Below are 57,671 nucleotides of genomic sequence, written 5' to 3'. Positions count from 1 at the left end.
GGGACTGGCTGAGACGGAACACGATCTGGCCGGCCTCATTGACGCTGACGTCCTCGATGACCGACAGCGCGGCACGTGCCGGAGCATCGCGCTCGGGGTCGAGCAGACGCGTGAAACTGTAGATGACGTCATCCGCGCTCAGCGCCTTGCCATTGTGGAAACTGACCCCGTCACGCAGCGTGAAGGTCCACTCATCGGCAGCGGGGTTGGCCTGCCACGCGGAGGCCAGGTCCGACACCGGCTCGCCCTTGCTGCCCTGACGGACCAGGCGGCTGTAGATCAGCTGGTTGGCCGAGTAGAAGCGCGTCGGGGAGATGGGGTCCAGCGACTCCTTGCCACTGAACTCGACCCAATGCGGGGTGCGCAGTGTCTCGGCATGGGCCAGCTGGGGGACGGCAAGTTGGGCAAGCGCGGCAAGGCCGATGGCAGCGATCAAGGGCTTCTTCATGTCAGGCTCCAGGCAAGGGCGACGGTCAGGGACGGTAGTCAGGGACAGTGGTCAGGGGCGGTCGTCAGGTACGGTCATCAGTGACAGCAAGCAGGTTCCGCAAAACCGGGTCAGGCCGACAGGCAGGCCGTTGGTTGGCTCGTGGCGCAGCCCGCCGGGACGGTCGAACTGCGTCAACGCTGTCGTCTTGAGGCGTCATCTTTGGTGCAGATGATGACGTTTCCGTGACAGATGCCAGCCGTTGGCCGCAACAAAAACTGCGACTGTGCCTTAGAAATTCTGAGGCTCGCGTCTTGCTGCCCGTGCTAGCGGGGCTGAGAGGGCAACTCGCTGGTGACAGGATTGGCCTGAGAGGTGTGCATGGTGCTGCGCAACCAAGCACAGAAATCGTTGACCGCCGGGGCATGGCGGCGTTCTGGAGACACCAGCAGGTACTGACTGCTGGTGCTGGGCATGCGCAAGGCGTGCGCCAGTTGCAGGCGTCCGTTCTTGATCAGGTCCATCACGAAGGACTGGCGGACGAGCAGGAAGCCGTGCCCCTCGAGTGCCGCGGCAATCGCCAGACTGGCATTGCCGAACTTGAGACCGGCCGGCGGGATGTGGCCACGAAACTTCTGCAGGCGGAACCAGTCCAGCCAGCTTTCGCGGTAGCCGATGCACTCGATTCTGGGCGCACGGGCCAGATCGTCGAGTGGACTCGCGGGTGAGGCGTTGGGGGCGAGGGAGGAGTGCAGGAAGGTGGGGCTTGCCACGACGACCCACTGCTCATCGGCCAGTTTCTCGTACTCGCGCCCGCACCAGCCGCCGTAGCCATTGATGATCTCGATATCGACATCGGGCTGCTCGTCCGGGAGTACCTGATTGTGCGGCAGCACCGTGACCTGGATGTTCGGATGCAGGCGCTGGAAGTCCTTGAGCCTGGGGATCAGCCAGTATTCGACGAAGCTGTGATTGGAGCGCAGCGTCAGGCTCTGTTGCTCATCGTGCTGGAAGAGGGTGGCGGTACCGCGCTTGAGGGTCTCGAACACGCCACTGACCAGCGGCAGATAGGCATGCGCCTCATCGGTCAGCTCGATGCGATTGCCGCGGCGCACGAACAGGCTGACTTCAAGAAAGTCTTCCAGCTGCTTGACGCGCTGACTGACGGCGCCCTGGGTAATGCACAGTTCGGCGGCGGCGCGGGTCAGGCTGCCGAGGCGGGCGGTGGCCTCGAAGGCGGTCAGGGCATTGAAGGGGGGCAGGCGCTGAGCGAGGCGCTGGGAAGGGTGATAGGCAGGACGCGACATGCAGAACTCCAGCTTGACTGAGCCAGTCGCCGCATCGGCGGCTGGTGCTGAAGCCATGACTGCAGATCCTGCCGCGGCACGCGGCCGGGCGCTCATTCTTGCAGCCGTGCATGACGATGACGTGACAGTCTGCGCGCATAAAAACTAAGGCTCGCCGCCAGAAAGTCTCGCTATGGTCACGGGTCTGCGTTCACTAGCATGGCGGGCATCCACTGGCGGAGCGCTCGTTTGACATGAGCCTTTGCCACACCCGTTCGTCATGCCGTGCCTTGCGGCTTGTGATCGCACTCGACAGACAGGAAGACTCTGCATGCCTCGCCTCGCGTTTGACGCCGAACAGCTTCACCTGACTCTGGATGATGGCCAGACCCTTGCCCAGCATGTGCTGTGGCTGCAAGACCACGACCCCGCCCGTCGCCATGCCAATGGCCAGCGTCTGGACAGTGTGCTCGACCTCGACTGGGACGCCGCCATTAGCGAGGCGGCGCTTGAGGAGGGCGACGTCCTGCGAGTGACACTGAGCAATGCACGCGAGATTCGCTACGGCGTCGATGAGCTGGCCGCCTTGAGCACCGGCTTCCCCGATGAACGCAGCAGTGCGCACAAGACGCTGTGGCAGGGCAGCGAGTTCTCGGTCGCCCGGGTCGAGTGGGCCGATGTCATCGCCGGGGGAGAGGCACGTCGCAAGGCGCTGGCCTGGGTCCGTGACACCGGGGTGGTGTGCCTGCGTGGCGTGCCCGTCGAGCCGGGCAAGGTGCTCGAGGTAATCGAGCAGTTCGGGTATGTGCGCGAAACCAATTACGGCAAGCTGTTCGATGTCCGCACCGAGGTCTCGCCGAGCAATCTCGCCTTCAGCAATCTCGGGCTCGGGGCGCATACCGACAATCCCTATCGTGATCCGGCACCGAGCATTCAGCTGCTGCATTGCCTGAGCAACGAGGTGGAAGGCGGCCAGACCTTGCTGGTGGATGGCTTCGCCGCCGCCGAGCGCCTGCGCGAACTGGCGCCCGAGAGTTTCGCGCTGCTGACGCGCACGCGGGTACCGTTCCGCTTTCATGACGCGGGCCATGCCGATCTCAGAAGCTGGGTGCCGTTCATCGAGACCGACCACAAGGGCAACATCCGCCAGGTGCGTTACAACAACCGCTCCATCGCCTCGCTGCCGCTGCCGCTCGAGGCGCAACGCGCCTTCTATCGTGCCTATCACGACTGGGCGCGCGTGATCGGTCAGCCGGAGCAGGCCACGCACCTGCGCCTTGCCCCGGGGGACTGCCTGCTGTTCGACAACAGTCGCGTGATGCATGCCCGTACCGCCTTCGTGGCCGGCGGCAATCGTCATCTGCAGGGCGCCTACGCCGATCTCGACAGCCTGTATTCCACTCTCAACCTGCTGGAGAACGCCCGATGATCACGCAGCCTGCCAACGCCGAGGGGATCGTCGGCCTGATCGAGGACATCTTCGCCCTGCACGGTGCGGACTCCTATCTGGGTGAGGAGGTGACCATGGCCGAGCACATGCTGCAGGCGGCGCATCTGGCCGAGCAGCAGGGAGAATCCGAGTCGGTGATTCTGGCCGCCTTGCTGCATGACGTGGGGCATTACGCCAATGCGCTGCCGCCGGAGGTCTTGATGAACGGCCAGGACAATCGTCATCAGGTCAGCGGTGCCGACTGGTTGGCGCGCTTCTTCCCGGCCGAGATCGTCGAGCCGGTACGCCAGCATGTGGCAGCCAAGCGTTATCTGGTCGCGGTGGAGCCGAGCTATCGCGCCTGTCTGTCACAGGCCTCGCTGGACAGCCTGGCCCTGCAGGGCGGGGCGATGGAGCCGCCTGAGGCCGCGGCCTTTGCCCAGCTGCCCCAGCTTGCGGCCATTCTCAAGGTGCGGCGCCTGGATGATGCCGCCAAGGTGGCCGGCATGCAGACGCCGGACTTCGCTCACTACAAGCCGATGCTTCAGCGCTGGGTGCTGGCGGCGGGATGACGGGCTTTCCGACATCTCAGTCCTGTTGGACATCCCAATAGGGCGGGCTGCCGAAGTATTCGGAGAAGTAGTCCAGGAAGGCGCGCACCTTGGGGGCCAGCTGGCGGTTGCTCGGATAGACCGCCCAGATGCCCGTCTCGCTGATCAAGGGCGTCTCGGGTAGCACCTCTACCAGGCTGCCTTCGGCCAGGTGGCGGTAAATGCTCCATGTCGAGGACAGGGTGATGCCCAGACCTGCGGCGCAGGCGTCACGCACGGCTTCGCCATTGTCGGTGCGGATACGCCCCTTGACGCGAATCGGTTCGACGCCGTTCTCGCATTGAAAGCACCACTGGTCCATGCCGATCAGGGTCAGGCATTCGTGTTCGTGCAGCCTCGAGGGATGCGTCGGTGTGCCATGGCGCGCGAGATAGTCCGGCGAGGCGCACAGAATGCGCTTGTCCGGTGCCAGGCGCCGCGCGATCAGACTGGAATCCTTGAGGGCGGAGTTGCGGATGGCGATGTCAAAGCCGCCCTCGACCAGATCGACGATGGTGTCGGTCAGGCGCAGGTCCAGCTCCAGATCAGGGTAGCGTTCGAGAAAGCCGGCCAGACCCGGCACCAGGTGCATACGCCCGAAGGAGGCGGAAGCGGTGATGCGCAAGGTGCCGCTGGGGGAGGTCGTGCCGACGCCGACGGCAGCCCGCGCGGCCTCGGCGCTGATCAGCACCTCCTCTGCGTGGGGGAGAAAGGCGCGACCTTCTTCGCTCAGCGCTACATGACGCGTGGTGCGATGCAGCAGGCGTACCCCCAGGCTGTCCTCGAGCTTGCGCAGGTGAGAACTGGCGACGGCGGGTGACAGTCCCAGGTCCTCGCCGGCCTGGCTGATGCTGTTCACGGCGGCGAGACGGACGAACAGCTTCAGGTGCTCAAGATTCATGCAGGTGTCCTCATTTGCGTCGACTCGCGTGGCTCACGATGGCGAGAGGCGCGCCAGCAACGGCTTGGCGCAACGTTCGTGACGTCCACTACGCCCAATTCATCCAACAAGCTCAATACGCCCAATACTTTCAATAAAACCAATAAACTGATTGTAGTTTATCGCCGTTTATCATTCAGGCTTATGACAATTATTCTGGCTCCACATCCACGCAGGAGACAGACTCATGAAAGCGATGCTCGTCAAATCATTCGGTGGTCCCGAGGTGTTCGAAGCGGCGGAAATCGCCAAGCCCCAAGCAGCGGCAGGTCAGGTACTGGTGCGCATCGCCGCCACCAGCATCAACACCGTCGACACCATGATTCGCCAGATGGGCCCTGAGCTGCCGCTGTCTCCGGTGCTGCCGGCGCTGCTGGGCATGGACTTCGCCGGTACTGTCGAAGCCGTGGGCGAGGGCGTCGAAGGCTACGCCATCGGGGATGAAGTCTATGGCTGTGCTGGTGGCCTGGCGGACCTGCCGGGCACGCTGGCCGAGTATATCGCCGCCGATGTCCGCCTGATCGCCCACAAGCCGAAGTCCCTGAGCATGGTGGAAGCCGCGGCGCTGCCACTGGTCGGCATCACGGCCTACGAAGGACTCAAGCGCGCCAACATCGAGGCCGGTCAGAAGGTGCTGGTTCACGGTGGTGCGGGCGGTGTGGGCCATATCGCCATCCAGTTGGCCCGTCACTTCGGCGCCGACGTCGCCTCTACCGTCGGTCGTGATGATCACGAGACGCTGGTCGAAGGGCTGGGTGCCAGTGCCATCAATTACCGCAATGAGCAGGTCGCCGACTATGTGGCCAAGCACACCGACGGCAAGGGCTTCGACATCGTGTTCGACTCCGTCGGTGGCGCCAACCTGCCGACCTCCTTCGAGGCTGCGGCACTCAACGGCCATGTCTCGACGACCGTGTCCTTCATGGAAATCGACCTGACCACCGCGCACTTCAAGGGTCTGTCACTGCATGTCGTCTTCATGCTGATCCCGATGCTGCATGACTTCCGTCGTCAGGAGCACCACGAGATTCTGGCCGACATGGCGCGTATCGCCGATGCGGGTGCACTCAAGCCGATCATCGACGGCAAGGTCTTCCCGCTTGCGGAAGTGGGCCAGGCGCATGCCCGTCTGGGTAGCGGCCAGGCCACCGGCAAGGTCATCGTCGAGGTCTGATACCGAGACCGAAAGCCCCATTGGCAGGATCATCCTGACACTGCGCTGGCACAGATGAACGACAGGGTGTGGCCTTACGGCACACCCTGTCGTTCGCGTCTCAAGCGTCGTGTGACATTTCAAGGAGAGAGCGCATGAAAACCATCCTTATCACCGGTTCTACCGATGGCATCGGCCTGGTCACGGCCAAGGCCCTGCTGGAGCGCGGCCATCGCGTGCTGATCCACGGGCGCAGCGAGCAGAAGGTCAATGGCGTCGTCGCCGAACTTGCAACGCTGGCAGGGGCTGAGCGTGTCGCCGGGTTCGTGGCCGACCTGTCCGACCTGGCCGCCATCGATTCACTGGCAAGCGACGTGCTGGCGGCCAACGCCAGTCTGGATGTGTTGATCAACAATGCCGGCGTCTTCCAGGCCCCCAGCGTCGTGACGGCTGACGGTCTCGACCTGCGCTTCGTGGTCAATACCCTTGCCCCCTATCTGCTCACCCAGAAACTGGCTTCGGCAATGCGTCCGGCCGGGCGGGTCGTCAACCTGTCCTCGGCGGCTCAATCCTCCGTGGACCTGAAGGCGCTGACCGGAGAGGTCGCGTTCAACGACCACTACGCGGCCTATGCCCAGAGCAAGCTCGCGATCACCATGTGGACTCGCACGCTTGCCCGGGACTGGGAAGGCCAGGGGCCGATCCTGATCGCGGTCAACCCGGGCTCTCTGCTGGCCAGCAAGATGGTCAAGGAAGGCTTCGGCGTACCGGGCAAGGACCTGGGTATCGGTGCCGATATTCTGGTGCGTGCGGCACTGGATGAGGAATTCGCCGGCGCCAATGGTCAGTACTTCGACAACGACGCCCAGCGATTCGCACCGCCGCACGCCGACGCACTCGATGATGCGCTGTGCCGTGACGTGGTCGCAACGATGGAGAAGACGCTCGGCTCTCTGGCTGGCTGAAGCGCGCCGAGATTTGCTGTAAGGCTATAGTCGACGCCCCGCTCATGCTGATCTCTCAGCGTGGGCGGGGCGTCGTGTCTGGAGGTCTGTGAAGATACCCTTTCGATAAGTCCATCGATAGCGGTGACAGTTCTCAAGCAACGATCTACCTGATGAAGCAATGATGCCCCGCTCGATGTTTCGAGCGGGGCATCATGTGTGGGGAGTGAGAGTCTGATTGTTAGACGATTAGGGCTGTTCGCCGGCCCAGACTTTCATGATGTGATAGGGAGCATTTCCCTCATCAGCTCCCCCGGTGAAGGGAGGTGTCTTGTCCAGTTGATTGACCGAGATATACAACCATCCATCTGACGCCAAGCGCACGCTATCCGGCCAATCCAGACGTTCATCTCTCACCAGCGGGGTGAGGTTGCCCTTGGAGTCCAGTACATCAATGCCGTGTTCGTTGGAGTTGGTGAAGTAGTGGTTACCACCGGGGCCAGTATCCGCACCATCTGAAACAGGTTTGGGGCCGACGACTTCGATGGCAGCAGCGATCTCGTCGTGCTCCGCGCCGTCTCTTAACAGCATGGCAGGAACGGAGTACCAGTGCAGCCCGTTCATGGCACCAAAATAAACGGTCTCTTGATCGGCGGATAACGTGATCGGGTTGATGCCGACACTCGCAGGTTGGCCATTGAATTGGATATTCTTGCCGTCAATACGCATCACGGCATCCGGCTCAGCGTCAAGCGAGGGGTGGTCGCTGAAGCGTGTGACCTTGCCACTATCGATATGTACCGTCAGGATCCCGGGCTTTGCAAGGTCGGCCAGGTAAGCGACACCTCGTTCACGGTCCACCGCCAAGTCCTGAACGAAGCTTCCGGCGGGGGCAATATCACTGGGCAGTGTGATCTTGGCGATGACATTCCCGGTGTCGATATCAAATCCCCACAGGCGCGTCTTGCCGATGTGGTCCCCCATATCGATGACCCACAGACCACCTTTACCATCGTGAATCGTGCCGAGAGGCGCATCAATGGTGTCATCTCCATACTGGCCGCCATGCGTCTGCAGAGCCACGGAGGGCCAGGCACGATAGCTGTTTTGCCCCGTGATCTCGATCAGCTGGACATCGTGATCACCGTCCATTGAGTGAATGCTTGAGAATATCCGGCCTTCTGGGGTTACGGTGACATTGCCCGGGCGGATATCAAGCGTGGCCACATTGCGAATCTCCCCTTTGTATGGGGCCACCTTGACGTACTGGTGGTCGGCTCCTTGTGATTTGGCGAGGTCCTGGGTTGCAGCCATGGCATGAGTCGTCAGGCCAGTCGTCGCGATGACCAGGCTAGTGCCCAGCAATGTACGGCGTATCATGCGAGAAAGAGAGAGGGATGCATTCATGAGAAGCCCACGTCAGGAAGTTCAGGGTGGCCGTTGCCGATGAAACAACGGGGAGTCACAGTAGTCTAGCTGCCGGCAGAACTGGCTTGAATGCCTAGCATTGCGTATGCACTTTCAAAAAAATTGTAAGAAAGACTCTCTTCATGAAACCAATGCATGACATTCGAATATTCGTCGTTACCGTGCGCCTGGGAAGCATGAGTCAGGCTGCACGGCAATTGCATCTCACACCTGCCGCTATCAGTGCTGCGCTCCAGCGACTTGAAAAAGAGGTTGGGACACCTCTGTTGGTACGCTCGACGCGTAATCTACGCCTGACGAGCAATGGCGCAGTCTTTCATGAACGCTGTCAGCAAGCGCTTGCGCTGATAGAGGAGGGCGTACACCTCATCCAGGATCGCGAGAGAAAGTTGGAGGGAACGCTGATGATCTCGCTACCCGAGGATCTTGGCCGTAATCGGTTGCTCCCTTGGCTGGATACCTTCATGGAGCGCCACACCGCACTGAATCTGCGGCTTCTATTCAGTGATGCGCGCACAGACCTTCACCGTGAGAATGTCGATGCCGTCATCCGTTATGGTGAATTGGAAAACTCTTCCTTGATCGCCATGCCATTGGTGAAATCCAATCCTCGCGTACTATGTGCCGCCCCAGATTATCTGTCGCGCCATGGAACTCCCGATCACCTGGAAGCGCTTCACGAGCATGATTGCATTCCCTACATGGTGGGGGAGCGGGTCCATGATCGTTGGCGGCTCTACGAAAACGACAAGCCCAGGGAAGTGCGCATTACCGGGCGGCGAATTGCCAATGATGGCGAGGTCGCCCGTCACTGGGCTTTGGCGGGAAGAGGGATCATCTATCGTTCGCGGTTGGACACCGCCGAAGATCTTGCGAGTGGTCGCCTGATCAGGGTCATGCCACATCTGGAAGGTGAAAATGCTCCTTTGCATTTCCTGGTGCCCCAGCGACGCATGCAGAGCCCTGCCATTGTTGAACTGCGGCGATATCTCAGCGAATGCCTGACGCAATGGCTGAATGAGGCAGGATTCTCATGAGCCCGCTTTCTCTCAAAAATCGGGGATAGCGAGTAATTGTTGCGAGCTAGTTCATGGTTCAAGAGCCAACATCCCTGACGGCTTGGAGAGCATGTGTGTCACTTTCGCGATAGAACCATTCGAGAAAGAGGTTGAGTGCTTCATCGTCGCGCTTGTCTTCACGATAGGCGAGGTAGTGGCGAGTCTCTTCAAGCACGACATCCTGCGCAACGGGTTTGACCAATCGCCCCTTTTCAACCAGTGGTCCGACAAGGTGATGCCAGCCCAATGCGATACCTTGATCGTCCAGCACCATTTGCACCAGCATGTTGTAGTCGTTGGAATTGAAATACTGCTGGCTATCAATGGCGCGATCTTCAATATCGATATTGTGAATGGATAACCAGACACTCCAATCGACATGCTCAGCGACCTGAGAGCGCCCATAAGGGCTCAGGTTCAGCAGTTTTCCATCGCGTAACCCGTGTAGCGATTGAATCTCAGGATGGGCCGCAAGATAGCTCGGCGTACATACGGGATAAATCACATCATGAAACAAGGGGGTGGAGAGATAACCCTCTCTTATTTTCGACAACTTGGTAATGAAGATATCGGGATAGACGCCTGGCTCCATACTGAGGAAGTTCTGCGTCATGACCAGGTTGAGTTCGATATCCGGATGCTGATTGAAGAAATCCGGTAAGCGATGCGATAACCACAGTGCCGAGAATGCCGGCGAGCAGCACAGTGTCAGCGTGCTGCGGTTGGCGGCTGGATCCTTGCGGATACGTTCTGCTGCCTGCGCAATATTGATGAAGGACAGCTGGGCTGCGTCAAAGAAGATGGAGCCTGAATTCGTCAGTTCCACCGATCGGCCAACCCGCCTGAAGAGCGGTGTCCCCAGATAACTCTCGAGTTCCCGTATCTGCCGACTGATGGCCGCCTGCGTCACACATAGCGCTTCTGCCGCGCGCGTGAAATTCTGATAGCGCGCTGCCGCCACGAACGATCTCACCGCCCGCAGGGAGGGCATCTTGAGTAGCATCTGATCAGGGTCGGTGTGCTTTGTCATAACGGGAGGTCATCAGTTGTCCAGAGAAAAAGTCAATATCGCATAGGGACTTGCGCGCCTAGACTCGAGTTCGAAAGGGGAATTGAACCGGTTCTGCCGGTTCTGTCAGATTACCCGAGTGAGACTGCCGGCGACAATCGAAAGCTGGCAGCCGTGTGGCACCATGCCAGGCGCCCCACAAGGCACGACCAATAACAAGACACTAGCAGGAGACAACCGGTGACTCACAAGGCTCAGACACTCGACTTCGTCCAGCAACGTAAAGCGCGCCATGCACTCCCGAGTGAGCTCTATAGTGACGCTGATGTCTACCGGGATGATCTTGCTCATCTCTGGCACAAGGAGTGGATCTTTGCAGGCCACTCCTTTGAGCTGGAAAAGGCCGGCCAATATCTGACGCTGCAGGTAGGGGATTATCCGATCGTGGTGGTAAGAGGGGCGGATGGCGAGCTACGCGCTTTCCACAACGCTTGCCGTCACCGTGGCTCCAAGGTCTGCCATCAAGACAGCGGCAAGGCAGCCAAGCTGGTGTGCCCGTATCACAAATGGACGTTCGATCTCGATGGGAAGTTATTGTTCGCCGGCAATATGGGGCCGGACTTCGATACCCGCGATCATGGGCTGTTGCCGGCACATTGCGAGACGGTGGAGAGCTATATCTTTGTCTGTGTCGCTGAGAGTGCTCCCGATTTTGCTCCCTTCCGTGACGCCATGACACCTTTCGTGGCGCCGCATCATCTGACTGAGTGCCGGGTAGCGCATGAGTCCAATCTGATCGAGAAGGGCAACTGGAAGCTGGTGTTCGAGAACAATCGTGAGTGCTACCACTGTGATGGATCACACCCGGAGCTGTTGAATTCGTTTGTGGAGAACCTCTCGGTGGCCGGCGTCAGTGGTACTGAAGATCCGCAACTGGAGGCATTCTGGGATAAATGTGAATCGGCTGGCTTGCCAAGTCGTATGGCGATGGATGCCGCCGGACAGTTCCGCATGACACGGATTCCACTGTCTGCCAATGCCTCCAGCTATACCATGGACGGCAAGCCAGCCTTGTCTTCACGCCTTGATGAAAGCGGTGTGGACAATATTGGCGCGCTGCTTTATTTCCATTACCCCAATACCTGGAATCATTTCCTGGGGGACCATGCACTCAGCTTCCGGATACTCCCGTTGGGCCCCCAGGAAACCTTGGTCACGACCAAGTGGCTGGTGCCCAAGGAGGCACAGGAGGGTATCGACTATGACCTTGAGCATCTGACGCGAGTCTGGCTGGCCACCAATGATCAGGATCGCCAGCTGGTGGAAGGAACCCAGGCCGGTGTTTCATCTCCTGCCTATGAACCTGGCCCTTATTCGGATCTGGCCGAGAATGGCGTGTGTCAGTTTGACGATTGGTATTGCGAAACGATGCAGCGCCGGCTCAAGGGCGAGTCATGACCCCGTCGTGAGATATTGACCGTCATATTGGGGAGCGCATGTATGGGCGTGGATGGCTGACGTCATCGACGCCGATTGCATCGTCTTCTTGGAACATTGTCTCTCTGTTGCGTTACCTCAATATTGCCAGTAATCCATCGTAGCCTCTCCGCATTTTCCGGGAGAGGCTTTTCTTTTTTCAGGGCACTTTTCTGTTTCCAATGGGCTTCTTACTGCTTGGCGCAATGATAACCATGGGTCATCGATTCCCGCGCCTAAATGTTGTTGGACGCTAGTGGAGGTGAGGGATAACGTGAATGTTATGTCATGACACCTTCACGATTACCTGCGAAGGGGTTAGCCATCATTAATTACAATAAGAGGTGGGTAATGAATGCTGACGACGAAATACTCTCCGTAAAGAATGTCTATAAAGTCTTCGGTCAGCAGCCTGATGCTGCCATCAAAATGCTGGAAGAGGGCAAGACCAAGGAGGATGTCTTTCAGGAGACGGGACAGGTCATCGGTGTCTTCGATGCCACCTTCTCGGTCAAGCGGGGCGAGATCTTTGTCATCATGGGGCTGTCAGGGTCTGGCAAGTCGACAATGGTGCGCCTCTTCAATCGCCTGATAGAACCGACGTCCGGCAGCATCTTCCTCAAGGGGAAAGAAATCACCGGTCTGACGGACAAGGGGCTGCTGGATGTGCGTCGCAAGGACATGAGCATGGTGTTCCAGTCCTTTGCCCTGATGCCGCACATGACAGTGCTGGACAACGCCGCCTTCGGACTGGAGGTATCGGGAGTCATCGAAGAGGAGCGCTGTGCGCGGGCACGTGAGGCGCTATCCCAGGTGGGGCTGGCGGGGCATGAATACAGCTATCCGCACCAGCTGTCCGGGGGCATGCAGCAGCGTGTCGGGTTGGCCAGGGCGCTGACCAATGACCCTACCATATTGCTGATGGATGAGGCCTTCTCGGCGCTTGATCCCTTGATTCGGACGGAAATGCAGGATGAGTTGCTGCGTCTTCAGAAGGAGCAGCAGCGCACCATCATCTTCATCTCACATGACCTGGATGAGGCCATCCGCATCGGCGACCGTATCGCCATCATGGAGGGTGGCTGTGTCGTCCAGATTGGAACGCCACAGGAAATTCTCAACAATCCCGCGACTCCCTATGTGGAATCCTTCTTCAAGAGCGTGGACCCCTCCAAGGTGTTGAGAGCCGGTGATGTCGCGCACCTGGATGCTGATATCGTGGTTCACCCTCAGCAGGCGCCTACGCAGTCTCCCACGCAGACAACGCCTCCCATTCCCTATGCCTACATGATGGATGATCAGCAGCAATTCATGGGAATCATCGACAATAGTCGCCCCGACGGAAGTGGCAAGTCACTCACGCTGTTGCCCAGTGATGTCGAGACCATCGCCTTTGATACTCCGCTTCATGAGTTGCTGGACCTCTCCGCGTCGTTGCCCTATCCACTGCCCGTACTCAATGCCGATGGCACCTTGAATGGCACGATCAGCAGGCAATCACTGCTGCAATCACTGAGCCGACATTAATCCTCATCACAATGCGACAAGGAGGGCAGACTCATGTCTGAGTGGACGATTCTGGATCCTTTCCAGGTACTACATATTCCGCTGGGCGAGTGGGTGGAAGATGGATTGAATTATCTCGTCAGCAATTTCCGCGGCGTCTTTCGTGCCGTGCGCTGGCCTATCGATCAGGTGCTCAACGGTATCGAGGGGCTACTTCAGGCGGTGCCTCCGACGATCGGTATATTGCTCGGCGCCTTGCTCGGGTGGCAGGTTGCAGGGCGACGCATGGGGCTCTTCTGTGCGTTCACCTTGATCCTTCTGGGGCTGATCGGTGTCTGGTCCGAGTCCATGACTACCCTGTCTCTGGTACTCACGGCCGTGTTCTTCTGCGCCGTGTTCGGCCTGCCGCTGGGCATTCTCTGCGCGCGTCATGACCGTCTGGAGAAGGTCGCCAGACCGATACTGGATGCGATGCAGACGTTGCCGGCCTTCGTCTATCTGGTGCCAGTCGTGATGTTGTTCGGGATCGGTAACGTGCCCGGCGTGCTGGTCACCATCATCTTCGCCTTACCGCCGCTGGTGCGTTTGACCAATCTCGGGATTCGTCAGGTTCCTGGCGACAAGATCGAGGCGGCGCGTGCCTTTGGCTGCACGCCCGGCCAGATGCTGCGCAGAGTGCAGTTGCCTTTGGCGACGCCCACCATCATGGCCGGCCTCAACCAGACATTGATGCTTTCCCTGTCGATGGTCGTGATCGCCTCCATGATTTCGGTGGGAGGGCTGGGGCAGATGGTACTTCGCGGTATCGGGCGTCTCGATATGGGGCTCGCCACCGTCGGGGGCATGGGACTGGTATTGCTGGCCATCTTCCTCGATCGCCTGACGCAGGCGATGGGAGAGCGCAGTGCCGTCGCGGGAGATCACCGTCGCTGGTTCCAGAAGGGGCCGCTGGGCATCTGTCTGGGGGTGATTGGCATGGGGAAATGGCAGGCACGCACCCATCCCTGAGTTTCATCATTTGCTTGAACCATGAAGTCGTCAGATCACCAACAACAACAGGAATACTCTCATGATGCCTTTCACTCATTCTCGCCGGCAGCTGCTGTCCCGCACCTTGGCCGCGTCTTCTCTGGCGCTGTTCACAGCCTCTATGGCCCATGCGACTGGTGACAAGCCCGGAGAGGGCGTGACGGTCACCCCGATATTTCCGACGATTTCCGAAGAGCATTTCCGAGGACAGGTCGCGGTCCTGGGGCTCGAGGAGCTGGGCTATGAGGTCGAGCAGCCCAAGGAGACGGATTACCCGACCATGATGATGGCATTGTCCTACGGGGATGCCGATTTCACCGTGCACCTGTGGGATAACCTGCATGCCAGTTTCTATGACCGCGCCGGTGGCAATGACACCATGGTCAAGGCGGGCAGCGTGATGGAAGGCGTCATCCAGGGGTATCTGATCGACAAGAAGACGGCTGACAAGTACGGCATCACATCGCTTGAAGACCTCAAGGACCCCAGCATCGCTGCGTTGTTCGATACCAATGAGGATGGCAAGGCCGACATGACGGGCTGCAACCCCGGGTGGGGATGTGAGGTGATCATCGATCACCAGCTCGAGGCATATGGTCTGGAGGATACGGTGACACAGAACCGCGGTTCCTACTTTGCTCTCATGGCTGACACCATCACGCGTTACCAGCAGGGTGAGCCGATCTTCTATTTCACCTGGGTGCCGCAATGGATCACGGCTGAACTGGTGCCGGGAGAGGATGTGGTCTGGCTCGAAGTGCCGCACACGGACCTGCCCGATGGCAACAATGATGTGAATACCCAGTATGAAGGCAAGAATCTCGGCTTTGCGGTGGATACCATCAAAGCGGTCATGAACAAGGAGTTTGCCGAGGAAAATCCGGCCGCTCGAGAGTTCCTTTCTCATCTCTCGATGAGCCCGAATGATGAAGCCACGCAAAACCTCAAGATGCAGAATGGTGAGAGCAGCAAGGAGGATATTCGCCGTCATGCCCAGCAATGGGTGCAAGAGCATCGTGAGCAATTCGATGCGTGGCTTGCCCAGGCTCGCGCGGTCGCCGAGTAACGCCTTGTGGGCGCCGGTCTTGCCGGCGCCTTTCTCAGGGCACCAGCGGGCGCTTCTTCAGAGGCATCGCGTTGCCGCAAGCCCTAAGGGGAGACCACGGCATACTGGCAAGTTGCGCCTCACGTTGCCCGTCAAGTCATCCTCGATTTTCCCTCATGCTCTCTCGGACGCCTCGGTGATCGTTGCTGTGGCGTCTGAGGTTTGCATGAGGGTCCTGTGCGCGCGGCGCCCTGATCTTCTATGACATGTGGAGGGTAATGCCTTGTCCTCACTTTATGCCTTTCAGCGAGATACGCATTTTCGCTCACTCCCCACCGCGACACAGCACATCGTCAAGGCGAGCCTGATCGATATTCTGGGGGTGGCAGCGGCGGCGCGTGAAACGCCTGCCTGTCAGGCAGCCAGACGTTACGCCCTGGAACATCATCCGGCGTCCCGGCTTGTCAGTCGGATGTTGTTCAATGGTCAAGCGACACATCCGCTGGGGGCCGCGTGGGCCGGCGGTTTCTGTGTCGATAGTCTCGATGCTCACGAGGGGCACTTCACTTCCAAGGGACATGCGGGCGCCACTGTGGTGCCTGCCTTGTTGGCGCTGGTGGATGCGTATCGTGAGCAGGGCAGGACGATCAGTGGCGAGGAGTTTCTCAGTGCCCTGTGCGTCGGTTATGAAACGGCCCTGCGCGCGGGAGTGGCACTGATGGCGACGGCACCTGAATACCATGCCTCGGGCGCCTTTTCGGGGATCGGGGTCGTCTGTGCGGGGGCTCGCTTGCTTGGGTTGGACGAGCAGACTTTCCGCCATGCATTGGGGATTGCAGAGTACTTCGGGCCACGCTGTCCCATGATGCGGCTGATCGATCACCCCAGCATGTTGCGAGATGCACACGGCGCTGGTGCCTTCAGTGGCGTGAACGCGTTGCTGTTGGCACAGGCGGGCATCACGGGAGCGCCGGCCGAAACCGTCGAGGATGACAGGGTGGCAGCCTGTTGGTCAGATATTGGGACGCGCTGGGAGATTGACGCGCAGTATTTCAAGCCCTGGCCTGTCTGTCGTTGGGCTCAACCGGCCTTGACCGCTGCCAGTGACCTGATGAAGGCGCATGTCGCGCTGCGTGCCGATACTATCCTGCATATCCGTGTCGAGACATTTCATGAATCCATGCGGCTGCAGGGGCATGCCCCCACCAATGCTGACGAGGCGCAATATGCGTTGGCCTATCCCCTGGCGGCATTGCTTCAGCGTGGTCGGCTAGGCCCGGATGAGTTCGATGCACGGGCGCTGCGTGACGAAGGGATTCTAGCGCTGTGTCAGCGAATCGAGATTGTCGAGGCCGCCGATCTGTCCGCCAGATTCCCGGACGAGATTCTGTCGCGTGTCCATTTCCGCCTCAAGGACGGGCGAGAGATCAGCAGTGACATAACCTGTGCCAGAGGGGACCCGCAGATGCCGCTTTCCGCCGAGGAATTGCGAGATAAATTCCGACGTTACTCTCACGGCACCCTGAATGATTCTCGCAGTGACAACATACTGACCCTCGTGGACAGTCTGGAGCATTCTGCCGACTGCCATGCGCTACTTGAGCAGGTGCTGGTCGCCTGATGTGATGGCGAGCGATAGAAAATACCAGTCAACTTGCCTGGCGACATGCGGCCTTTCAGCATCACTGGAAGGTTGCATGTCGCCTTTTCATTTTTCTGACATCGCTCTCTGAAAAGGAAGTGTGCGGATGACTCATAACATCCGGTCATGATTAGTCGGGAGAAAAGGTTTCTTTCGTACTTCACAGTGTCTGTTTAGGCTACAGATATGCTGATGTGGTGAATGAAGCATCCCTCCAATAACAACTTGATCATGACAAGGTGAAAGCATGAACTTTGACGGTATCTGGACTCCGGTAGTCACTCCTTTCTCTGACGATAATCGTATCGAATTCGATACCCTGAAAGTCGTGCTGGAAAGCCTGATTGAGCAACAAGTGCATGGCCTTATCATCGGTGGTACGACAGGCGAGTATTACGCGCTGACCAGGCAAGAGCGCAAGCAGGTCTTCGATCTGGTGGCGGAGCAGGTCAAGGGCCGTATCCCCATCATGGCCGGCATCAATGCGACCACGACGCAAGAGAGTCTTGAGCTTGGCCTATACGCCAAGTCCGTCGGTTTCGATGCGATTCTGGTGGCAGCCCCTTATTACTGTCAGCCGGCGGAAGATGAGCTGCTGCGTCATATCCAGCGGATCGACGATGCGCTGGACATGCCGATCATGCTTTACAACTTCCCTGACCGTACCGGTGTGCCGATGACGCTTGCCTTGCTGGACGCGTTGAGCGAGCGACCCAACATCCAGGCCATCAAGGAAAGCACCGGTTCCATCGAGCGCATGCATGCGCTGATCAATGAGTTTGATGATCGCATTCAGGTCAGTTGCGGCATGGATGACCAGGCGCTGGAGTTCTTCGTCTGGGGAGCGCGCAGCTGGGTGGGCGGTGCTTCCAACTTCCTGGCGGCAGAACATGTCGCGCTCTACAAGGCCTGTGTCATCGACCAGGACTTCGTGGCGGGACGTCAGCTGGCAGCAAGGATTCTGCCAATGCTGAACCTGCTGGAGCAGGGCGGGAAGTTCTGTCAGTACATCAAATACGGCTGTGAGCTGGCAGGACTGCCGGTAGGCACTGCGCGCGCACCCCTAGGCGAACTCACTGACAATGAGAAAGCCACCTTCACGCGCCATTACGAGGCGTTGGTCGCTTATCGCGGCTGATGCCCACGGAGGGGGAGCCACTTCCATGCAGCTGAAATGCAATATTCTGCCCCAGGATGATGGGAGATGTGGATGGTATGACATGCTGCCTCCCCCTCCACCTGCCACGCCCTTGCGAGGTGACATCAAGGCTGACTGGGTCATCCTGGGGGCGGGGCTTGCGGGACTTGCGGCCGCCAGGCGGCTGGCGGAGCTCCAGCCTGATGCCAGCATCGCTCTGGTGGAGGCGCGTCGTGTCGGCTTTGGGGCTGCCGGGCGCAATTCCGGTTTCATGATCGATCTGCCCCATGATTTGAATTCCCACGATTACACCGGGGATAGAACCAAGGATCTCCAGCAGATCCGACTCAATCGGGGGGCGATCGACTATCTCCGGGGCATCGTTCAGCGCCACTCCATCGACTGCGATTGGCGTGAACAGGGCAAGTTGCATGGCGCGGTGGAAAAGCACGGCATCAAGGCGCTCGAAGCCTTCGCCAAGGGACTGTCAGAGCTGAACGAGCCCTATCGGATACTGGATGCGGCAGAGATGAAAGCCGTGACCGGCACGAGTTTCTATCAGGCCGGTCTGCATGCCCCGGGCGCGGTACTGGTGCAGCCTGCCGCCCTGGTACGTGGTCTGGCTGACGCATTGCCCGAGAACGTTCAGCTGTATGAGGACACAGCGGTGCACAGTATCGAGACGGGGGCACGGCATGTACTGGTGACCGATCACGGCCGGCTCCAGTCGCCGCGCTTGATACTGGCCAACAATGCCTATGCCTCGCAGTTCGGGGCGCTGGGGTTCAAGGGCAGCATCCTGCCGGTCTACACCTATGGCAGTCTCAGCCGCCAACTGCGTCCCGATGAACTCGAGCGCCTGGGAGGCGAAGAGAGCTGGGGAGTGATTCCCGCTGACCCCATGGGTACGACGGTCCGGCGCATGGGTTTCGGGCGTATCTGTATCCGCAACTCCTTTGTCTATCGTCCTGATATCACCGCCGGTCGGCAGCACCTGGCTCGCGTCAAGCTGGCGCATCAGCGCTCATTTGATCGTCGTTTCCCGATGCTGCCGGGCGTGGATATGGAATACACCTGGGGCGGTGCCCTGTGCCTGACGCGCAATGGCGGCACACCCTTCGGCGAAATCGCCCCCGGGGTATTCAGCGCGGTCTGTCAGAACGGGCTGGGGCTCACCAGTGGCACGACTTCCGGGAAGTTGATTGCGGAGTATGCCGTGGGTATCGAAAGCGAGCTGCTCGATATCATGCGCCAGATCCCCAAACCGGCGTCCAATCCTCCCGAGCCATTGCTGGGGCTAGGGGTACGGTCGACCCTTGCCTGGAAGGAATGGCACGCCGGCAGCGAACGCTAAACACACGATTTTTCTCCCAAGACACAAGGACAACAACAATGTCTGAGACTCTGAGCCGAGACGCGATCGCTGAACAGATCGATCGTCTGGAATATCGTCATCTGGCCTTCATCGATGGTCGCTTCGTGGCAGCGCAATCCGGCGAGACGTTTGAAACCCTCAATCCGGCAACAGGCGAGCTGCTGACCCATGTTGCTGCGTGCAATGGCGAGGATGTCGATCTTGCCGTCAAGGCGGCACGTCGCGCTTTTGAAGCGGGTGTCTGGTCAGGGTTGGCGCCTGCCGAGCGCAAGGTCATCATGCAGCGTTTTGCCGATCTGATCGACGCGAACTGCCTCGAGCTGGCGGTGCTGGAAGCTCTGGAGGCCGGCAAGCCGATCAGTGAGTGCTACACCGTCGATATCCCGGATACCGCCAATACGATTCGCTGGCATGCCGAGGCGGTCGACAAGCTCTACGATGATGTGGCACCGACCTCCGGTGATACTGTCGCGACCATTCGCCGCGAGCCCCTCGGCGTCGTCGGCGCGGTGCTGCCCTGGAATTTCCCGGCCATGATGGCGGGTTGGAAGCTGGGGCCTGCGCTCATCACTGGCAACAGCGTCGTGCTCAAGCCTGCGGAATTGACCTCATTGAGCACCTTGCGACTCGCGGAGCTCGCCTTGCAGGCCGGCATTCCCGCCGGTGTCCTGAATGTGGTGCCAGGGCTTGGACATGTCGCTGGCAAGGCCATTGGCCTGCACCCTGATATTGATCTTGCCGCCTTCACGGGCTCCACCGAGATCGGGCGTCGCTTCCTCGAATACTCCGCTGCCAGCAATCTGAAGCGTGTCGTGCTGGAATGCGGTGGCAAGAATCCTCAGGTTGTCATGCCAGATGTCACCGACCTCAAGGAAGTGGCAAGCAATGTGTTGGCCGCCGCCTTCTGGAACATGGGCGAGAACTGCTCCGCCGGGTCGCGCCTCATCGTGCACCACTCAATCAAGGATGATCTGCTCGAGGAGATGCTGCTGCAGCTCGAGAGAGACTGGAAGACCGGTGATCCGCTGGACCCGGATGTCCAGCTGGGCGCGCTCATCGAACAGGCACATATGGACAAGGTGATGTCGCACATCTCCCAGGCCAAGGAAGCCGGAGTGAAGGTGGCGACAGGCGGCATGCGCCTGCATGAACAGAGCGGCGGGTATTTCGTCGCCCCGACCATCTTCGATGATGTACCTGCAGATGCCGCTATCGCCAGTGAAGAGATCTTTGGCCCCGTTCTCGCAGTCATTCCCTTCGAGACGGAAGAAGAGGCCATCGCCATTGCCAATGACACCTGCTATGGCCTGGCGGCATCACTGTGGAGCAATGATCTGAACACCGTCTATCGCATGTCGTCCGCGATCCGCGCCGGCACCATCTCGGTCAACTGCTTCTCGGAAGGCGACATCACGACACCATTCGGTGGCTACAAGCAGTCGGGATTCGGGGGGCGTGACAAGTCGATCTACGCAAACGATCAGTACTGTGAGCTGAAGACTACCTGGATTCAGCTGGGATGATTCAATCGCTGTCCACCTGATACCTCATCACTCTCGAGCGCCATCCTTTTTCTCTGAAAGGGGGTGGCGTTCTCGCGCAGGAAGCCCGCCATGACTGTTCCCGCTACTGAGTTTCTCAACCCTGTCAACACCCAGACCTGGGCCAATGGCCGCCATCTGGTGCGCTGTTTGAAGGTCATACAGGAGACACGGGATGTTCGAACCTACTGTTTCAGCATGCAGCACCCGGTGCTGTTCTTCTTCAAGCCCGGGCAATTTGTCACGCTGGAGCTGGAGATAGACGGTGAACAGGTCATGCGGTCCTATACCATCTCCAGTGCGCCATCGATTCCCTACAGCTTTTCCATCACGGTAAAGCGTGTAGCGGGTGGGCGCGTCTCGAACTGGCTGCATGACAACCTCAAGGAAGGGGCTCAGGTCGCGGTCCATGGCCCGGTAGGGCAGTTCAACTGTATCGATCACCCGGCAGACAAGGTCCTGTTCCTGTCCGGCGGTGTGGGGATCACGCCAGTGATGTCCATGGCCCGCTGGTTGTTCAACATCAATTCCGAAGTCGACATGGTGTTTGCCCACAGTGCCCAGACGCCCAGCGATATCATCTATCGTGCCGAACTGGATTACATGTCCACGCGCATCGAGAACTTCAAGCTGCATCTCATCAGCGAGCGCAGTGAAACCGGCCAGATATGGGGTGGCTACCGAGGCTTCCTGACGCGAGAAATGCTCCAGTTGATGGCGCCGGACTTCATGGAGCGTGAAGTCTTCTGCTGTGGCCCGGCCCCGTACATGAATGCGGTGCGTCAGATCCTCACCTCCGCCGGATTCGACTTTACCCATTATCACGAGGAATCCTTCGGTGCGACGCCATCGGCGGATATCGCGACCGCCGAGGATCATGCCGCCCAGGCGCTGGAGCGAGAAGAAGAGTCCGTGACAGGTGAGGGGCACTGGGTGACCTTTCTGGATTCGGGCAAATCCGTACAGGTCATGGAAGGCACCACGCTGCATGAAGCGGCGGCAAGTACTGATCTGAATATTGCCAAGGCCTGTGGCATGGGAATCTGTGGTACCTGCCGTGTGCGCGTTCTCAGCGGCGAAGTGGACATGCAGCACAATGGCGGTATCAGCGAAGAAGAGATCGAAGAGGGCTATGTATTGAGTTGCTGTACTACAGTCGTTGGCGATGTGCAGATTGAGTACTGACCGCGCTCTGGTGCTTCTCTATGACAGAGGGGACTTGCGCCATGCACTGGCGCAAGCCAAGGGGCGCATTATCGCCTTGGCTTCCGAAGAAGCCGCCATGATCAATGGCGCCGACCTGCTGGTCGATGGCGGCTACACCGCGATCTGGTGAACCGGCAAGCTCCAATGAGATTGCAGTAGATGTGAAACAGCCACTGTCGATGACAGTGCCTGTTTTGTGCTTCGTATCTCTCTGACGGTTCCATTGCTAGGGCCTGGGATAGACAAGTCCAGGAAGCATCTCTTCAAGCAACATGGCCGCATGCATGACTTTCATGTCTTGGAATTTTCCTCCCACAAGATGCAGTCCGACAGGCTGCCCGTTGTCATCCAATCCGCAGGGGAGTGATGCCGCGGGTTGTTGGGTCAGGTTGAAGGGGTAGCTGAACGGCGTCCAGTCCATCCAGTCAGCGTATTTCTCGCCGGGTGGGACGTTATGACCGGCAGTGAAAGGCGAGATAGGCATCGTCGGCGTTATCAACAGATCCCATTGTTCGTGGAAGGATTGCATGTGTGCGCAAAGTGCAGTCCGTTTTCGTCTTGCCGCCAGATATTGCGACAAGGAAATGTTGTTGCCTCGTTCTGCAATGTCCAGCAAGCCCGGGTCCATTTGTTCTCGCTGGCTGTCGGTCATCTTTTCGACCACCTGGGTGGCACCCGCGAACCACAAGGTGTTGAAGGTATCGAGGGGGCAGGCAAACCCGGGGTCTATTTCGATGACGTCAGCGCCCAGTCTCGAGAATAGAGCGACCGCTTCGTCCACTCGCAGGCGAATGTCCTGCGCAACGTTGACATACCCAAGTGTCGGGCTGTAAGCGATTTTCCATCCCTCAAGAGATAGCGGGGGTGGCGCCTTCCAATCGATGCCATGCGGGTTGCCGAGCAAGCCGTCTCGGGCATCCGGTCTTGCCATGCTGGCAAGCATCAAGGCGCTATCGGACGCCGTCCGCGTCATCGGTCCCAGGTGTGAGAGGGTCGACATGGCACTGGTTGGCCACTGGGGAATCCACCCAAACGTGGGTTTCAGGCCGAAGGTACCGGTAAAACTGCAGGGAATGCGGATCGAGCCACCGGCATCACTGCCCTGATGGAGCATGCCCAGGTTGAGAGCAGCCGCTGCTCCAGCGCCACCTGAGGATCCCCCGGAGGTCAGTGCGGTATTCCAGGGGTTGCGCGTCACGCCGTGCAGCGGGTTGTCCGTCACTCCCTTCCAGCCATACTCCGGCGAGGCTGTCTTGCCGAGAAAGACGGCGCCTGCCTTGCGAAGACTCGCGGCGACGGGGGCATCGACGTCACTGCCACCGTCGGGTGATGTGGTGGCGGAGCCATACCGGGTAGGCATGTCCCGTGACAGCGTCAGGTCCTTGAGCGTTGTCGGCACACCGTCCAGCGGGCCGCAGGGCGAGCCGTTCATCCAGCGGGCTTCGGCGTCTTTCGCTGCTTTCATTGCCCCATCATGGGCGATATGCACGAAGGCATTGACCTTGGGGTTGAGCGTGTCGATACGTTCCAGACAATCCCGGGTCAGCTCGACAGGGGAGAGCTCACCCTGGCGAAATAGTGTCAGGGCGTCAGTGGCGGTCAATTCCGATAATTGCGTGGGAAAAGAAGCTGGGGTCATGTCAGATCCTGTCCATTGGCTATCAAGTGCCGGCTATCAGATATTGTGATCAAGCACTCGCACGTGGGGAGTTCTTGGCACGTGAGGTGTGCTCGGCAATGAAAAGGGCCTGCGCAATGCAGGCCCTTGTCGCTGGTCAGCGGGCTTCGATCACCTGAGGTGAGGGGGCCACATCATCTTCCAGCTGCTCCGGGTGATATTCCGCGGTGTAATCCCGACGCGCCTGCGCGAAGCGTTCCACCACCTCGGCATCCTTGCGCTGCAAGGCGAGACTGATGATGACGAAGGCTGACGCATTGAGGATCAGGCCCCAGATGCCGGCATGCAGGCCAAGCGGGTTGCCGACACTGGCGCCGTAGGACAGCCAGAGGACGGTCACGATGCCCAGAATCAGGCCCCAGAAGGCCGCTTGCGGGTGTGCCTTGCGCCAGGTGATGGCGCCCAGTGTCGGCACGATCAGCTGAGCGGTGCCCGCCAGTGCCGCGATCCCGATGGTGACAAGCAGTCCCGGTACGGTCAGTGCCAGGATGTAGGCCGCTAGAGAGAAGCCGACCAGGGACAGGCGACCGATATGGACGATGCGCTTCTGGTCCGCTTGCGGGTTCACGTAGCGCTTGTAGATATCCATGGTGACGACGGTCGATACCGCATGAATCTGGGAGTTGGCGGTGGACATTGCCGCTGCTGCGCCAGCCGCCATGATCAGCGATGCAAGCAGGTAGGGCGCATAGTTCATCAGCATGACGGGCAGGATCTGGTCAGCATTCTCTAGGCCGGGCTCCAGCAGTACCCCGGTGTACCCCGTGAGCACCGAACCGAAGTAGGCGAAGGCGGCGAGCCCCAGCAGGAAAGGCATCAATCCGAACAGCTTGCCGCTTTTCACCGAATACATGCGCAGCCAGATCTGGGGACCCATGAAGGCGCCGATGGCGACGATCACGAACAGCGAGAACCACATGGAGTAGCCCATGTTGCCATTCGGCCCCGGCAGCGTCAGATGCGCGGGCGAGTCGCTGGCAAGCTGAGCGAACATGCTGGTCGGGCCACCTGCCTGGCCGGCGATGTAGTAGCCCGCATACATCATGCCGAAGAACAGCAGCGCCCCGTAGATCACATCTGTCCAGGCGATGGCGCGAATTCCGCCGACCCACACATAGACGATGATGATGAAGTAGAACAGCAGTGCGGCCAGCCAGAAGGGCACGACGCCACCGGAGGCGACTTCGATCAGGTAAGCGCCGCCTGTCAGCTGGATCTGCAGATATGGCACGGTAAAGATCAGCGTGATGACGGCGACGAGGATTCTGAGGGCTTCACTGTTGTAGAAGTCGCCCATCAGGTCTGACGGCGTCAGATAGTCGAAGCGCTTGCCGAGATACCAGACGCGCTTGCCTACCCAGTAGTACATGAAGCCGAAGAGCAGGTTCCACGCAAGTGCGGTGAGATAGATCGGGCCACTGGTGTAGAAGGTGGCATTCGAGCCCAGGAAGGCAAAGGCGCTCCACCAGGTAGCCGCCACAGTGAAGAACACGGCAATGCTGCCCATGGCCCGCCCCTGAACGAAGAAGTCTTCGCTCGTCGTCTGGGACTTGCGGGCCGAGACGAGCCCGACGATCAAGGGGATGATCATGAAGGCCGCGATGATCAAGATACTTCCCGTCATGATGAGCTCCTCAGCGCTTGCCGCCGGTGGAAGGGGCCTTGGCGCTCCCCCAGTTGGTCAGGTAGGCATACAGGAACACGGCGGTGAGGAAGCCCCACCACACCAGGTTCCAGACGAGGAAGAACGGAATTCCCATTAACATGGGCTCGATCTTGTTGGCCATCAGAATCATCGGACTCTCGAGCATGAAGAACCCGAGGAGCATGCTCCCGTAGATGGCGACCTTGCGGGTCGTGAAACGCTTCATCATTGCATTCCCCTTTATTGTGGTTGTGGGGCGTGTTGTGACCTGTCGTGGACAACGACAGGGGATCAAGCATGGCAATGTATCAATTATTGTATTTATGCGTATAAATTAACCAATAGGTGACAATCCCCTTGCCGTCAAGGAAGTCGCGGCGTTTTCGCTTTTCGCCTCACCCGCGACGCAGGCCCCCAAAATCTGGATAATGGCGGCCATCGCGTAGCCGCCAGACTGGCGTGCTGGCGCCCACACTCTTCACAGCGGTGCATCGTTCATGGAAATCAAGGTCAACTTTCTCGACAACCTGAGGCTCGAGGCGAAATTCGACGACTTCACGGTCATCACCGATCAGCCCATCCGCTACAAGGGTGACGGGTCGGCGCCGAGCCCGTTCGACTACTTCCTGGCGTCGTCGGCGCTGTGCGCGGCGTATTTCGTGAAGGTGTACTGTGTGGCGCGGGACATCCCGACCGAGAACATCCGCCTGTCGCAGAACAACATCGTCGACCCGGAGAATCGCTACAACCAGATCTTCAAGATCCAAGTGGAGCTGCCGGAAGACCTCTCCGACAAGGACCGTCAGGGCATCCTGCGCTCCATCGAGCGTTGTACGGTGAAGAAGGTCGTCCAGACCGGCCCGGGCTTCGAGATCGAGACGGTCGACAACCTCGACGAGGACGCCCAGGCATTGCTGATGGCGGAGCCGCCGGAAGGACAGAGCACCTGGATCGAAGGCAAGGACCTGCCATTGGAGCAGACCATCGCCAACATGACGGGCCTCTTGAATGATCTCGGCATGAAGATCGAGATCGCGTCCTGGCGAAACATCGTGCCGCACGTCTGGTCGCTGCACATTCGTGATGCCGCCTCGCCGATGTGCTTCACCAACGGCAAGGGTTCGACCAAGGAGAGCGCGCTGTGCTCGGCCCTGGGCGAGTTCATCGAGCGCCTGAGCTGCAACTTCTTCTATAACGATCAGTTCTTCGGCGAAGCCATCGCTGACAGCGAGTTCGTGCACTACCCGAACGAGAAGTGGTTCCAGCCGGGCCCGAACGATGAGATCCCGGAAGGCGTGCTGGACGATTACTGTCTCGAGATCTTCAATCCGGACGGCGAGCTGGGTGGTTCCAACCTGATCGACACCAATTCCGGCCGTGCGGACCGTGGCATCGTCTCCCTGCCGTTCACTCGTCGCTCGGACGGTGAGACGATCTACTTCCCGTCCAACCTGATCGAGAACCTGTATCTCAGCAACGGCATGAGCGCCGGCAACACACTGCCGGAAGCCCAGGTGCAGTGTCTGTCCGAAATCTTCGAGCGCGCGGTGAAGCGCGAGATTCTCGAGCAGGAACTGACCCTGCCGGACGTGCCGCAGGACGTGCTGGCCAAGTACCCGCAGATCGTCGAGGGCATCGAGGCACTCGAAGCCCAGGGCTTCCCGATTCTGGTCAAGGATGCCTCGCTGGGTGGCCAGTTCCCGGTGGCTTGCGTCACGCTGATGAACCCGAAGACCGGCGGTGTCTTCGCCTCCTTCGGCGCGCATCCGAGCTTCGAAGTCGCCATCGAGCGCAGCCTGACCGAGCTGATGCAGGGCCGCAGCTTCGAAGGACTCAACGACTTCATGCCGCCGACCTTCAACTCGCTGGCCGTGTCCGAGCCGAACAACTTCGTCGAGCACTTCATCGACTCATCAGGCCTCGTCTCCTGGCGCTTCTTCAGCTCGAAGACCGACATAGAGTTCGTCGAGTGGGACTTCTCCGGCAGCAATGAAGAAGAAGTCGCCAACCTGTTCGGTATCCTCGACGAGATCGGCAAGGAGTCCTACATGGCGGTGCACGAGGATCTCGGCGCGCCGGTGTGCCGTATCCTGGTGCCGGGCTATTCCGAGGTCTATCCGGTCGAGGACCTGGTGTGGGACAACACCAACATGGCGCTGGATTATCGTGAGGACATCCTCAATCTGCATCATCTCGATGATGAGCAGCTGGCGGACCTGGGCGAGCGTCTCGAAGAGAGCCAGCTTGATGAGCACATGGACATCAAGACGCTGATCGGCATCGAGTTCGACGAGAACACCATCTGGGGTCAGCTGACGATTCTCGAGTTGAAGCTGATGATCAATCTCGCGCTGGGTCAGCATGAGGACGCGCTGGATCGTGTCGAGATGTTCCTGCAGTACAACGACAACACTGTTGTGCGCGGCCTCTACTACCAGGCCATGAAGGCAGTGCTGGAAATCACGCTGGATGATGAGCTGGAGCTTGAGGATTACCTCTACAACTTCCGTCGCATGTTCGGTGAAGACACCATGGCTGCCGTGGTCGGCTCCGTGCAGGGCGAGGTTCGCTTCCATGGCCTGGAGCCCACCAACATGCAGCTGGAAGGGCTGGATCGCCACCTGCGTCTGATCGAAAGCTACCAGAAGCTGCACGCCCATCGCGCTGCGCTGGCAGCCGGGCAGGCCTGATGCTCGCCAGTTGAATCCCGCGTCATGACGAAAAACGGCCCCTCATCATCTGATGAGGGGCCGTTTTTCGTCTCCGGACGCTTGTGCTGTCCTCCAGAGCTCAAAGGGCTCAGGACGCGGGACGCAGAGCGCGGAAGGGCTCAAGACTCACGGCAGCACTGTTTGTTCCTCTGTGAGACGCTGACAACATTCGATGATCTGCTCGCGGATCCAGCGATGCGCCGGGTCCTTCTGATAACGGCGATGCCAGCTCAAGTGGAAGGGAAAGGTGGCGAAGGCCACCGGGGGGGCTACACGGGTGACGGCAAATTGACGGCTGAAGTGGTCACAAAGGCCGCTAGGCAGACTCGCGATCAGCGGCGAGCGCTCCAGCAGAGAGGGCACGGCCATGAAGTAGGTGACCGCCAGGGCTACCTCACGCTTGAGCCCCTGGCCCTCGAGCTGCTTGAAGATGCCGCTTTTCAGGCGGGTATGAGGTTGCACCAACACGTGGGCGTGGTGCTCGAAATCCGCCTTTGTCATGCGACCTTCATCATCCAGACGCTCCAGTAGCGGATGCCCGTTGCCGACCAGGCAATCGATGCCTTCCGTGATCACTTCCCTGACCACCAGATTCTCGGGCGGATCGACCTGACGCCCGAAGGCGAGATCCGTCGTGCCGCTCATCACGCCGGCTTCACTCATGTCCTGCGAGAGGCGGCGTACCTGAAGGGTGATGCCCGGCGCCTGTTCACGCAGGATCGTCGCCAGTTGCGGCAGGATCAGCACCTCGAAGTAGTCGTTGGCGGCAATCTCGAAATGACGGCTCTCGGTGGTGTGGTCGAAGTGTCGCTCGCTGTTGATCAGGCCATCGAGATCGGTCAGCGCCGCCTCGATGGTCGGGAACAGGTGGTCGGCCTTCTCGGTAGGGCGCATGCGCTGGCGGTCGCGGATGAACAGTGGGTCATTGAACAGCTCGCGCAGCCTGGAGAGCGCCGCGCTCACCGAGGGCTGACTCAGATGCAGACGCTCGCCGGCGCGCGTGACGTTCTGCTCCAGATACAGCGCATGGAAGGTGCGCAGGAGGTTGAGGTCGTAGTTGAGCTTCATGATGACTACCAGAGCAGGCGGAGTGTCTCGGCTGCACTCGGGCGAGTGAGCACTATTTGTCTGGATGATAGCAGCTATCTGTACTATCGATTATCACGATGGCAAGTTCAGGCGGTAGGGTAGTGATCAGAACACGTCGAGTGATCCAAGCGACCCACAGGAGTGAGCCATGAATGATGTGAAGCAGACACAAGTCGAAGGAGAAAAGATCGTGCTGATCACCGGTGCCTCCAGCGGTATCGGTGAGGCCACCGCACGTACACTGGTCAAGGCCGGGCACAAGGTCGTCGCGACCGCCCGTCGCAAGGAGCGCCTCGATGCGCTCGTCGATGAACTGGGCAGCGACAAGGTGCTGGCGATTGCCGCTGATGCGACGGACTACGATCAGCTCGCCAAGGTCGTCGAGCAGGCCGTGGCCCAGCATGGCCGTCTGGACGTGGCGTTCGCCAATGCCGGCACCGGCGTCAGCCAGCCAGGCACCGAGAAAGGCGATCCCGAGGAGTGGAAGCGAGTCATCGACATCAACATCAATGCGCTGCTGTGGACCGCCCACGCGACGCTGCCGCACCTGAGAGAGAGCAAGGGCCACTTCATCCTCACCAGTTCCGTGGCCGGTCGCGCCAATCATGCGGGCTCCATCTACAGTTCCAGCAAGTGGTTCGCCTACGGCTTCGGCCAGAACCTGGCGATGGAAATGGCCGAGTGGCAGGGCCGCTGCACCACCATCACCCCGGGCATGGTCAATACCGCCTTCTTCGACCAGCCCAAGCCGGACAAGCTGGACCCGCAGGATGTGGCGGATGCCGTGCTCTACGCCATCAGAGCCTCGCCGCGTGCCAATATCCGCGAAGTGCATCTGATGCCAACTTACTGATCTGGCAAGCCAGGCCTCTCACAGCTGATCTGCTACAACGGATGAGCATGGCCATCTTGAGCTGAGCGACATGAGCACTATTTATCTCAATGATAGTGGCTATCCGGACTATCGATTATGACGATGATGGTGAGGGCAGTAGGCTTGATTCAACACAGGGCGAGCACCATTTAGTGACCATTACGTCGCTGACATCTTTCGTGAAGTGACCATTGCGGGCTATCCCGCACGTAGAGGAGAGCAACATGAGCAAGGTTCTGGTAGTAGTGACCTCCCACGATACGCTGGGTGACACGGGCAAGAAGACGGGCTTCTGGCTCGAAGAGCTGGCGGCTCCCTACTACGTCATGAAGGACGCCGGCATCGAGGTGACGCTGGCCTCTCCCAAGGGTGGCCAGCCGCCGCTGGACCCGGCAAGCCAAGGCGAGGATTTCCAGACGGATGCCACGCGTCGCTTCGACAAGGACGCCGCTGCTCAGCAGGACCTCGCCACCACCGCCGTGCTGGCAGACATGAAGGTCGAAGACTTCGACGCCATCTTCTACCCGGGCGGCCACGGCCCGCTATGGGATCTGACCAACGACGCGGATTCCATCCGTCTGATCGAGCAGTTCCACGCGGCTGGCAAGCCGGTCAGCTCCGTCTGCCACGCCCCGGCAGTGCTGCTGAACGCCCGCAAGCCGGATGGCACTCCCTTCGTGGACGGTGTGCGTGTCACCGGCTTCACCAATGGCGAAGAAGAAAGCGTCGGTCTCACCAATGTCGTGCCGTTCCTGGTCGAAGATGCCCTGCAGCAGAAAGGCGGCATCTATGAGAAGAAGGCCGATTTCACCTCCTTCGCGATTCAGGATGGCCTGATCATCACCGGTCAGAATCCGATGTCTTCCGAAGGTGTCGCTGAGCTGCTGATCGACAGCCTCAAGAAGTAGATCGGGCGAGTCAAGGCAGCCCGAAAAACCCCGCTACCGGGTCACCGGTAGCGGGGTTTTCGTATCTATTGCGCATCGGGTGGCAGAATCTATCCCGGAACGGGAGCCCGAGGTGTCAGTCCATGTCTGCCCAGCGGCGTCATCATCGGCTTGCCGGTGACGGGGTCGGGCGAGATATGACTCTGCATGCCGAAAACGTCTTTCACCATCTCGCGCGTCAGGACTGTCTCGGCGCTGCCGTGGGCGTAGATGCAGCCCTTGGATAGCGCGATCAGTACATCGGCATAGCGTGCCGCCAGGTTCAGTTCATGCAGCACCATCACGATAGTCGTGCCTCTGGCATGGTTCAGATCTGTCAGCAGGTCAAGCACTTCCACCTGATGATTGATGTCGAGAAAGGTGGTCGGCTCATCGAGCAACAGGATGTCGGTCTGTTGCGCAAGGGCCATGGCGATCCAGACGCGTTGGCGCTGCCCGCCGGAGAGCTCATCTACCGGGCGCTCCGCCAATGAGGCGGTATCCGTGGCGTTGAGGGCTTCCAGCACGGCGCTATCGTCCTCACGACGCCAGCGCTGGAACAGCTTTTGATGGGGATGACGCCCTCGACTGACGAGGTCGAGCACCGTGATACCCTCCGGCGCGATCGGTGATTGAGAGAGCAATCCCAATCGCTTTGCCAATTGCCGGGCCGGCAAGCGATGGATCGACTTGCCGTCCAGCAGGACTTCGCCTCGGACGGGTGTCAGCAGCCGTGAGAGCGTGCGTAGCAATGTCGACTTGCCGCAGGCATTGGCACCAACGATGGCTGTTGTCTTGCCTGGTGCGATGTCGAGATCGATACCGGAAAGGACTGGACGCTCGGCATAGCCAGCCGCGAGGTCTGTCACGCCAAGGCCTGAAGTGCAGGAAGAAGGCTGCGTCATGAAGAAGCTCCGCGCTGGTTTTCACGAATCACGAGATAGAGCAGGAAGGGCGCACCGAGCACACCGGTCACCACGCCCACCGGATAGCGGGCGGGCAGCAGAAATTGTCCGATGAAGTCTGCGCCCAGCATCAAGAGCGCACCGATCATCGCTGCTGGCACCAGCACGGAACCCTGATGGTGAAACAGTCGTGTCGCGACGGGGCCACTCAGGAAGGCCACGAAGGCGACCGGGCCTGCCACGGCAGTGGCGCAGGCCACCAGACCGACAGCGGAAATGATGATGCCCAGGCGAGTCATGGACAGCCGCACACCCAGCCCGGCTGCCATGTCATCGCCCATGCGCAGGACCTCCAGACTCCGGCTCAGCAGTAACAGGACGCCCCCAAGCAGGACGAACACGATACCCAGCGGTGCCACCTGGCTCAGGGTCACGCTGTTGAGACTGCCCGTCATCCAGCGCAGGGCCTCCTGAAGTGACCAGCTGGGTGCCTGGGTCAGAACATAGGCGGTGATGCTCTGCAGCATGGCGCCCAGCCCGATGCCTACCAGAATCAGGCGTGCACCGGCCACGCCATTGCGCCATGACAGTGCGTAGATCAAGCCCGCGACGCCCAGCGCCGCCAGTACCGCGATCACTGATACGGCAGTGCCACTCAGCGACAGCATCACGATGGCGAAGACCGCCGCAGCGCTGGCACCGGCACTGATGCCGATGATGTCCGGGCTCGCAAGCGGGTTGCGCAGCAGACTCTGGAAGGCGGCTCCGCCCAGGCCAAAACAGCCACCTGCCAGCACCGCGACCAGCGCGCGAGGCAGGCGCAGCTCGCCCACGATGAAGCTTGCACCTGCGACCGGCTCGCCCCACAGCACACGCAGTACCGTCAGTGGGGAGATAAAGCTTTGGCCTTGTACCAGGGTAAGGCTGAAGGCTGTCACCAGGACCGCGAACAGGCACCAGGATTTGCGCCTTCTGGCATCCTGGCGAGATTTACGCAGCCCCCGGATATCCCGGTGGCCGCAACGGGCGCGTGGGCGCAGGGGCCTTGGGTGGGCCCGGTGAGTGTCATCAAGCGATGCGTGCATCACATGCTGCGCCGTCTCATCCTCAGGCTGGGATGCGCGACGAGAAGAAAAGGCAGTCACAGTGATTTCACCTTGTGGCGACGTACGATCCAGAGAAAGACGGGGGCGCCGACCAGCGCAGTCATGATGCCGACATCGAGTTCGGCAGGGCGGGCAATCAGCCGGCCCGCGATATCGGCCGACGTCAGCAACAGCGCCCCGGCCAGTGCTGACAGCGGAACCACCCAGCGGTAATCACTGCCGACCACCAGACGGCAGACATGTGGCACGACAAGGCCGACAAAGGCGATGGGCCCACATACCGCGGTGATGCCGCCGCACAGTAGAATCGCCCCCAGCGCCGTCATGAGTCGCATGAATGCGACTCGCTCGCCGAGCCCACTGGCCATGTCATCACCGAGCGCGAGCATGTTCAGCTTGCGAGCTGAAAGCCCGCAGATCAGCAGGCCGCTGATCACGAAGGGCAGGGCAGGCGTGATCTGATCCAGTGTCGCGCCACCCACGCCACCGATCAGCCACGACTGGATCAAGCCTCCGATGTCGGCGCGCGGCAGGATGATGGCCGAGGTCAAGGAACTCAGTGCTGCTGACACGACGGCACCGGATAGCGCCAATCTCAAAGGGGTGGCGCCACCTCGGCCGAGACTGGCGATCAGATAGACCACCACGGCGCTTGCGCCCGCCCCGACAATGGCCAGCCACAGATAGTCGCTGGCCTGCTCGATGCTGAACCAGGCGATGCCGATCACCACTGCCAGAGCGGCACCGGCATTCACGCCAAGTAGCCCCGGGTCTGCCAGCGGGTTGCGGGTCAATCCCTGCATGGCTGCCCCTGAAACGCCCAGCGCCGCCCCAGCCATGATGGCCAGCAGCGTGCGCGGCAGACGACTGGCGACAGCCGCCTCCGCCATCGTGTCGAGAGAGCCATCCAGCAGCCTGATGATATCGGACCAGCTCGTCGCCCGTGCGCCGAACATCACTGACAGCACCACGACAGCGCCCAACGCCAGCACCAGTCCCAGCATCCCCAGCCAGCGCCGCTTGCGGGAAGCGGCGCGCCCGGTGAGGTCAGTCGGCCTTGTTGGCGGCGATGGACAACAGGTCAACATAATCGTCGAGTACCCAGGGAATCGAGAGGGGTGTGGGGTTGGCGGCCGTGCCCATCGGGCCGTTTTCCAGCAACACCACGGCGTCCTGCTGGATGGCCGGCAGGCGTGAGGTCAGCAGATGCTCATTGAGGCGGTCAACCAGTGTCTGGCCGCCATAGGTCAGCACGATATCGACATCGGCCAGCTCATCGAGGCGCTCTGCACTGATCTGACCGGCAAAGCGGCCATCGACGGCGGTCTCGGTGACGAACTGCGGCGAGACCATGCCCAGTTCGTGGAAGAAGCGCACCCGGGCATCGTTGTCGTTGTAGAAGGCGATGCGGCTCAGATTGGTCGGGTCGATATGGCTGATCACGATGATCGACTTGCCCTGGATCTCCGGGTGACTTGCGACATTCTCGGCGACCTGTGCCTCGAGACGCTCGATCAGCGCTTCGCCCTCGGCCGCCATGCCCATGCCGGCACTATCGAGGCGAATCATGTCACGCCAGCTGGAAGACCAGCGCGGGCCAGGACGAGCTACGACAGGGGCGATCTTGCTCAAGGTGTTGTAGTCGGCCTCGCTGAGTCCGGAATAGGCAGCGAGTATCACATCCGGCTCGCTCGCGGCCACGGCCTCGAAGTCGATGCCATCCCCTTCGTCATACAGATTGGCGGCGTCACCACCCAGTTCGTCCAGTCGTGCCTTGACCCACGGCATCATGCCGTCGCCATCATCATCTCCGAATGCCTGACGGGGGAAGCCCACAGGCACCACGCCCAGTGCCAACGGCACTTCATGATTGGCCCAGGCGACAGTGGCGATACGTTGCGGCTTCTTCTCGATGACGGTGGTACCGAAAGCATGCTGGATGGTGAGTGGATACTGAGCCGTTGTCTCGGTGACATCAGAGACAAGCGAGGAGGTGTGGGTGTCAGCCTGTGAAGAGTGTGACTCGTGTGCCTGGGCGGCAGGCATGAAACAAGTGGCCATGAGGGCCAGGCCAATGGCGCAGGAAAGTCGCGTGCGTCGCAAGGGAGAATCCTTTTGTGATCGTGTCGCGGTGGATACCGCCATCAAGATGAGACCAGACAGACCCGGTCGGTGAGGGCCTGTCTGGTCGTCGGATACAGAGAATGTTCGTGCAGGGAATGCTCGACTCAGAAGTCGTAGGTCATGCTCAGCAACGCACTGCGCGGCGCGCCGTACAGGTACTGGCTGTAGAAGCCCTGCTGCGTGTAGTACTCCTCATCGAAGAGGTTGGACACGTTGAGCTGGGTGCTGAAGTTGTCATTGAAGCGATAGCGCGCCATGGCGTTGGCGAGGAAGACATCGCCCTGGCCGACCTTCTCGCTACCGGTGGGCGTGTCGGTATCCTTGTAGGTATCACCCTGCCAGGTGCCACCAGCGCCCAGGGTCAGGCGTGACCAGTCGCCGGGCAACTGCCAGGTGGCATAGACCTTGGCCTGCTGGCGTGGATAGCTGGTATTGAGCTGGGTGCCATCGGAATCCTCGGCATCCACCAGCGCGTAGCTGGCGGAGAGGTTGATGCCCGGCGCGACTTCACCGGCCACTTCCAGCTCGAAGCCTTCGACCACGGCGCCATCGGATTCGGTGTAGGCCTGATCGGTGGTACCTGCGACATAGACGCCCGGAATCTCGACGGCCAGATTGTCCTGCTCGCTGCGGAAGACGGCGAAGGACACGTCAGCGCGGTCCTCGAACAGCGCCGCCTTCAGGCCTGCTTCGTAGCTGGTGCCCTCGAGCGGATCGAGCAGGGCGCCATCGGGGGCACGCTCACTCTGGGTGTTGAAGATCTGCGTATAGCTGGTATATGCGGTGAGATTGTCGGTGATGTCGACGATCAGGCCGGCATAGGGCGTGAACTCGTCGTTGTATTCGTAACTGCGCTCACCACGGTAATCCTGGTCGATCTCCCAATCGGTCAGACGGGCGCCGATGATCAGGTGTACGGGGTCGGCCAGCGAGAAACGCGTGACGGCGTAGAAGCCTTCCTGTTTGGTCTCGGTGTCATCCGTCAGGCCCCACTCGCCCCATTCGGGCTCGGTCAGTGCCGGGTCGTCACGATCAGTGAAGCTGCCCAGCGCCGGTACGTCGCCCGCCGGGGTGCGGCTCCAGATCTCGTACTCTTCCTTGAGCTGCATGTAGCCAAAGCCCAGCTGGTGCTCACGACCGAACAGCTCGAAGGGGCCTTCGGCACTCAGGTTGAGGTTCTTCTGGGTGCGATCACCGCGATAGTCGACCAGATAGGAGGTCGTCGGATATTGGCGATTGCTGTCGTAGTAGAGGATGCCGTTGTCACGATCCACATAGCCGCCACGGTAGTTGTAGGTCAGCCCGTAGTTGGCATCACCATGGCTGTAGGCCGCTGTGGCTTTCCAGCCATTGGCGAAGTAGTGGGTCAGGTCCGCGAAGCCACGCGTGTTCTCGGTGAAGAAGTGAGCCCACTCGGTATTGTTGGCGACTGACTGATCGAAATCGGTGCGCGTGCCATCGGTGTAGTAGAGCGGCACGCCCAGATAGGCGCCGTCCTGGTCGTAGCGCTGATACTCGACGCCGACGTTCAGTTCGGTATCCGGTGTCAGTTCCGCGGCGATCACGCCATACAACGTCTCGCGATCATTCTCGACATCATCCATGAAGCTGTCGGAGCGGTCCTTGGCGGCCACGAAGCGCACGCCGACCTTGCCGGCGTCATCCAGAGGTGTGCTGACATCCACCACACCACGGCGGCGGTCCCAGCTACCGACAGCGCCTGTCACGCTCGCTGCGGCTTCATCCAGCGGCTTCTTGCGCACGAAGTTGACGGTGGCGGACGGGTCGCCCACGCCAGTCATCAGGCCGGTGGCGCCGCGGACGACCTCGACACGATCATAGATGGCGGTATCCCACTCGGCGTCGCCGAAGGGCCAGAAGCTGCTGGTGTTGCTCTGCTGACCATCGAACTGGAAATTGCGGATCGAGTAGCCACGCGACTGGAAGTTGGTGCGCGTGCCATCGAGACGATTGGAAGACACCCCCGGCAGACGATTGACGGCTTCCGTGGTACTGGTCAGCGCCTCATCCTCCATCTGCTGGCGGGTCAGGAAGCTGACGGATTGCGGTGTCTCGCGCGGTGATAGCGTCAGGCCATTGGCACTGGTGCTGGAGTCGACCGTATACGCCTGTGTCTCTTCTGTGGTGCTGCCTTGTGCCTCGCCGACGATGGTCATCGCCTCAAGCGTGCGAGTGTCATCCGCAACGGCGGTGGCACTGAGCAGTGAAGAGGTCGCGAGCGCGATGGAGAGAGCAAGTGGCGAGCGAGTGAAACCTGGACGGCGGAGTGAGTGAGCCAAGACTGCGTTCCCTAGTTGTTTATAATAATCATTATTATTTACCCGCTGGCGGCACTTTTGTTTTGCGAAATGCCAGACATGCTTTGCGGGATGCCAAGAATGAAAATTTCGGGGAACTTCATGAGCCCGGCATGGTGCTATCGGGCGGTGGGGCTGGTCATGTAGCAAGCCAGAGGCAGCTATCGGGGCACTCATACGGGCCACGCGTTCCCACCTTCAGGCCACGCACACAAGCGTCAAACTGAAACGCCCCGCGGCCGTGTATCCGGTCGCGGGGCGTTTCGTTTCAGATCTGTCGCTCTTTGTCTTGTGGTGCAGGGCGGCTCAGGGTTACGGATCAGAGGTTACGGCGCGCTCACTCGCGCTCCACCCACGCCTTCCAGCCGCCGTATTCGCTGATGTCCGTCATCGGTACGCCGCTGTCAGCGGACACCGAGCAGATGAAGCCCGCGACCCAGCGGCCGTCTTCGAGCTCGATCTGGCCCAGGCCCAGCGGGAAGGGGATGCCGGCGAGGAAGCTGCCGACACTGGCGATGGGTAGTGACCAGACCTCCAGCGCGATGCTGGTACCGTCTTGCGGGGCACGTAGCATGGCCGGTTTGGCGGGTGTCGCATCGTCCAGCTGATAGAGGCGGTAGCGGGGGGCGCTGTGAGTGCGGGCGACCAGGTGTGCATCGCGCTGGGTGAGCTGGTGATTGAGCGGCATGCCAGTGAGATGTGCGCCGCAGACCGCGATCTCGAGGCGGCCATTCTGCGCCATCGGCAGATCGCTGTCTGCGAGGCGAGCCTGGGGGCGGGCGACGGCGCTGGATCCCAGCGGCAGTGCGAATTCCTTCTCGAGCAGCCGCGCGATGCTGAGCAGCTGCAGGTCTTCAAAGGCAGGCGCGAACAGTGTCACGCCCCCGGGCAGGCCCTGGCGGTTGAAGCCCACCGGTACGGCCAGCGCGCTCAGGTCCAGCAGGTTCATGAAGTTGGTCCAGGTGCCCAGCTCGGAATTGACGGCGATCGGTGCCTCGGCCAGCTCCGCCTTGGTCGGCAGGCGCGGCGTGGTCGGGGCCAGCATCACGTCCACCTGCGCCAGTAGCGCCTCGGCCTGACGGCGGTATTCGGCCAGTTGATAGCGCGCATCGAAGGCATCGACGGCCAGCGGCGTGGCACCGCCGAGGGTGATCTCGCGGGTTACCGGGTGCAGCGCCTCGGGGTTGCGCTCGATCAGCTCGCGCACCGCGTGATAGCGCTCCGCCACCCACGGGCCTTCATACAGCAGGCGCGCGGCGGCCAGCAGCGGGCTGCAATCCAGCTCGACCAGCTCGGCCCCCAGCGCCTTGCACTGACGCATCGCCGCTTCCATGTAGCCGCTGTAATCGCTGTCGGTATGCCACTGAGCCCGTGGCGGCACACCGATGCGCAGACCGCCGAGGTCCGGCAGCACGCCATAGGCCTGGCCGTGAACGCTGAAGTCATGCTCGCGCGCCCAGCGATTGTCGGTATCGAACTGTGCGGTGACTGACAGCACCTGCGCGGCATCATCGCAGCCTAGCGCGAAGATGGAGATGGTATCCAGGGTGGCGCAGGCCGGCACCACACCGCCCGCGCTGAGCAGGCCAAGCGTCGGCTTCACGCCCACCAGGTTGTTGAAACAGGCCGGCACGCGCCCCGAGCCCGCCGTGTCCGTGCCCAGCGCGAAGCTGACCTGGCCCTGGGCGGTGACGACGGCGGAGCCACTGCTGGAGCCGCCCGGCACATAGGCGGGGTCGAAGGCATTGGCCGGGGTACCGTACACCGGCAGGGCACGTTCCCCGACCAGACCCGTGGCGAACTGATCCAGATTGGTCTTGCCCATCGGGATCGCACCTGCCGCGATCAGCTGCTTGACCACGAAGGCGTCATCGTCTGGTGTATAGGCGAATTCCGGGCAACCGGCGGTGGTGGTCACGCCGGCGAGATTGATGTTGTCCTTGATGGCGAAGGGGATGCCGTAGAGCGGCAGCGACTCGGGCGCCACGGCGTCCAGACGCGCCAGATAGGGTTCCAGCTGATCTGCACTCAGGCGGGTGATCCAGGCGGCATCTTGATCGGGCTGCGCGGCCAGCAACTCATCCACCAGCTGGCGTGGCGTCATCTCACCGGCCTGATAGGCCTTGCTCAGCGCCGTGATGCTCAGGTTGAGCGGGGTATGGGTCATCATCACAGCATCTCCTCGGAAGACAGGGTCGATTGGGCGTTGTCTGGTGCGCTGGCATCAGCGGGATCCGTGGTTTCCACGGCGGTCGACAGCACGATCAGCGGCTGGCCGGGGGCGACGCCGCTGCCTTCCTTGATCGGCAGGCGAACGACACGGCCTGCGGTGTGGGTGCGAATCTCGACTTCCATCTTCATCGACTCGACCAGCGCCACCACCTGGCCGGCCTCGACGAGATCGCCCTCGGCGACCTCCAGCTTCCACAGGCTGCCGGTGACCGGTGTCTCGATGCCCAGCTCGTCATCGCTCAGGCTGTCGGCTTCCTGTACCTCGTTGACCTGATCCTCGAAGGTGAACTGGCCGCGTGCATGCCAGTCGTCGATTTCCTGCTGGAAGGCGGCCTGACGGCGTTCACGGAAGGCATCGGTCTCGGCCTGATGCTCGGCGATCTGCGCCTGATAATCGGCGAGGCGGAAGCGCGTCTTCTCGATCTTGAGGTCGTAGCGGCCCTGAGGGTGATCACGACGGATCTGCTCAAGCGCCTCATGGCTGACCGGGTGGAAGCGCAGTTGATCGAAGACGCGCAGCAGCCAGGGGCTGGTGAAGTGTTCGGTGCGGCGATAGCGATTCCACATCTGCAGCGTGCGGCCGACGAACTGATAGCCGCCCGGACCTTCCATGCCATACACGCACAGATAGGCGCCGCCGATGCCCACCGAGTTCTCGGCGGTCCAGGTGCGTGCCGGGTTGTACTTGGTGGTCACCAGGCGCTGGCGCGGGTCCAGCGGCGTGGCCACCGGCGCGCCCAGGTAGACATCGCCGAGGCCCATCACCAGATAGCGGGCGTTGAGCACCGTCTCGCGCACCGCCGTCTCATCGGCGAGGCCATTGATGCGGCGAATGAATTCCAGATTGCTCGGGCACCAGGGGGCGTCCGGGCGCACCGAACGCTGGTACTTGTCGATGGCCTGCTGACACGCCGGGTCATCCCAGGACAGCGGCAGGTGCACGGTGCGTGCCTCGATCTCGATGTCCTCGACATCCTTGAGCGCGACTTCGGCCTGTTCGAGATGCGCCATCAGCGTCTCGAGCGTCAGGCTGCGCGGGTCGTAATGCAGTTGCAGCGAGCGAATGCCCGGGGTCATCTCCATCAGGCCGGGCAGCGGGTGTTCCTTGAGCCACAGCATCCAGGCGTGGGCGCGGAAGCGCAGCGCGATATCCAGCTCCATCTGGCCGAATTCGATCAGCAGGAAATCATCCCCGGCGCGGCGATAGACGATCTGCTCGCCGCCTTGCTCGGCGCTCAGGCGCTTGAGCACTGGCGAGTCATCGGGGCGCGGACGTTGCTCGGCGATGGCACTCAGCGTGTTGCTGGTCGCCGCCAGAGGTGACTCCAGTGCGTCGAGCTTGCCAGTGGCGAGGGCGGCGATCACGGCGTCTTGCTGCACCTCGATGGCGCGAGCTTCCTCCAGAGTCAGCGCGACGAAACGGATACGATCGCCGGCGGCCAGCTGGCCCAGCTTCCAGCGTTCACCACGCACCACGGTGGCCGGACACACGAAGCCGCCCAGCGACGGGCCGTCCGGGCCGAGGATGACCGGCATGTCGCCAGTGAAGTCGATGGTGCCGAAGGCGTAGGCGTTGTCGTGGATGTTGGAGGGGTGCAGACCGGCTTCGCCGCCGTCGGCGCGTGCCCACTGCGGACGCGGACCGATCAAGCGCACGCCGGTGCGGCTGGAGTTGTAATGCACTTCCCAGCGGTGGCCGAAGAAGGTGCTGATGTCGTCTTCGGTGAAGAAGTCCGGCGCACCGTGCGGGCCGTAGAGCACGCCGATCTGCCATTCGTGGCCTGAGCTCTTGCCTTGCTCATTATTGCCTTGCGCCTCATTCACTGCGCCAGCGCCCTGCGGGATCAGCGCCACGGGCAGCCGGGTCAGGGCGGGCTGGGGGCACTCGGCGAGATCGGCCAGCGGCAGGGTGTCGCCACTGCGCAGCGCACGTCCGGTATGGCCGCCGAACTGGCCCAGGGTGAAGGTCGCGCGCGAACCCAGATACTGCGGGCAGTCGATGCCACCGGCGATCAGCAGATAGCTGCGCGCGCCAGCGGCTACCTTGCCCAGGCTCAGGGTGCTGCCAGCGGCGATCTCATGCACCTGCCACAGGGCAAGCTCGTGAGTCACGGCGTCATCAGCGCCATCTTGCGGTGCTGGAACGGACAGCGTGGCGGGCAGTGGAGCACCGGCCAGCACCACGCGCGTGGCGCGATGGAAGTGCAGCGTCGGGCCATTGAGGGTGATCTCGAGGCCTGCGGCATCGGCGGCGTTGCCCAGCAGCGCATTGCCGAGACGGAAGGCGTAGTCATCGAAGGGGCCGGAGGGCGGCACGCCCACATCCCAGTGGCCCAGGCGACCCGGCATGTCCTGCACGGTGGTCAGAGTGCCGGGCACGAGTACCTCGAAGGTCGGCGCGGCCCACTCGAGGCCTTCCAGCCAGCGGGTGTAGATCTCGACATTGATGAAACGTGGGTCTTCCAGCAGGTGCGACAGCCACTGACGGTTGGTCTCGATGCCGTAGAGGCGAGAGGCCGCCAGTGCCTTGGAGAGATCGCCGCGCGCCTGCTCGCGGGTCGGGGCATGCACCATCACCTTGGCCAGCATCGGGTCGAACCAGGCGGGGACCTCGAAGCCGGCCTCGATGGAGTGATCCACCCGCAGCTGGCTGTCGTCGGCGAGGGCGGCGGTCACGGCGTCATTGGCGAATTCCACCTCGGTGAGCAGGCCGCTGGAAGGGCGGAAGTCGTGCTGCGGATTCTCGGCGTAGACGCGTGCCTGCATGGCGTGGCCGCGGGGTGTGAGCGGCGCGACCAGCTCGCGCAGATTGCCCAGCTCACCGGCGCCCAACTTGAGCATCCAGGCGACGATATCCACGCCCCACACAAGCTCGGTGACACCGTGCTCGACCTGCAGGCGCGTATTGACCTCCAGGAAATAGAAGGCCTGACGCTCGGCGTCATAGATGAATTCGACGGTGCCGGCGCTGCGGTAATTGACGGCTTCGCCGAGGCGGATGGCGGTGGCGATCATGTCTTCGCGAACGTGCTCGGGCAGGTTGGGTGCTGGGCATTCCTCGATGACCTTCTGGTGGCGGCGCTGACTGGAGCAGTCGCGCTCGCCCAGTGCGATCACCGTGCCTTCACCATCACCGAACAGCTGCACTTCCAGGTGACGGGCGCGGGCGATATACGCCTCTAGGAAGACGCCGCCATCCCCGAAGTTACGCTCGCCCAGCCCCTTCACCGAATCGAAGGCGCGACTGAGGGAGGCAGCGTCCTCACACACCTGCATGCCGATGCCGCCGCCGCCGGCGGTGGACTTGAGCATCACCGGATAGCCGATACGTGCGGCCTCGCTCAGTGCGCTCTCCACGTCGTCGAGCAGGCCGCTACCGGGTACCAGCGGTACGCCGGCATTCTCGGCGATGGTACGCGCTTCGTGCTTGAGGCCGAAGGCGTGGATCTGCTCGACGGTCGGGCCGAGGAAGACCAGGCCGGCAGCGTCACAGGCCTGGATGAAGCGGGTGTTCTCGGACAGGAATCCGTAGCCCGGATGGACGGCCTGGGCGCCGCTTTCGCGAGCGATGGCGATCAGCTTGTCGATGTCGAGATAGGTCTCGGCGGCGGCACCTTCGCCGAGGCAGTAGGCTTCATCGGCCTCGCGCACGAAGGGGGATTCACGATCGGCTTCTGCGTAGACGGCGACGCTCTGGACACCGAGGGCACGCAGCGTGCGCTGGATTCGGGTGGCGATGGCGCCACGGTTGGCAATCAGGACCTTGTGGAACATGACGGAGTCATCCTTCCGGCGGCGGGTCGTCCCGCCTTCAAACTGTGAGCTGCCGGTCGTCCGGTAGCCGGGCGGAGCCTTGGGGGCTGACGAGTGATGCAGAAGAGATGACATCGTCAGGTGTGGCTCGGCCGTGTCTTGTCGTATTCGAATGCTTCGGTGCAGCTTTACGGCTCAGCTCGGCGGCTCAGCTCAGTGGATCAGCCCAGCGGCGAGTCGCTGATGCGGATGGCAACCGGTGTCGGGTCGTAACCATTGCAGGGGTTGTTGAGCTGCGGGCAGTTGGAGAGCAGCACGTAGACGTCACGCTCGGCGACCATCTCGACGTACTTGCCCGGGCCGGACAGGCCATCCTCGAAGCTCAGGCCGCCATCGGCGGTGACCGGCACGTTCATGAAGAAGTTGATGTTGTGGCCGATGTCGCGCTTGGTCAGGTCGTACTTCGGGTAGCGGGCGATGGCCAGCATCCAGTTGTCACGACAGGAGTGCATGTGGCGCTTCTCCAGGTCGTAACGCACGGTGTTGGACTCGCTGGAGCAGGCGCCGCCCAGGGTGTCATGCCGGCCGCAGGTATCGCCGGTGATGGTCAGCAGCGCACGGCCACGGGTGGAGTAGAGCACCGTGCCGGTGGTCAGGTAGACCTTGCCCTGCTCGCGCACGGTGTCCATCGCGCTGTAGCGCTCGGCGGTGTCGTCGGCGGAGAAGAACAGGGTGTCGGCGGCCTGATTGCCATGCAGGTCGGTGATGCGCAGGTGCTGGCCGGCGCGGACCAGGCCGATGAAGTGATCGCCGGCCTCGACGGTGCGCTCAAGCTCGCGCGGCTGCTGTGCGGGGTCGGCGTAGCTCAGCGGGGCACCGTCCGTCGCGGCCGGGGTGTGGGCATGTGGGTGTTCAAGTGTCGAGGTGCACATGGGGATGTCCTTTGTCCTTGTCATCTGGGGCGTCGTTTGCCACTAGCCAGTCGGCGTGGCGTCCGTCTGCTGTCGGGGGACGCCTCAGCCCGCCAGGTGATAGAGCTGGTTGTTGGCGTAGGCGCGGGCATTCTCGGGGCGCGACAGATAGCAGGCGTCATGCTCATCCATCGGCGTCGCGGTGCCGAAGGTCATGTCCACGCCGCGCAGCGGATAGTCCTCGGCGGGGTCCAGCGGATGCGGACAGGTGTGCAGCATGACGAGGGTGTCCATCTCGAAGCGCAGGGTGACGCTGTCGCCGGCGGCGCAGTGGTCCGCGACGTAGTGCAGATTGGCGTCTTCATCGGCGCGCACGCGGGAGAACAGGTTGAGGTTGGCGCACAGGTCGCGCTCGCCCAGACCGTACTTGGCCATCTCGATCAGCAGGCTGTCGTGGCCGCTGGGCGTGAAGTCATTGAAGGCTTGCTGATAGGCCTTCTTGTGCCAGCCCTTGGCGGCGAAGTGGTGCTCCATCAGGTTGCCGCTGGCGCTGTCATGCCAGCCGAGATCGTCCTGGATGATGGAGGCGAAGATACGGCCCATGTCGGAATACAGGCAGTGGCCTTCGGTGAGGCGGAAGGTGTGCTGACCCTTGAGGGTATCCGGCAGATTGAGGCGCTCAAGCGTATCCAGCGGGTTGTACATCACCAGGCCGACATTGGCGTTGGCCTCGCTCGCGGTCAGCTTGAGCGCGCTGCCACGCGGCATGCGCATCGACCAGTGATGGCCGCCGGGCAGATGGGTCTTGTACTTTGCAGTAAAGCTCGCGGTAAAGCTGGCGCGGTCGGTGGTTGCGGCATCAAGCGGTATGTTCATTGAATTGGCCTCCGGTGAGAGTGGCTTGGGAAACGGAGTTGGCTGGTGTCGTCAGCGCTTCGTGCTCGCGCTCGAGCGTCGTTTGGTCAGAGCCCGGTGGGTGAGCCCCCGGCTGCTGGGACGACGCCTTGGTCTTGCTACGCTCGGTGGGCAGGTCATAGGTGATGGTCGAGCCATAGGCCTGCGGGGCCTGCGCATCGACGCGCACCTTGTCGAACACCCAGACGCGCGAGCCCAGCTCGAAGGCTTCCTTGAGATCGTGGGTGATCATGAAGATGGTCAGCTGCTGTTCTTCCCACAGGCGCAAGATCAGCTGGTGCATGTCCTTGCGGATGCCCGGGTCCAGCGCGCCGAAGGGCTCATCCAGCAGCAGGATGCGCGGCTTCATCATCAGTGCCTGGGCGATGGCGAGGCGCTGCTGCATGCCGCCGGACAGCTCATGCGGGTACTTGTCCAGTGCGTGGGACAGACCGACTTCTTCCAGGCGCGCTTCGGCGGCGACCCGTGCTTCACGGCGCTTGGCTCCGAACAGCTTGCCGGTCAGCGGGGCACGTGCCAGCTCCTCGGCCATGATCACGTTGCCCAGCACCGTGAGGTGCGGGAAGACGGAATATTTCTGGAAGACGATGCCGCGGTCCGGGCCCGGTTCGCCGGGGATGGGCTTGCCATCGAGCAGCAGCTCACCGCGCGAGACGCCCTCGGTGCCCAGCAGCAGCTTGAGGAAGGTGGTCTTGCCGCAACCGGAGGCGCCGACCAGGGTGATGAATTCTCCGGCCTCGACGGTCAGGTTCATGCGTTCCAGCACGACCTGCTGGCCGTAGTGCTTCTCGAGACCCTTGGCGTGGATCAGGCTCATGATTGGCTCTCCTCAGCGTGATACCAGGGGAAGGCGCGGGTCGAGACGAGCACCAGCAGACGGTCGAGCAGGAAGGCCAGCAGCGTGATCCAGGCCACGTAGGGCAGGATGACGTCCATCGCCAGATAGCGACGCACCAGGAAGATGCGGTAGCCGAGGCCATCCTGGGCGGCGATGGCTTCGGCGGCGATCAGGAACAACCAGGCGCTGCCGAGTGCCAGGCGCGTGGCGCTCAGAAGGCGCGGGGTCAGCTGGGGCAGCAGTACGCGGGTCAGCACCTGCCAGGAGCTGGCGCCCAGCGTCTGGGCCTTGATCAGCTGCTCATCGGGCAGGCGCAGGGCTTGGTTCTGCAGGTCGCGAATCAGGAAGGGCGTGATGCCGATGACGATCAGCGCGATCTTGGCCAGCTCGCCGGTACCGAAGGCGATGAACAGGATCGGCAGAATCGCCATCGGCGGAATCAGGGACAGCACGGTAATCAGCGGTGACAGCTTGGCGCGCAGCAGCGGCAGGCCACCGGTGAGCAGGCCGACGGTCAGGCCGATCAGCGCACTGATCAGCACGCCGGCCAGCAGGCGCTCGAGACTGGCGAAGGTGTCGGTCCACAGCGGCAGGTCGCCGGTGCGCACGTTGACCTCGGTGGCCAGTCGCGAGAACGACTCGCCCATGGCGGCGAAGGACGGCAGCAGGCGGTCATTCGGGTTGTCGAGCAGTCGCTGGTTGGACTGCACGATGTAAAGGATGGCCAGCAGCGCGAAGGGCAGGCCACCGAGCAGCCAGCGGCCACCACGGGAGGGTGTCAGATTGATCAGGCGTTTCATGCGCGGGCTCCACGGGTGCGAACGAGGGTGCGGTCGAGGGAGGCGGTCGGTTCACGTTCCGCGAGGCAGGCTGCCCCACGGAGCGTGTGCGGCATCCACCGCGTGGCGTTACTGGCTGTCGGCCAGTGCGGCGGTGTAGCTCGGGTCGAAGCGCAGCATCACGTTGCCTTCATTGCCGATGACGCCAGCGGGGGTTTCGATACCGATGAAGCCGGCATCCGGGGCGCCTTCGCCCAACAGGCCCTGCGCGAAGCTGAAGTCGGCGATGTGCTGCATGGTGTCCTTGAGGCTCGGCGCATTGAAGGCGGCCACGGCCTCGGCGGGGGTGTAGTACATGTGGGTCGCGGCCAGCTGGGACTGATAGCCGGCGAGGTCGGTGCCGGCGGCATCGGCCATCTGGGAGAGGGCGTCTTCGTCACCGGCCTTCATCTTCTCCATCACCTCATACCAGGCACCGACCAGCGCGTGGCTGAAGTCCGGGTTGTCCTTCAGCGTCTGGGTATTGACGACCATCAGGTCGAGAATCTCGCCGGGGATGTCGCTGGAGTTGAAGACTTCGGTGTAGCCGGGCATCTCCTTGAGCGTGGCCAGCTGCGGGTTCCAAGTCACCACCGCCTGGGTGTCGGTGTTGCTGGCCAGCGCCACGATGTCGGCATCGCCGGTATTGGTGGTGGTGAGGTCGCGCTCGCTCATGCCGACGCTGTCCAGCGCGCGTGCCAGCAGGTAGTGGGAGACACTAAACTGCACCAGATTGACCTCGCGATCCTTCAGGGCCTCGATGGAATCGCCGTCGCGGACCATCACGCCGTCGTTGCCATCGGAGTAGTCGCCCAGAATCAGCGCGGTGGAATCGACGCTGCTGGCGGCGGGGAGGGTGAGGGCGTCCATGTTGGTCATGGCGCAGCCATCGACATTGCCGGAGGTGTACTGATTGATGGACTCGACGTAATCGTTGACCTGCACCACATCGATATTGATGTCGTACTTCTTGGCCCACTTGTCGACGATGCCCTGGGTGTCCGCGTATTCCCACGGCATCCAGCCGGCATACACCGACCAGCACACGCTGAAGGAATCCTGCGCCATGGCCTGCGGGCTCAGCGATGCGCCAAGCAGCAGGGCGCCGGCCAGCGCAGCACGTCTGGAAGCGTTTCTGGAAGCGGTAGATGAAGCAGATGAGACAGCAGCGGATGACACCTGGGCGCTGGCATCCGAGGGGGAAGTCGCGGACTGGGAAAGGCGAGTGAGCTGGGTCATTGTCGTTATCTCCGGCGGAAAAAGTGAGAGGCGCCGACCTTTACAGGCTTTGCGTCTCCCGGGCTTTTGTCCCGCCGTGTAACCCCCAGCTTGGAGGTCGAGTGCTCTCGGACCAGTCGTGACGGCCATCAGCCAGTCACCGGAACCCTAGCGCTCCATTGGTGTAGATTTTCGATTGTTGTATGCCTATCGGTGCCTCGCTGAGTATCTAGCAGGAAGTGTGCCTAATTTTGTTTATGCATTAAATTCAATCGCTTGTGCAATATTTTTGTTGCTAAAAGTTGCGTTTCATTAGTTTTTTGCACTGGTTAGAAGCAGTTTCAAGGTAGTTGCACTAAAGTCGTGCATGACGTTGTTTTATCTAATAAGTCTATTGATTAGTTGAGCATGGTGAATGAATATTATATTCTGATCTCTAATGTACACCAAATCGTTAAAAGAGAGGATCATATGTCCAATTGCGACGTTGGCGGCATCGTTAAATTTTTTAAAATTAATGGGTTGCATGGGTATAAAGATCTGTCAATAGATTTTGCAGGTGAATCTACAGTATTAGTGGCAGAAAATGGTGTGGGCAAAACAACTTTACTTAGTATATTAAGCTCCACTCTCAAGCGTGAGATATACAAGTTAAATACATATGATTTTGATAGCATCGAGTGTCATTTTGCTAGTGTGAACGATGTTGTTGTAATTAAAAAGAAAGACCTTGCTCTAAATATTGGGGAAAAGACACTCGCTATTTTGAGCAATTTTTCAGAGGAAGTGTCAATACCACATGATACTATAATCGAATTTGTAATGACATCCTTTTCTGAATCGGACCCAATGTCTATTTTAGCGAATCCGATTGGTGATAAGCTATTCTCAGAAACTCATTATGATATTAGCGATCTGCATGAAAAACTTTGTATGATCTATAGTGAGATTGTAATCAGTGGGCATGCCTCTGTAACGTTTGAAGCTTTTAATATAATAAAAAGATGTGTGGGTGATACAGAGGTTATATATTTGCCCACGTACCGCCGTGTCGAGAGGCCGTTAAAGAAAGATAGAAGAAGATTTCACCAGAGAAGTAGGCGTAGCTTTGGGAATAAGTTCTCCACAAAGTTTAACTATAATAACGCTATACAAGATATGGGGTATGACGACATTGCATTTGGATTGGCCGATGTCGAGCAACAGCTAGGAGAGTTAACCAAGGAAATACAGAGAAGATCGAATTTTGAGTACGGTAAATTAAGTGCTCGTATGCTTGATGAACTTTTGGGTCCACGCGGGCCTGAAGTTAGTCATGAGTCAAAATTACCAGAATTAGATTCTCTAAAGAGATTTCTTAGTCGTGTACAGCGTCAAAGAGGCGGAGATGAGGGTATTATAAATAAAGTTGAAAGCTTATATGAGGAAGGAAGTAGTAACAGTGATGAAAAGTTTGTAAGATTTTTCTTGTCGAGACTCGGTGATGTCATCGCTCAAACTAAAGAAATTGAAGATAAAATTGAGCGATTTGTAGATGTATGCAACGAGTACTTGCAGACTTCGAGTGATCAAAAGAAGCTACAGTTTGACCCAGATAATTTAAAAGTTAAAGTTACCGATACATGGGATCCAGATCAAGAAAGAGAAATTGACTTAGACGATTTATCATCTGGCGAAAAACAAATTATCTCTTTGATGTCTTATCTTTACTTAAATGACACTAATAAAATACTATTAATTGACGAGCCTGAGTTATCTTTATCTATTGATTGGCAGAGGAAGGTCCTGCCTGATGTTATGTTAAGTGGTTCAGTGAGTCAGCTTTTGGCGATCACTCATTCGCCATTTATATTTGAGAATGATTTGGACAGTAACGCTAGGGCTATGATTGTTAAACGTTCATCGGAGCTGAAAAATGACTAATAGCTTAGTTGAAAAGCTCAGAGATAGCCGTAGCTCTCCTAGCGTATTAAGAGATAAGCTCATCAGAGCGAAGGGAGGTCAGTGCGATAAAATAATATTTATATTTGAAGGTTTTGATGATATTGGAGTCTATGAAGAATGGATAAAAAAAATTAATGCAAGCATTGAGTTTGAGCCTATTCCAGGTAAAGGAAAGCGGCAGCTATTAGAGTTACATAAATCTTTAGTAGAAAAGAATGATAAAAATATCTCTAATACTTTATTTTTTGTAGATCATGATTTTGATAAAAATAATGAGTATGGGGAAAATGTCTGTGTGCTAGATGGATATTCAATTGAAAATTTTCTTTGTTCTAAGCATGTTTTAAATAGTTTGTTGATAGATGAATATCGTTGCGCTGGAGAGATGGATATCAGAGAAGATATTATTGCTAAATTTGAAGAGTGTTATAACGAATTTTGCAAGCACTTTTATGATATTAATTATTATATTTTTTCTGCGCGTAGAGAAAAAGTTGAAATAGTTAAAAAGCCGGAAAGAGTAACTAATTTTGTAAATGTGCAGGTCGATAAAGTCACCCCGAAAGAATATGATGTTGAAAAAGTAGTTCTATTTAGTGCAGAATTAGATATTAATAAACATCGACAAGATTATTCCTTGTTGACGTCAATGTATTCAGTCCGAGGAAAATACATATTAGATTTCTTCAAGAAATGGCTAGCAGCTTTAACTGATGATAGAAAATCTGAAAGCTCAATTTTGTTCAACCGTGATCTTCCTAAAATAATAGGTGAGCCACATTCCTTTGAGTTGAGAAGACTCGCTTCGGCTAGTGTACCGCCTGAGTCTGTGAGTACTTTTATTCAAAGCTGGCAGACTAAATTCTGAAAATGTAAAGGCGTCATAAGTTCTATTATCACGTGGTAATTTTCTGTACAAAGTCCCCACCTCTTTAGGCTGGGGTCTTTGTATGTAGGCGATACTGAGTTCTACTACATATTCTAATAATTTTCTTTGTATAATACGGCATGCTTAATCTTTAGCTCATCGAGTGCTTTCAACCCAGCGGTAGCTTTCCCAAGGGGTTGCCCTTGTCGCGGCGCATGGTTGCGCGATCCGGCGCGTCGTTTCGTTGTGCCTCTCACCAAAGTCTTATACGTTGGTGGTGCTTTATTAGCACATACAAAAACAACGGCTTGCTCCCGATTGCCCGTGTGGTTTCACACGAGGGGAAGGGCAGCAGCGACAGACAAAGGACACACGATGACAGACGTAGTCGAGAAGGATCTGCAGGAGTCTTCTGAGGTTCAGGCGGTTGAGAAGGGCTCTCCATCATCGCGTTCGCGTCGTGGTTTCCTGGGCATGAGTGGGGCGGCAATTGCCGGGGCGGCGTTGGGTCAGTTCCTGCCGGGGATTCCCAGTGCCTTGGCCAAGGAGACGGCACCTGCTGCGGCGGTGCTCAAGCCTTCCGCCAAGTCACCGGTGCGACTCAACTACAACGAGAATGCGCTTGGCATGGCACCGTCTGCACAGCGCGCCGCAGCGGCATCCATCCCGCATTCCAATCGGTACCCCTTCGCCCATCTGGGAAAATTGCAGTCATTGGTGGCGACTCACCACAAGGTGCCGAGCGAGAGCATTTTGTTCACGCCGGGTTCCTCGGATGCGATCCGTGCCAGCGTACTGGCCCATGCGACTCCCGATACCCAGCTGGTGATTCCCGAGCTTACCTATGGCGATGGCGCTCTGTATGCCGGCTTCTATGACCTCGCCATTCGCAAGGTGCCGTCCTCGCGCGAGGACTGGTCATTCAAGATTTCCGACATGCAGCAGGCCGTGGCCGACCACTCTGGCCCCTCCATCGTCTATCTGGTGAACCCCAACAATCCGACCTCGACAATCATTTCCAGTGATGAACTGGAGGCCTGGGTCAACGACAGCCGCGACGATACGCTGTTCATCATCGATGAAGCCTACGCCGAATTCGTCAATGACCCGGCCTTCCGCTCCGCCGATCATCTGATTGCCGGTGGCGCGAAGAACGTCCTGCTGCTGAAGACCTTCTCCAAGATTCACGCCATGGCAGGCCTGCGTGTCGGCTACGCCGTCGGCGATGTCGATCGTCTCGAGCACGTTTCCCACTATGTCGAAGACGATGCCATGACGCTGTCATACCCCGGCGTGATGGCGGCGACGGCCTCCATGCAGTCACCGGAGTTTCTGGTCCACAGCAAGCAGAGCAACGATGAAGCACGCGCCATCTTCACAGCGACGCTCGACGAGCTGGGTTGGGAGTATCTGCCGAGTCAGACCAACTTCGTCTTCCATCGTATCTCCACGCCGCTGAAGGAATTCCAGACCGCGATGAAGGAACGCCATGTGCTGATCGGGCGCGCCTTCCCGCCGGCAGATGGTTGGTGCCGCATGTCACTCGGTACGCCCGAGGAGATGCACTATGTCGCCGCCGTGCTGCGCGAAATGAAGGCCAAGGGCGTCGTCTAGTCGTGACGGACTCCCATGTAGGAAGACGCAAACGCCCGCCATTTGGCGGGCGTTTGCGTTTCAAGGCGGGGTTATCAGATCAGCTATTGCGCGTCAGGCGGGTGGCCAGCCACCAGCCCAGTAGCATCGTCACCAGAAAGCCCGCCAATGGCAGACTCATGGCGCTGCTGGAGACGATGGCAGGCCCGGGGCAGTAGCCGCTCAGCCCCCAGCCGATACCGAACAGCGCCGCGCCGAGCAGCAGGCGGCCATCGATATCGCGGCGCGTGGGCAGTTGGAAGCGCTCGCCCAGCAGGGGAGTGCCACGCCGCCAGACGAGTCGATAGCCGAGGAAGGTGGTGATGACGGCACCGCCCAGCACGAAGATCAGCGTGGGGTCCCAGTCTCCGGCCACGTCGAGAAAGCCGACCACACGTGCGGGGTCGGTCATGCCGCTGAGTGTCAGCCCGAGGCTGAAGACCAGCCCGGTGAGAAAGCCGATGACCGTTTTCATGGTGACTCCCCCAGCAGATGTTGGCTCACGAACACCGTCAGCATGGCCACAGTCACGAACACCACCGTAGCCACCAGCGAGCGGGGGGAGAGACGCGCGATACCGCAGACACCATGACCACTGGTACAGCCGCCGCCGATGCCTGTTCCGATACCTACCAGCAGACCGGCGAACATCATGCTCAGCACCCCGCTGGCGGGATTGCCGATCAGCGCATCCGTGCTTGCGGCCACATTGCCCCAGTCAAGATTGAGCAGCAAAAGCAGCAGCGGGCCGCTGATCAACCCGAGCACGAAGGCGAGACGCCAGCGGCGGTCCTGGCCTGATTCCAGCAGCGCACCGCGCGTGATGCCACTGATACCGGCGATACGTCCCATCAAGGCCATCAGCATCACTGCCGAGAGACCGATCAGGACGCCACCGGCGAGTCCTTTCATGCTGCTTATCATGTCCATGTCGTTCATCCTCGTGTCGCGGTCATCCTGCGGTGCGTCGATGATATGCTCGTGGCTGGCGAGCGCCAACCGGTTGTCTGGCCGCTTGGCTGTACGACAAGGACGCCGACCTTTCGATGGAGGGCACAGCAGGAGCACCATGAACGAACTGACCCAACGCCTGCGCACCTTTCTCAAGGTGGCGGAGCATCAGAGCTTCAACGTGGCGGCGCGGGAGCTGGATATCGCCAGTTCCACGGCGACGCGTCACGTCAATCATCTGGAGCGCCAGCTGGGCGAGCCGCTGCTGGTGCGCACCACGCGCCATGTACGGCTGTCGCCGGCCGGCGAGCGCGCCCTGATCCGCTTTCGCGCCATTCTGGCCGAGGTGGACCAGCTGGAGGATGAGCTGGAGACGCTGAGTGAGCGGGTCGCGGGGCCGCTGCGCATCTCGGTGCCGTGGCGCTATTCGCGCCTCTATCTGGCGCCGCTGGTGAGCGAGTTCATGCAGTGCTATCCCGAGGTGGCGCTGGATATCGTCAGCAGCGACCAGCGGGTGGACCTGGTCGAGGACCACTTCGACGTGGCCCTGCGCATCGGCCATCTGGAAGATTCGAGCCTGATCGCGCGCCATATCAGTGATCAGCGCTTCGTGCTGGCTGCCGCGCCGTCCTACCTCGCCGCCCAGCCGTCTATCCATCAGCCACAGGACCTGGAGCAGCACCGTCTGCTGACCTTCAGCTATACCACCGCCAATCATCACTGGCGGCTGGTGCAAGGCGATCGGGAGCATCGCATCTCGGTGCGCGCCCGCGCGCTGCGCACCAACAACGCCGACATTCTCACCCAGGCAGCTCTGGGGGGCGCCGGCGTGGTGGTGCAGCCGCTCTGGGCGATTAGGGAAGAGCTGGCAAGTGGCCGCCTGCTGCCGGTGCTGGAGGACTTTCAAGTCACATCATCGGATTTCGACACCGGTATCCAGGTCGTCTTCGCGCGCGAGAATCAGCACAACCCGCGCGTACGTGCCTGGGTCGACTTCCTGCTCGCCCGCCGCGAGCGGCTGTCCTGCTGACAAGCCCTGTGAATGGCACGCAGGAAAACACGAAGGGCCCGGTCTCGAGAGATCGGGCCCTTCGTGTTTTCAGGCTGTGCGCTTGGTACTTACCCAACGGCACCTGCCAAGCGGTGCCTGGCCACTGCTGCTCAGGCAGCCATCAGTAGAGGATATCGCTGCGGATGATGTACTTGGCGCCGTCGCGGATCGGCTCGCCGGCATGCACGCAGTGCTGCGGATGCGAGCCATGCGGGAAGCACAGTACGCCACCCTTGGGCGTGGAGACCGAGATCTTCTGGATATCATCCTGCGACTGGGCCGGCTTGCCGGGGTCGCGACGGCTGACCAGAAACTCGGTGCGCCCGCCGGTATAACCATCGCTGAGGAAGATGAGGAAGGTGTACTGGCTCATCAGGCCCGGATAGGCGTCCTGGACGATCTCGTCATTGATGACGCGACTGCCCGGCCAGGCACCATCGGTGTGCGGCTTGAAGAAGTCGCCGGCCTCGTAGCGATAGACACGAAAGCGCGCATTGATGCCCTTGGCGCCTTCGCCCTGGATCTGCTCGGTGACCAGCGGCGCCGAGCGCTGCCAGATGACCTGATCGACCGCTTCACTGACGACCCAGTTGACGTTGTGGTTGTGGCGTACCGAACGCGGCAGGGAGACGGGCGCATCTTCCTCGAAGCCCATTTCTTCCAGGGCGGCGACGAAGTTGTCGGCCTCGGCGGGTGTCAGCACATTGAGCAGCTGGAAGGCACCCGGGACACCCTCGACTTCCTGACGGACCACCTCTGGCGCCGCGTCGGCCTCGAAGAGATCAGACACGTCGCCGTTGTCGGTCCAGATGGGCAGGGGCGTGGGAGAGAAGCCGCGTTCGTGGCGGACGACATGGAAAGACAAGCTCATGGCAAAGCTCCTGAATGACGAAGAATGTGTGACGAGAATCTGGTGGCCGACAGGCCTGCAAGGAGGGAGGCCTGGACGACGGTCATCTGGCGGCGAGTGCCGATAAGCTCGCGAGAGGGGCAGCTACCCGGATGGGCCAGGTGTCTGCCATCTCGACCGCGGCGCTCAGCCGCCACCAACCAGTCGTTATCGACCAGTCATTTTCAACCAGTCGTTATCAACCAGCGGCCGTGACACCTCAGTCGGGATAGCGGACCAATACCCGCGTCTCGAGACTGGTGCGTGTCGGCGCATCGTCGGGCGTATCGAGCAGCTCGGCCGCGGTATGCGCGACCGGTGGCTTGCCGGCGCTGTCGAAGGCATTGAAGACGATGGCTTCGTCGGGGCGCATCCGTGAGGCGAAGTACCAGCGGTGAGCCGGATTGTGCACGAGGCCCTGAATCTGGCCGCAGCGGTCCGGATAGAGGATATCGATGTTGACCCAGTCCTCGTGTTGCACGCTCTGGGTATCGGCGAAGGCCAGCGGGTCACGTGCGACGGCCTGCTCGACCGGCTGCCAGACATTGACGATGCCGTAGTGGCCGCTCAGCCACTGCTCTGCCTTCTCGGGCGGGAGCAGATCGCGCACGCGCTGCGGGCCAGAGCGCGGCGAGTAGTCGACATGGACATGCTGCGCCGGCACGCGCTCACCCTCGAAGCCGCGCAGGGTGTGGTCGAACACCTGCACTTCACTGACGCCGAGCTGCTGCTTGAGCAATGCCTCGATGGCCGGTGTGTGCAGGCGATCGCGCACCTTGGCATCGCGCACATCGACGGCAAGTTCGGGCGTGTCGAGAAACAGCAGCCCCTGGCAGGCGAAGCTGGGCGGTGTGGCGCGCAGGTCCTGCAGCCTGACACCGCGGCGGTCATGCTCCGGCTCGATGCGGCGACCGGTCTCGCCGTTCGGGTCCACCTTGATCTGCAGGCCTTCCGGGCAGTCGAGCTGATAATTGACGAACGCCATGCGGGTAGGGACGGGCGCTGACATGAACGAGACCTCCTTCACGATGGGTTGTCAGAGGAAGCCGCAGGACAGGCACTCAGGCGGGTGCCTGCGGTGCCGAGTCCAGGAGGCTGGTTCACGAGGCTAGTGCACTGGCGCGGGCAGAAAAAGGCGCCTGTCGGCAATTGGTTATTGCACATATGGCAATAATCAAGCGCCGACCGACGCTCAATGCCCGCCGGACAGGTGCAGACCAGCGATGGACAGCACGATGACGCCGATGCAGGCCATGCGGCGAAACGAGAAGTGCTCGCGCCAGAACAGCACGCCGATGATGGCGCTGACCACGGTCCCGATGCCGGAGAACACGGCATAGGCGATGCCCAGACTGATGGTGTCCATGGCCAGATACAGCAGGCTCAAGGAGGAGCTGAAGCCCAGCGCGACCAGCAACACGCCCATGCGGCGGTGCTGATTGGCGTACTGGTTGAAACCGGTGACGCCGACGACTTCACAGCAGCCGGCGGCGATCAGATAGACCCAATCCATGACGTCACTCCTGGTCATTCACTGAGGGTGGTCTGCGGTGTGGCACTCGCGCGAGGCTGCTTGTCGGCAGGCGCGCTGGGGGCCGTCTTGAGCACGATGATGCCGATCAGCATCAGCACCACGAAGCCCAGCGTGGACCACTGGAATTCGAGATCGAAGAACAGCAGGTCAGCCACCACCGTCCCCACCGTGCCCAGGCCGACGAAGATGGCGTAGGTGGTGCTGGCGGGCAGTGTCTTGGCGATCTGGGTGACCAGACTCAGGCTGATGATGACCAGCAGCACCGTCAGTGCCCATTCCAGCGGACTGTCGGCGACTTTCAGGCCCGTGGCCCAGCCGATTTCGCACAGGGTCGAGATCAGGAAGTAGAGCGTGATGCGCATGGTGATCGGGTGTCCTTGTGGGGTGTCCTTGTGGGGTGTCCTTGTGGGGTGTCGAGAAATACGGCGTTTCATTACCTGTAGGGTGCCGGATGATCGGATTTCACAACGAAGCTATCCTTTGTTAGCCTCTCGTGAGCTCATCAAGCAATTGATTCAG

Annotated in this window: 48 protein-coding genes and 1 riboswitch (1 of these 49 running past the window's edge); of the genes, 21 read left to right on the top strand and 27 right to left on the bottom strand. The window is 60.2% G+C overall.

Annotated elements, in window-relative coordinates; all coding sequences use genetic code 11:
- On the bottom strand, positions 1-448 hold the start of the coding sequence (locus QQF40_RS15930) for an ABC transporter substrate-binding protein (RefSeq protein WP_285461912.1). Its footprint begins 1,052 nt before the window's first position; the window shows 448 of its 1,500 coding nt (coding positions 1-448); it begins with the start codon at positions 446-448; its stop codon lies off the left edge, out of view.
- 305 nt (positions 449-753) lie between these two features.
- A complete protein-coding gene (locus QQF40_RS15925) occupies positions 754-1,791 on the bottom strand; it encodes a LysR substrate-binding domain-containing protein (RefSeq protein WP_176676836.1) in 1,038 nt (345 codons plus the stop codon).
- Positions 1,792-2,044: 253 nt separating this feature from the next.
- On the opposite strand from QQF40_RS15925, the gene QQF40_RS15920 reads away from it, so the two are divergent.
- Positions 2,045-3,142, top strand: a complete 1,098-nt coding sequence (locus tag QQF40_RS15920) for a TauD/TfdA family dioxygenase (protein WP_285461911.1) — start codon at positions 2,045-2,047, stop codon at positions 3,140-3,142.
- Positions 3,139-3,714: an HD domain-containing protein gene (locus QQF40_RS15915; RefSeq protein WP_285461910.1), complete on the top strand. Its 576-nt coding sequence runs from the start codon at positions 3,139-3,141 to the stop codon at positions 3,712-3,714. Before QQF40_RS15920 ends, QQF40_RS15915 begins: the two co-directional genes overlap by 4 nt.
- A gap of 16 nt (positions 3,715-3,730) precedes the next feature.
- On the opposite strand, the gene QQF40_RS15910 is transcribed toward QQF40_RS15915, so the two are convergent.
- Positions 3,731-4,633, bottom strand: coding sequence for a LysR family transcriptional regulator (locus tag QQF40_RS15910; RefSeq protein WP_176676839.1), 903 nt, complete (start codon positions 4,631-4,633; stop codon positions 3,731-3,733).
- 226 nt (positions 4,634-4,859) lie between these two features.
- On the opposite strand from QQF40_RS15910, the gene QQF40_RS15905 reads away from it, so the two are divergent.
- Both QQF40_RS15905 and QQF40_RS15900 read left to right on the top strand, forming a co-directional pair.
- Positions 4,860-5,846 (top strand): zinc-dependent alcohol dehydrogenase family protein, encoded by a 987-nt coding sequence (locus tag QQF40_RS15905; RefSeq protein WP_285461909.1) that lies wholly within the window; start codon positions 4,860-4,862, stop codon positions 5,844-5,846.
- A 134-nt stretch (positions 5,847-5,980) separates the two neighbouring features.
- Positions 5,981-6,790, top strand: coding sequence for an SDR family NAD(P)-dependent oxidoreductase (locus QQF40_RS15900; RefSeq protein ID WP_285461908.1), 810 nt, complete (start codon positions 5,981-5,983; stop codon positions 6,788-6,790).
- Between the two features lie 228 nt (positions 6,791-7,018).
- Here QQF40_RS15900 and QQF40_RS15895 read toward each other — a convergent pair whose 3' ends face one another.
- A complete protein-coding gene (locus QQF40_RS15895; protein ID WP_285461907.1) occupies positions 7,019-8,176 on the bottom strand; it encodes an L-dopachrome tautomerase-related protein in 1,158 nt (385 codons plus the stop codon).
- 143 nt (positions 8,177-8,319) lie between these two features.
- Here QQF40_RS15895 and QQF40_RS15890 point away from each other — a divergent pair, with 143 nt between their 5' ends.
- Entirely contained in the window at positions 8,320-9,234 is a 915-nt protein-coding gene (locus tag QQF40_RS15890; protein WP_285461906.1) for a LysR family transcriptional regulator, read from the top strand.
- A 58-nt stretch (positions 9,235-9,292) separates the two neighbouring features.
- Here QQF40_RS15890 and QQF40_RS15885 read toward each other — a convergent pair whose 3' ends face one another.
- Positions 9,293-10,285 (bottom strand): LysR substrate-binding domain-containing protein, encoded by a 993-nt coding sequence (locus tag QQF40_RS15885; protein ID WP_285461905.1) that lies wholly within the window; start codon positions 10,283-10,285, stop codon positions 9,293-9,295.
- Between the two features lie 219 nt (positions 10,286-10,504).
- On the opposite strand from QQF40_RS15885, the gene QQF40_RS15880 reads away from it, so the two are divergent.
- The 9 genes from QQF40_RS15880 to gbcB all read left to right on the top strand — a co-directional run bounded on the left by QQF40_RS15880 (position 10,505) and on the right by gbcB (position 22,201).
- Entirely contained in the window at positions 10,505-11,722 is a 1,218-nt protein-coding gene (locus QQF40_RS15880) for an aromatic ring-hydroxylating oxygenase subunit alpha (protein ID WP_285461904.1), read from the top strand.
- Between the two features lie 369 nt (positions 11,723-12,091).
- Positions 12,092-13,267: a quaternary amine ABC transporter ATP-binding protein gene (locus tag QQF40_RS15875; protein WP_285461903.1), complete on the top strand. Its 1,176-nt coding sequence runs from the start codon at positions 12,092-12,094 to the stop codon at positions 13,265-13,267.
- Positions 13,268-13,300: 33 nt separating this feature from the next.
- Positions 13,301-14,254, top strand: a complete 954-nt coding sequence (proW, locus tag QQF40_RS15870) for a glycine betaine/L-proline ABC transporter permease ProW (RefSeq protein ID WP_285461902.1) — start codon at positions 13,301-13,303, stop codon at positions 14,252-14,254.
- A gap of 61 nt (positions 14,255-14,315) precedes the next feature.
- On the top strand, positions 14,316-15,341 hold the full coding sequence (gene proX, locus QQF40_RS15865) for a glycine betaine/L-proline ABC transporter substrate-binding protein ProX (protein ID WP_285461901.1): 1,026 nt from the start codon (positions 14,316-14,318) through the stop codon (positions 15,339-15,341).
- 262 nt (positions 15,342-15,603) lie between these two features.
- Positions 15,604-16,941, top strand: coding sequence for an MmgE/PrpD family protein (locus tag QQF40_RS15860; protein WP_285461900.1), 1,338 nt, complete (start codon positions 15,604-15,606; stop codon positions 16,939-16,941).
- A gap of 268 nt (positions 16,942-17,209) precedes the next feature.
- On the top strand, positions 17,210-18,100 hold the full coding sequence (locus QQF40_RS15855; protein ID WP_285461899.1) for a dihydrodipicolinate synthase family protein: 891 nt from the start codon (positions 17,210-17,212) through the stop codon (positions 18,098-18,100).
- A gap of 82 nt (positions 18,101-18,182) precedes the next feature.
- Positions 18,183-19,454: an NAD(P)/FAD-dependent oxidoreductase gene (locus QQF40_RS15850; protein ID WP_285461898.1), complete on the top strand. Its 1,272-nt coding sequence runs from the start codon at positions 18,183-18,185 to the stop codon at positions 19,452-19,454.
- Positions 19,455-19,492: 38 nt separating this feature from the next.
- Positions 19,493-20,998, top strand: a complete 1,506-nt coding sequence (locus QQF40_RS15845) for an aldehyde dehydrogenase (protein WP_285461897.1) — start codon at positions 19,493-19,495, stop codon at positions 20,996-20,998.
- Positions 20,999-21,088: 90 nt separating this feature from the next.
- Positions 21,089-22,201, top strand: coding sequence for a glycine betaine monooxygenase reductase subunit (gene gbcB / locus QQF40_RS15840; protein WP_285461896.1), 1,113 nt, complete (start codon positions 21,089-21,091; stop codon positions 22,199-22,201).
- A gap of 247 nt (positions 22,202-22,448) precedes the next feature.
- On the opposite strand, the gene QQF40_RS15835 is transcribed toward gbcB, so the two are convergent.
- The 3 genes from QQF40_RS15835 to QQF40_RS15825 form a co-directional block, all read right to left on the bottom strand.
- A complete protein-coding gene (locus QQF40_RS15835) occupies positions 22,449-23,861 on the bottom strand; it encodes an amidase (RefSeq protein ID WP_285461895.1) in 1,413 nt (470 codons plus the stop codon).
- Between the two features lie 136 nt (positions 23,862-23,997).
- Positions 23,998-25,524, bottom strand: a complete 1,527-nt coding sequence (locus QQF40_RS15830; protein ID WP_285461894.1) for a sodium:solute symporter family protein — start codon at positions 25,522-25,524, stop codon at positions 23,998-24,000.
- Between the two features lie 10 nt (positions 25,525-25,534).
- The gene (locus QQF40_RS15825; RefSeq protein WP_285461893.1) at positions 25,535-25,774 is read right to left on the bottom strand and encodes a hypothetical protein; all 240 of its coding nucleotides are present in this window, start codon (positions 25,772-25,774) and stop codon (positions 25,535-25,537) included.
- Between the two features lie 268 nt (positions 25,775-26,042).
- Here QQF40_RS15825 and QQF40_RS15820 point away from each other — a divergent pair, with 268 nt between their 5' ends.
- Positions 26,043-28,235 (top strand): OsmC domain/YcaO domain-containing protein, encoded by a 2,193-nt coding sequence (locus tag QQF40_RS15820; protein ID WP_285461892.1) that lies wholly within the window; start codon positions 26,043-26,045, stop codon positions 28,233-28,235.
- Between the two features lie 147 nt (positions 28,236-28,382).
- On the opposite strand, the gene QQF40_RS15815 is transcribed toward QQF40_RS15820, so the two are convergent.
- Entirely contained in the window at positions 28,383-29,324 is a 942-nt protein-coding gene (locus QQF40_RS15815) for a LysR family transcriptional regulator (RefSeq protein WP_285461891.1), read from the bottom strand.
- A gap of 169 nt (positions 29,325-29,493) precedes the next feature.
- Here QQF40_RS15815 and QQF40_RS15810 point away from each other — a divergent pair, with 169 nt between their 5' ends.
- Together QQF40_RS15810 and QQF40_RS15805 are read left to right on the top strand one after the other, a co-directional pair.
- Positions 29,494-30,198, top strand: coding sequence for an SDR family oxidoreductase (locus QQF40_RS15810; protein ID WP_285461890.1), 705 nt, complete (start codon positions 29,494-29,496; stop codon positions 30,196-30,198).
- Between the two features lie 245 nt (positions 30,199-30,443).
- Positions 30,444-31,127 (top strand): type 1 glutamine amidotransferase domain-containing protein, encoded by a 684-nt coding sequence (locus QQF40_RS15805; protein WP_176676848.1) that lies wholly within the window; start codon positions 30,444-30,446, stop codon positions 31,125-31,127.
- 89 nt (positions 31,128-31,216) lie between these two features.
- Here QQF40_RS15805 and QQF40_RS15800 read toward each other — a convergent pair whose 3' ends face one another.
- The 12 genes from QQF40_RS15800 to QQF40_RS15745 all read right to left on the bottom strand — a co-directional run bounded on the left by QQF40_RS15800 (position 31,217) and on the right by QQF40_RS15745 (position 48,304).
- The gene (locus QQF40_RS15800; protein ID WP_285461889.1) at positions 31,217-32,050 is read right to left on the bottom strand and encodes an ABC transporter ATP-binding protein; all 834 of its coding nucleotides are present in this window, start codon (positions 32,048-32,050) and stop codon (positions 31,217-31,219) included.
- Entirely contained in the window at positions 32,047-32,988 is a 942-nt protein-coding gene (locus tag QQF40_RS15795) for a FecCD family ABC transporter permease (RefSeq protein ID WP_285461888.1), read from the bottom strand. The genes QQF40_RS15800 and QQF40_RS15795 overlap by 4 nt, the downstream gene beginning before the upstream one ends.
- A 203-nt stretch (positions 32,989-33,191) precedes the next feature.
- Complete coding sequence (locus tag QQF40_RS15790; RefSeq protein WP_285461887.1) at positions 33,192-34,160, bottom strand: FecCD family ABC transporter permease; 969 nt, start codon at positions 34,158-34,160, stop codon at positions 33,192-33,194.
- Positions 34,161-34,203: 43 nt separating this feature from the next.
- Complete coding sequence (locus QQF40_RS15785; protein ID WP_285461886.1) at positions 34,204-35,202, bottom strand: iron-siderophore ABC transporter substrate-binding protein; 999 nt, start codon at positions 35,200-35,202, stop codon at positions 34,204-34,206.
- Positions 35,203-35,384: 182 nt separating this feature from the next.
- Complete coding sequence (locus tag QQF40_RS15780; RefSeq protein WP_285461885.1) at positions 35,385-37,580, bottom strand: TonB-dependent siderophore receptor; 2,196 nt, start codon at positions 37,578-37,580, stop codon at positions 35,385-35,387.
- A 355-nt stretch (positions 37,581-37,935) separates the two neighbouring features.
- Positions 37,936-39,768 (bottom strand): allophanate hydrolase, encoded by a 1,833-nt coding sequence (gene atzF / locus QQF40_RS15775; protein ID WP_285461884.1) that lies wholly within the window; start codon positions 39,766-39,768, stop codon positions 37,936-37,938.
- A complete protein-coding gene (uca, locus tag QQF40_RS15770; RefSeq protein WP_285461883.1) occupies positions 39,768-43,604 on the bottom strand; it encodes an urea carboxylase in 3,837 nt (1,278 codons plus the stop codon). Before uca ends, atzF begins: the two co-directional genes overlap by 1 nt.
- 200 nt (positions 43,605-43,804) lie before the next feature.
- Complete coding sequence (locus QQF40_RS15765; RefSeq protein ID WP_084589286.1) at positions 43,805-44,515, bottom strand: urea amidolyase associated protein UAAP2; 711 nt, start codon at positions 44,513-44,515, stop codon at positions 43,805-43,807.
- 84 nt (positions 44,516-44,599) lie between these two features.
- On the bottom strand, positions 44,600-45,370 hold the full coding sequence (locus QQF40_RS15760) for an urea amidolyase associated protein UAAP1 (RefSeq protein ID WP_285461882.1): 771 nt from the start codon (positions 45,368-45,370) through the stop codon (positions 44,600-44,602).
- Positions 45,354-46,226 (bottom strand): ABC transporter ATP-binding protein, encoded by an 873-nt coding sequence (locus QQF40_RS15755; protein WP_285461881.1) that lies wholly within the window; start codon positions 46,224-46,226, stop codon positions 45,354-45,356. Before QQF40_RS15755 ends, QQF40_RS15760 begins: the two co-directional genes overlap by 17 nt.
- Complete coding sequence (locus tag QQF40_RS15750) at positions 46,223-47,047, bottom strand: ABC transporter permease (RefSeq protein ID WP_043332237.1); 825 nt, start codon at positions 47,045-47,047, stop codon at positions 46,223-46,225. The genes QQF40_RS15755 and QQF40_RS15750 overlap by 4 nt, the downstream gene beginning before the upstream one ends.
- Before the next feature lie 108 nt (positions 47,048-47,155).
- Complete coding sequence (locus tag QQF40_RS15745) at positions 47,156-48,304, bottom strand: putative urea ABC transporter substrate-binding protein (protein ID WP_285461880.1); 1,149 nt, start codon at positions 48,302-48,304, stop codon at positions 47,156-47,158.
- Positions 48,305-48,357: 53 nt separating this feature from the next.
- Positions 48,358-48,466: riboswitch (guanidine-I (ykkC/yxkD leader) on the bottom strand.
- A gap of 288 nt (positions 48,467-48,754) precedes the next feature.
- On the opposite strand from QQF40_RS15745, the gene QQF40_RS15740 reads away from it, so the two are divergent.
- The 3 genes from QQF40_RS15740 (at position 48,755) to QQF40_RS15730 (ending at position 52,709) form a co-directional block, all read left to right on the top strand.
- Positions 48,755-50,206 carry an AAA family ATPase gene (locus QQF40_RS15740; RefSeq protein WP_285461879.1) on the top strand — a complete coding sequence of 484 codons (1,452 nt, stop codon included), beginning with the start codon at positions 48,755-48,757 and terminating at the stop codon, positions 50,204-50,206.
- A complete protein-coding gene (locus QQF40_RS15735) occupies positions 50,199-51,095 on the top strand; it encodes a DUF4435 domain-containing protein (protein WP_285461878.1) in 897 nt (298 codons plus the stop codon). Before QQF40_RS15740 ends, QQF40_RS15735 begins: the two co-directional genes overlap by 8 nt.
- 375 nt (positions 51,096-51,470) lie before the next feature.
- The gene (locus QQF40_RS15730) at positions 51,471-52,709 is read left to right on the top strand and encodes a pyridoxal phosphate-dependent aminotransferase (RefSeq protein ID WP_285461877.1); all 1,239 of its coding nucleotides are present in this window, start codon (positions 51,471-51,473) and stop codon (positions 52,707-52,709) included.
- Between the two features lie 79 nt (positions 52,710-52,788).
- Here QQF40_RS15730 and QQF40_RS15725 read toward each other — a convergent pair whose 3' ends face one another.
- Entirely contained in the window at positions 52,789-53,202 is a 414-nt protein-coding gene (locus QQF40_RS15725; RefSeq protein WP_043332231.1) for a DUF6691 family protein, read from the bottom strand.
- Positions 53,199-53,657, bottom strand: coding sequence for a YeeE/YedE family protein (locus tag QQF40_RS15720; protein WP_285461876.1), 459 nt, complete (start codon positions 53,655-53,657; stop codon positions 53,199-53,201). The genes QQF40_RS15725 and QQF40_RS15720 overlap by 4 nt, the downstream gene beginning before the upstream one ends.
- A gap of 139 nt (positions 53,658-53,796) precedes the next feature.
- Here QQF40_RS15720 and QQF40_RS15715 point away from each other — a divergent pair, with 139 nt between their 5' ends.
- Positions 53,797-54,708, top strand: coding sequence for a LysR family transcriptional regulator (locus QQF40_RS15715; protein ID WP_285461875.1), 912 nt, complete (start codon positions 53,797-53,799; stop codon positions 54,706-54,708).
- A gap of 142 nt (positions 54,709-54,850) precedes the next feature.
- Here QQF40_RS15715 and QQF40_RS15710 read toward each other — a convergent pair whose 3' ends face one another.
- The 4 genes from QQF40_RS15710 to QQF40_RS15695 form a co-directional block, all read right to left on the bottom strand.
- Positions 54,851-55,600, bottom strand: coding sequence for a 2OG-Fe(II) oxygenase family protein (locus QQF40_RS15710; RefSeq protein WP_285461874.1), 750 nt, complete (start codon positions 55,598-55,600; stop codon positions 54,851-54,853).
- 238 nt (positions 55,601-55,838) lie between these two features.
- Positions 55,839-56,627: a CmcJ/NvfI family oxidoreductase gene (locus QQF40_RS15705; RefSeq protein ID WP_285461873.1), complete on the bottom strand. Its 789-nt coding sequence runs from the start codon at positions 56,625-56,627 to the stop codon at positions 55,839-55,841.
- Between the two features lie 183 nt (positions 56,628-56,810).
- A complete protein-coding gene (locus QQF40_RS15700) occupies positions 56,811-57,131 on the bottom strand; it encodes a DMT family transporter (RefSeq protein WP_043332225.1) in 321 nt (106 codons plus the stop codon).
- 14 nt (positions 57,132-57,145) lie between these two features.
- Positions 57,146-57,514 (bottom strand): DMT family transporter, encoded by a 369-nt coding sequence (locus tag QQF40_RS15695; RefSeq protein ID WP_052384368.1) that lies wholly within the window; start codon positions 57,512-57,514, stop codon positions 57,146-57,148.
- Between the last annotated feature and the right edge of the window lie 157 nt (positions 57,515-57,671).

The sequence above is a fragment of the Cobetia sp. LC6 genome (assembly GCF_030264805.1).
Taxonomy (GTDB): domain Bacteria; phylum Pseudomonadota; class Gammaproteobacteria; order Pseudomonadales; family Halomonadaceae; genus Cobetia.
Note: the sequence above shows the minus strand (reverse complement) of the source record. Positions and strands in the feature narration are given on the sequence as shown.

Coding starts and splice junctions, on each gene's coding strand:
- QQF40_RS15920 (WP_285461911.1), top strand. CDS start 2,045: ATGCCTCGCCTCGCGTTTGACGCCGAACAGCTTCACCTGACTCTGGAT.
- QQF40_RS15710 (WP_285461874.1), bottom strand. CDS start 55,600: ATGAGCTTGTCTTTCCATGTCGTCCGCCACGAACGCGGCTTCTCTCCC.
- QQF40_RS15890 (WP_285461906.1), top strand. CDS start 8,320: ATGAAACCAATGCATGACATTCGAATATTCGTCGTTACCGTGCGCCTG.
- QQF40_RS15900 (WP_285461908.1), top strand. CDS start 5,981: ATGAAAACCATCCTTATCACCGGTTCTACCGATGGCATCGGCCTGGTC.
- QQF40_RS15765 (WP_084589286.1), bottom strand. CDS start 44,515: ATGTGCACCTCGACACTTGAACACCCACATGCCCACACCCCGGCCGCG.
- QQF40_RS15730 (WP_285461877.1), top strand. CDS start 51,471: ATGACAGACGTAGTCGAGAAGGATCTGCAGGAGTCTTCTGAGGTTCAG.
- QQF40_RS15810 (WP_285461890.1), top strand. CDS start 29,494: ATGAATGATGTGAAGCAGACACAAGTCGAAGGAGAAAAGATCGTGCTG.
- uca (WP_285461883.1), bottom strand. CDS start 43,604: ATGTTCCACAAGGTCCTGATTGCCAACCGTGGCGCCATCGCCACCCGA.
- QQF40_RS15700 (WP_043332225.1), bottom strand. CDS start 57,131: ATGGATTGGGTCTATCTGATCGCCGCCGGCTGCTGTGAAGTCGTCGGC.
- atzF (WP_285461884.1), bottom strand. CDS start 39,768: ATGATGACCCATACCCCGCTCAACCTGAGCATCACGGCGCTGAGCAAG.
- QQF40_RS15905 (WP_285461909.1), top strand. CDS start 4,860: ATGAAAGCGATGCTCGTCAAATCATTCGGTGGTCCCGAGGTGTTCGAA.
- QQF40_RS15750 (WP_043332237.1), bottom strand. CDS start 47,047: ATGAAACGCCTGATCAATCTGACACCCTCCCGTGGTGGCCGCTGGCTG.
- QQF40_RS15915 (WP_285461910.1), top strand. CDS start 3,139: ATGATCACGCAGCCTGCCAACGCCGAGGGGATCGTCGGCCTGATCGAG.
- QQF40_RS15745 (WP_285461880.1), bottom strand. CDS start 48,304: ATGACCCAGCTCACTCGCCTTTCCCAGTCCGCGACTTCCCCCTCGGAT.
- QQF40_RS15705 (WP_285461873.1), bottom strand. CDS start 56,627: ATGTCAGCGCCCGTCCCTACCCGCATGGCGTTCGTCAATTATCAGCTC.
- QQF40_RS15825 (WP_285461893.1), bottom strand. CDS start 25,774: ATGATGAAGCGTTTCACGACCCGCAAGGTCGCCATCTACGGGAGCATG.
- QQF40_RS15760 (WP_285461882.1), bottom strand. CDS start 45,370: ATGAACATACCGCTTGATGCCGCAACCACCGACCGCGCCAGCTTTACC.
- QQF40_RS15830 (WP_285461894.1), bottom strand. CDS start 25,524: ATGACGGGAAGTATCTTGATCATCGCGGCCTTCATGATCATCCCCTTG.
- QQF40_RS15715 (WP_285461875.1), top strand. CDS start 53,797: ATGAACGAACTGACCCAACGCCTGCGCACCTTTCTCAAGGTGGCGGAG.
- QQF40_RS15720 (WP_285461876.1), bottom strand. CDS start 53,657: ATGGACATGATAAGCAGCATGAAAGGACTCGCCGGTGGCGTCCTGATC.
- QQF40_RS15845 (WP_285461897.1), top strand. CDS start 19,493: ATGTCTGAGACTCTGAGCCGAGACGCGATCGCTGAACAGATCGATCGT.
- QQF40_RS15925 (WP_176676836.1), bottom strand. CDS start 1,791: ATGGCTTCAGCACCAGCCGCCGATGCGGCGACTGGCTCAGTCAAGCTG.
- QQF40_RS15835 (WP_285461895.1), bottom strand. CDS start 23,861: ATGACCCCAGCTTCTTTTCCCACGCAATTATCGGAATTGACCGCCACT.
- QQF40_RS15895 (WP_285461907.1), bottom strand. CDS start 8,176: ATGAATGCATCCCTCTCTCTTTCTCGCATGATACGCCGTACATTGCTG.
- QQF40_RS15820 (WP_285461892.1), top strand. CDS start 26,043: ATGGAAATCAAGGTCAACTTTCTCGACAACCTGAGGCTCGAGGCGAAA.
- QQF40_RS15815 (WP_285461891.1), bottom strand. CDS start 29,324: ATGAAGCTCAACTACGACCTCAACCTCCTGCGCACCTTCCATGCGCTG.
- gbcB (WP_285461896.1), top strand. CDS start 21,089: ATGACTGTTCCCGCTACTGAGTTTCTCAACCCTGTCAACACCCAGACC.
- QQF40_RS15850 (WP_285461898.1), top strand. CDS start 18,183: ATGCTGCCTCCCCCTCCACCTGCCACGCCCTTGCGAGGTGACATCAAG.
- proX (WP_285461901.1), top strand. CDS start 14,316: ATGATGCCTTTCACTCATTCTCGCCGGCAGCTGCTGTCCCGCACCTTG.
- QQF40_RS15740 (WP_285461879.1), top strand. CDS start 48,755: ATGTCCAATTGCGACGTTGGCGGCATCGTTAAATTTTTTAAAATTAAT.
- QQF40_RS15735 (WP_285461878.1), top strand. CDS start 50,199: ATGACTAATAGCTTAGTTGAAAAGCTCAGAGATAGCCGTAGCTCTCCT.
- QQF40_RS15695 (WP_052384368.1), bottom strand. CDS start 57,514: ATGCGCATCACGCTCTACTTCCTGATCTCGACCCTGTGCGAAATCGGC.
- QQF40_RS15790 (WP_285461887.1), bottom strand. CDS start 34,160: ATGCTGGGACTGGTGCTGGCGTTGGGCGCTGTCGTGGTGCTGTCAGTG.
- QQF40_RS15725 (WP_043332231.1), bottom strand. CDS start 53,202: ATGAAAACGGTCATCGGCTTTCTCACCGGGCTGGTCTTCAGCCTCGGG.
- QQF40_RS15755 (WP_285461881.1), bottom strand. CDS start 46,226: ATGAGCCTGATCCACGCCAAGGGTCTCGAGAAGCACTACGGCCAGCAG.
- QQF40_RS15805 (WP_176676848.1), top strand. CDS start 30,444: ATGAGCAAGGTTCTGGTAGTAGTGACCTCCCACGATACGCTGGGTGAC.
- QQF40_RS15785 (WP_285461886.1), bottom strand. CDS start 35,202: ATGCCTGCCGCCCAGGCACACGAGTCACACTCTTCACAGGCTGACACC.
- proW (WP_285461902.1), top strand. CDS start 13,301: ATGTCTGAGTGGACGATTCTGGATCCTTTCCAGGTACTACATATTCCG.
- QQF40_RS15855 (WP_285461899.1), top strand. CDS start 17,210: ATGAACTTTGACGGTATCTGGACTCCGGTAGTCACTCCTTTCTCTGAC.
- QQF40_RS15910 (WP_176676839.1), bottom strand. CDS start 4,633: ATGAATCTTGAGCACCTGAAGCTGTTCGTCCGTCTCGCCGCCGTGAAC.
- QQF40_RS15800 (WP_285461889.1), bottom strand. CDS start 32,050: ATGACGCAGCCTTCTTCCTGCACTTCAGGCCTTGGCGTGACAGACCTC.
- QQF40_RS15875 (WP_285461903.1), top strand. CDS start 12,092: ATGAATGCTGACGACGAAATACTCTCCGTAAAGAATGTCTATAAAGTC.
- QQF40_RS15885 (WP_285461905.1), bottom strand. CDS start 10,285: ATGACAAAGCACACCGACCCTGATCAGATGCTACTCAAGATGCCCTCC.